Source organism: Zoogloea sp. GW822-FHT05C07, from assembly GCF_058800215.1.
In genome coordinates this window covers 3,904,027-3,961,697 of record NZ_CM179510.1, presented here as the reverse complement: position 1 = coordinate 3,961,697, position 57,671 = coordinate 3,904,027, and the positions used below count along the sequence as shown (strand labels likewise).

The 57,671-nt window shown below is 64.2% G+C and carries 46 protein-coding genes (2 of these 46 only partly in view); 20 read left to right on the top strand and 26 right to left on the bottom strand.

The features are described from left to right. From AC3QL2_RS18320 to AC3QL2_RS18285, 8 genes are all read right to left on the bottom strand, one after another. On the bottom strand, positions 1 to 1,885 hold the 5' portion of the coding sequence (locus AC3QL2_RS18320; protein WP_493235259.1) for a site-2 protease family protein. 224 nt of this gene lie to the left of the window's left edge; only the first 1,885 of its 2,109 coding nucleotides appear in the window; its start codon is at positions 1,883 to 1,885; its stop codon lies off the left edge, out of view. A 3-nt stretch (positions 1,886 to 1,888) separates the two neighbouring features. Continuing rightward, the gene (locus tag AC3QL2_RS18315; RefSeq protein WP_493235260.1) at positions 1,889 to 3,277 is read right to left on the bottom strand and encodes an efflux RND transporter periplasmic adaptor subunit; all 1,389 of its coding nucleotides are present in this window, start codon (positions 3,275 to 3,277) and stop codon (positions 1,889 to 1,891) included. Then, positions 3,274 to 7,959 (bottom strand): beta strand repeat-containing protein, encoded by a 4,686-nt coding sequence (locus AC3QL2_RS18310; protein ID WP_493240279.1) that lies wholly within the window; start codon positions 7,957 to 7,959, stop codon positions 3,274 to 3,276. The genes AC3QL2_RS18315 and AC3QL2_RS18310 overlap by 4 nt, the downstream gene beginning before the upstream one ends. Next, entirely contained in the window at positions 7,946 to 10,057 is a 2,112-nt protein-coding gene (locus AC3QL2_RS18305) for a hypothetical protein (RefSeq protein WP_493240278.1), read from the bottom strand. The genes AC3QL2_RS18310 and AC3QL2_RS18305 overlap by 14 nt, the downstream gene beginning before the upstream one ends. Continuing rightward, positions 10,044 to 15,551, bottom strand: coding sequence for a beta strand repeat-containing protein (locus AC3QL2_RS18300; protein WP_493240277.1), 5,508 nt, complete (start codon positions 15,549 to 15,551; stop codon positions 10,044 to 10,046). The genes AC3QL2_RS18305 and AC3QL2_RS18300 overlap by 14 nt, the downstream gene beginning before the upstream one ends. A gap of 87 nt (positions 15,552 to 15,638) precedes the next feature. Then, positions 15,639 to 16,433 carry an efflux RND transporter periplasmic adaptor subunit gene (locus AC3QL2_RS18295; protein WP_493236326.1) on the bottom strand — a complete coding sequence of 265 codons (795 nt, stop codon included), beginning with the start codon at positions 16,431 to 16,433 and terminating at the stop codon, positions 15,639 to 15,641. Positions 16,434 to 16,449: 16 nt separating this feature from the next. Continuing rightward, entirely contained in the window at positions 16,450 to 17,982 is a 1,533-nt protein-coding gene (locus AC3QL2_RS18290) for a TolC family protein (protein WP_493236328.1), read from the bottom strand. A 411-nt stretch (positions 17,983 to 18,393) separates the two neighbouring features. After that, positions 18,394 to 19,770 (bottom strand): bacteriohemerythrin, encoded by a 1,377-nt coding sequence (locus AC3QL2_RS18285; RefSeq protein WP_493236329.1) that lies wholly within the window; start codon positions 19,768 to 19,770, stop codon positions 18,394 to 18,396. Between the two features lie 433 nt (positions 19,771 to 20,203). Here AC3QL2_RS18285 and AC3QL2_RS18280 point away from each other — a divergent pair, with 433 nt between their 5' ends. Beyond that, positions 20,204 to 21,898 (top strand): ABC1 kinase family protein, encoded by a 1,695-nt coding sequence (locus AC3QL2_RS18280; RefSeq protein ID WP_493236331.1) that lies wholly within the window; start codon positions 20,204 to 20,206, stop codon positions 21,896 to 21,898. A gap of 13 nt (positions 21,899 to 21,911) precedes the next feature. Next, the gene (locus tag AC3QL2_RS18275; RefSeq protein ID WP_493236332.1) at positions 21,912 to 23,120 is read left to right on the top strand and encodes an MFS transporter; all 1,209 of its coding nucleotides are present in this window, start codon (positions 21,912 to 21,914) and stop codon (positions 23,118 to 23,120) included. A 4-nt stretch (positions 23,121 to 23,124) separates the two neighbouring features. On the opposite strand, the gene AC3QL2_RS18270 is transcribed toward AC3QL2_RS18275, so the two are convergent. Beyond that, complete coding sequence (locus AC3QL2_RS18270; protein ID WP_493236333.1) at positions 23,125 to 24,282, bottom strand: HD domain-containing phosphohydrolase; 1,158 nt, start codon at positions 24,280 to 24,282, stop codon at positions 23,125 to 23,127. 104 nt (positions 24,283 to 24,386) lie between these two features. Here AC3QL2_RS18270 and AC3QL2_RS18265 point away from each other — a divergent pair, with 104 nt between their 5' ends. Then, complete coding sequence (locus AC3QL2_RS18265) at positions 24,387 to 24,911, top strand: DNA-deoxyinosine glycosylase (protein WP_493236335.1); 525 nt, start codon at positions 24,387 to 24,389, stop codon at positions 24,909 to 24,911. Here the strand turns inward: AC3QL2_RS18265 and AC3QL2_RS18260 are convergent. Further along, complete coding sequence (locus tag AC3QL2_RS18260) at positions 24,893 to 26,626, bottom strand: PHA/PHB synthase family protein (protein ID WP_493236336.1); 1,734 nt, start codon at positions 26,624 to 26,626, stop codon at positions 24,893 to 24,895. The genes AC3QL2_RS18265 and AC3QL2_RS18260 overlap by 19 nt on opposite strands. Positions 26,627 to 26,808: 182 nt before the next feature. Here AC3QL2_RS18260 and AC3QL2_RS18255 point away from each other — a divergent pair, with 182 nt between their 5' ends. Beyond that, positions 26,809 to 27,252: a universal stress protein gene (locus AC3QL2_RS18255; RefSeq protein WP_493236338.1), complete on the top strand. Its 444-nt coding sequence runs from the start codon at positions 26,809 to 26,811 to the stop codon at positions 27,250 to 27,252. Between the two features lie 112 nt (positions 27,253 to 27,364). Here the strand turns inward: AC3QL2_RS18255 and AC3QL2_RS18250 are convergent, their stop codons facing one another. From AC3QL2_RS18250 to ccoN, 8 genes are all read right to left on the bottom strand, one after another. Beyond that, positions 27,365 to 27,607: a hypothetical protein gene (locus tag AC3QL2_RS18250; protein ID WP_493236339.1), complete on the bottom strand. Its 243-nt coding sequence runs from the start codon at positions 27,605 to 27,607 to the stop codon at positions 27,365 to 27,367. 50 nt (positions 27,608 to 27,657) lie between these two features. Beyond that, entirely contained in the window at positions 27,658 to 27,798 is a 141-nt protein-coding gene (locus AC3QL2_RS18245; protein ID WP_493236340.1) for a DUF3149 domain-containing protein, read from the bottom strand. A 13-nt stretch (positions 27,799 to 27,811) separates the two neighbouring features. After that, positions 27,812 to 28,333 carry a FixH family protein gene (locus AC3QL2_RS18240; RefSeq protein WP_493236342.1) on the bottom strand — a complete coding sequence of 174 codons (522 nt, stop codon included), beginning with the start codon at positions 28,331 to 28,333 and terminating at the stop codon, positions 27,812 to 27,814. A gap of 27 nt (positions 28,334 to 28,360) precedes the next feature. After that, positions 28,361 to 29,800: a cytochrome c oxidase accessory protein CcoG gene (ccoG, locus tag AC3QL2_RS18235; RefSeq protein ID WP_493237102.1), complete on the bottom strand. Its 1,440-nt coding sequence runs from the start codon at positions 29,798 to 29,800 to the stop codon at positions 28,361 to 28,363. Positions 29,801 to 29,900: 100 nt separating this feature from the next. Further along, complete coding sequence (ccoP, locus tag AC3QL2_RS18230) at positions 29,901 to 30,824, bottom strand: cytochrome-c oxidase, cbb3-type subunit III (RefSeq protein WP_493235572.1); 924 nt, start codon at positions 30,822 to 30,824, stop codon at positions 29,901 to 29,903. Then, on the bottom strand, positions 30,817 to 31,008 hold the full coding sequence (locus tag AC3QL2_RS18225) for a cbb3-type cytochrome oxidase subunit 3 (RefSeq protein WP_481115137.1): 192 nt from the start codon (positions 31,006 to 31,008) through the stop codon (positions 30,817 to 30,819). The genes ccoP and AC3QL2_RS18225 overlap by 8 nt, the downstream gene beginning before the upstream one ends. Before the next feature lie 30 nt (positions 31,009 to 31,038). Then, entirely contained in the window at positions 31,039 to 31,737 is a 699-nt protein-coding gene (gene ccoO, locus AC3QL2_RS18220) for a cytochrome-c oxidase, cbb3-type subunit II (RefSeq protein ID WP_493235571.1), read from the bottom strand. A 19-nt stretch (positions 31,738 to 31,756) separates the two neighbouring features. Beyond that, on the bottom strand, positions 31,757 to 33,178 hold the full coding sequence (gene ccoN, locus AC3QL2_RS18215) for a cytochrome-c oxidase, cbb3-type subunit I (protein ID WP_493235570.1): 1,422 nt from the start codon (positions 33,176 to 33,178) through the stop codon (positions 31,757 to 31,759). 554 nt (positions 33,179 to 33,732) lie between these two features. Between ccoN and AC3QL2_RS18210 the strand changes: the two genes are divergently transcribed. The 4 genes from AC3QL2_RS18210 (at position 33,733) to nifA (ending at position 38,784) form a co-directional block, all read left to right on the top strand. Beyond that, positions 33,733 to 34,011: an RnfH family protein gene (locus AC3QL2_RS18210; protein ID WP_493235569.1), complete on the top strand. Its 279-nt coding sequence runs from the start codon at positions 33,733 to 33,735 to the stop codon at positions 34,009 to 34,011. A gap of 241 nt (positions 34,012 to 34,252) precedes the next feature. Next, complete coding sequence (locus AC3QL2_RS18205) at positions 34,253 to 35,227, top strand: hypothetical protein (RefSeq protein WP_493235568.1); 975 nt, start codon at positions 34,253 to 34,255, stop codon at positions 35,225 to 35,227. A 296-nt stretch (positions 35,228 to 35,523) separates the two neighbouring features. Then, positions 35,524 to 37,185, top strand: a complete 1,662-nt coding sequence (gene nifL, locus AC3QL2_RS18200) for a nitrogen fixation negative regulator NifL (RefSeq protein ID WP_493235567.1) — start codon at positions 35,524 to 35,526, stop codon at positions 37,183 to 37,185. Positions 37,186 to 37,218: 33 nt separating this feature from the next. Then, positions 37,219 to 38,784, top strand: a complete 1,566-nt coding sequence (nifA, locus tag AC3QL2_RS18195) for a nif-specific transcriptional activator NifA (RefSeq protein ID WP_493235565.1) — start codon at positions 37,219 to 37,221, stop codon at positions 38,782 to 38,784. A 14-nt stretch (positions 38,785 to 38,798) separates the two neighbouring features. Here nifA and AC3QL2_RS18190 read toward each other — a convergent pair whose 3' ends face one another. Continuing rightward, entirely contained in the window at positions 38,799 to 39,098 is a 300-nt protein-coding gene (locus AC3QL2_RS18190; RefSeq protein ID WP_493235564.1) for a hypothetical protein, read from the bottom strand. Next, positions 39,095 to 39,706 carry a 30S ribosomal protein S4 gene (rpsD, locus tag AC3QL2_RS18185; RefSeq protein ID WP_493235563.1) on the bottom strand — a complete coding sequence of 204 codons (612 nt, stop codon included), beginning with the start codon at positions 39,704 to 39,706 and terminating at the stop codon, positions 39,095 to 39,097. Before rpsD ends, AC3QL2_RS18190 begins: the two co-directional genes overlap by 4 nt. Positions 39,707 to 40,032: 326 nt before the next feature. Between rpsD and AC3QL2_RS18180 the strand changes: the two genes are divergently transcribed. Continuing rightward, on the top strand, positions 40,033 to 40,965 hold the full coding sequence (locus tag AC3QL2_RS18180; RefSeq protein WP_493235562.1) for a Tim44 domain-containing protein: 933 nt from the start codon (positions 40,033 to 40,035) through the stop codon (positions 40,963 to 40,965). Positions 40,966 to 41,046: 81 nt separating this feature from the next. On the opposite strand, the gene nhaR is transcribed toward AC3QL2_RS18180, so the two are convergent. Beyond that, complete coding sequence (gene nhaR / locus AC3QL2_RS18175) at positions 41,047 to 41,979, bottom strand: transcriptional activator NhaR (protein ID WP_493235560.1); 933 nt, start codon at positions 41,977 to 41,979, stop codon at positions 41,047 to 41,049. 119 nt (positions 41,980 to 42,098) lie between these two features. Here nhaR and AC3QL2_RS18170 point away from each other — a divergent pair, with 119 nt between their 5' ends. From AC3QL2_RS18170 to AC3QL2_RS18130, 9 genes are all read left to right on the top strand, one after another. After that, positions 42,099 to 42,452, top strand: coding sequence for an HPF/RaiA family ribosome-associated protein (locus AC3QL2_RS18170; protein WP_493235559.1), 354 nt, complete (start codon positions 42,099 to 42,101; stop codon positions 42,450 to 42,452). 224 nt (positions 42,453 to 42,676) lie between these two features. Beyond that, complete coding sequence (gene nifB / locus AC3QL2_RS18165) at positions 42,677 to 44,194, top strand: nitrogenase cofactor biosynthesis protein NifB (RefSeq protein ID WP_493235557.1); 1,518 nt, start codon at positions 42,677 to 42,679, stop codon at positions 44,192 to 44,194. A 101-nt stretch (positions 44,195 to 44,295) separates the two neighbouring features. Further along, complete coding sequence (locus AC3QL2_RS18160; RefSeq protein WP_374484057.1) at positions 44,296 to 44,595, top strand: 4Fe-4S binding protein; 300 nt, start codon at positions 44,296 to 44,298, stop codon at positions 44,593 to 44,595. A gap of 12 nt (positions 44,596 to 44,607) precedes the next feature. After that, the gene (locus tag AC3QL2_RS18155; RefSeq protein ID WP_493235555.1) at positions 44,608 to 45,045 is read left to right on the top strand and encodes an ArsC/Spx/MgsR family protein; all 438 of its coding nucleotides are present in this window, start codon (positions 44,608 to 44,610) and stop codon (positions 45,043 to 45,045) included. After that, positions 45,042 to 46,334: an FprA family A-type flavoprotein gene (locus AC3QL2_RS18150; RefSeq protein ID WP_493235553.1), complete on the top strand. Its 1,293-nt coding sequence runs from the start codon at positions 45,042 to 45,044 to the stop codon at positions 46,332 to 46,334. The genes AC3QL2_RS18155 and AC3QL2_RS18150 overlap by 4 nt, the downstream gene beginning before the upstream one ends. Before the next feature lie 44 nt (positions 46,335 to 46,378). Next, complete coding sequence (locus AC3QL2_RS18145) at positions 46,379 to 46,666, top strand: 2Fe-2S iron-sulfur cluster-binding protein (RefSeq protein WP_481115157.1); 288 nt, start codon at positions 46,379 to 46,381, stop codon at positions 46,664 to 46,666. A gap of 103 nt (positions 46,667 to 46,769) precedes the next feature. Further along, a complete protein-coding gene (locus AC3QL2_RS18140; RefSeq protein WP_493235552.1) occupies positions 46,770 to 47,129 on the top strand; it encodes a 2Fe-2S iron-sulfur cluster-binding protein in 360 nt (119 codons plus the stop codon). Between the two features lie 16 nt (positions 47,130 to 47,145). Next, positions 47,146 to 48,093 (top strand): ADP-ribosyl-[dinitrogen reductase] hydrolase, encoded by a 948-nt coding sequence (draG, locus tag AC3QL2_RS18135; protein ID WP_493235551.1) that lies wholly within the window; start codon positions 47,146 to 47,148, stop codon positions 48,091 to 48,093. A 51-nt stretch (positions 48,094 to 48,144) separates the two neighbouring features. Then, complete coding sequence (locus tag AC3QL2_RS18130) at positions 48,145 to 49,749, top strand: NAD(P)/FAD-dependent oxidoreductase (protein WP_493235576.1); 1,605 nt, start codon at positions 48,145 to 48,147, stop codon at positions 49,747 to 49,749. 44 nt (positions 49,750 to 49,793) lie between these two features. Here the strand turns inward: AC3QL2_RS18130 and AC3QL2_RS18125 are convergent, their stop codons facing one another. The 5 genes from AC3QL2_RS18125 to AC3QL2_RS18105 all read right to left on the bottom strand — a co-directional run bounded on the left by AC3QL2_RS18125 (position 49,794) and on the right by AC3QL2_RS18105 (position 56,411). Next, positions 49,794 to 51,149, bottom strand: coding sequence for a porin (locus AC3QL2_RS18125; RefSeq protein WP_493235550.1), 1,356 nt, complete (start codon positions 51,147 to 51,149; stop codon positions 49,794 to 49,796). A gap of 115 nt (positions 51,150 to 51,264) precedes the next feature. Then, complete coding sequence (locus tag AC3QL2_RS18120; RefSeq protein ID WP_493235549.1) at positions 51,265 to 52,326, bottom strand: AbrB family transcriptional regulator; 1,062 nt, start codon at positions 52,324 to 52,326, stop codon at positions 51,265 to 51,267. Between the two features lie 166 nt (positions 52,327 to 52,492). Continuing rightward, positions 52,493 to 53,560: an ABC transporter ATP-binding protein gene (locus AC3QL2_RS18115; RefSeq protein WP_493235548.1), complete on the bottom strand. Its 1,068-nt coding sequence runs from the start codon at positions 53,558 to 53,560 to the stop codon at positions 52,493 to 52,495. Next, entirely contained in the window at positions 53,553 to 55,223 is a 1,671-nt protein-coding gene (locus AC3QL2_RS18110) for an ABC transporter permease (protein WP_493235546.1), read from the bottom strand. The genes AC3QL2_RS18115 and AC3QL2_RS18110 overlap by 8 nt, the downstream gene beginning before the upstream one ends. Before the next feature lie 81 nt (positions 55,224 to 55,304). Then, positions 55,305 to 56,411 carry an ABC transporter substrate-binding protein gene (locus AC3QL2_RS18105; RefSeq protein WP_493235545.1) on the bottom strand — a complete coding sequence of 369 codons (1,107 nt, stop codon included), beginning with the start codon at positions 56,409 to 56,411 and terminating at the stop codon, positions 55,305 to 55,307. 169 nt (positions 56,412 to 56,580) lie between these two features. On the opposite strand from AC3QL2_RS18105, the gene AC3QL2_RS18100 reads away from it, so the two are divergent. Beyond that, entirely contained in the window at positions 56,581 to 57,258 is a 678-nt protein-coding gene (locus AC3QL2_RS18100; RefSeq protein WP_493235544.1) for a response regulator, read from the top strand. Next, a protein-coding gene (locus AC3QL2_RS18095) for a sensor histidine kinase (protein WP_493235542.1) crosses the window boundary here: on the top strand, positions 57,255 to 57,671 show its start. 1,023 nt of this gene lie beyond the right edge of the window; the window shows 417 of its 1,440 coding nt (coding positions 1-417); the start codon lies at positions 57,255 to 57,257; its stop codon lies off the right edge, out of view. The genes AC3QL2_RS18100 and AC3QL2_RS18095 overlap by 4 nt, the downstream gene beginning before the upstream one ends.

The following is a 57,671-nucleotide window of genomic DNA, read 5'->3' as shown; positions in this document are numbered from 1 at the left end:
CGAGCTCCGGGCGCGGGAGGGTGCGCGAAGCATCTTTGTCCACGGCCGTTACGGTCAGGCGCAGGCTGTGGTGCTCTGGGCCATCGGCCACGAACAGGGCCGTATCGCCCGGGGAAACCCCTTGCACCACATCTTCCTCGAGCCAGGTTTCGACCTCCCAGCGGGTGTCATCCCGCACCAGCAAAGCAATTTTTTCCTTGCGTGCCAGCCATTGGCCGATTTGCAGATCAGGGTCGATATCGCGCAGGCGCCCTGCGAAGGGAGCTTGCGGGTTGTAGTGCAGCAATTCTGTCTGCAAGCTGACCAGTTCCACCTGCGCAGTGGTCAGGGCTTTTTCGTTCACCAGCAAACGGCTGCGCGCTTCGGCATCGAAGCTGGATGAGGCTGCTTGCCAACGCATCTGCTCCACACGGGCTTGCAGGGCCTGGCGACGCATGTGCAAGTCTGGTACGTAGAGTTGCAGCAATGTCTGGCCTTTGTTCACGTGGTCCCCTTCTTTGAAGGGAAGCCCATTCACCCGCGCCCCTGATGGCGCAAACACAGGCCACACATCGGTGGGGTGCAGCATGGCACTGGCGGTGACGCGCCCCGGCCAGGGCACGGCCACCAGCAACAACACCGCCAACACCGCTGCGGCGCTGATGCGGCTACGCCGGCTGGCGCGGATTTCGGCCCAACGTTGGCCCCATGCCTGCCATTCGCGCCAGATGGGCCACAGCACGAACCAAACGATTTCCACCCCGAACAGCACGACACCCAGGACTTTGAAGAAGTAGTGGTACACCAGTACCGCAATCCCCAGGAACAGTACCAACCGGTAAGCCCACACGGCCCAGGCGAATGCCACCAAGGCACCCTGGCGGTTGGGCGACAGGTGTTCGGGCGGTTCGTCCCCCAAGGCAAACAGGATTTCGCGCATTTTCCAGCGCGCCTGGGCGAAGCTGCGTTCGTGCAGATTGGGCCAATCGAACAGGTCTGACAGGATGAAGTAGCCATCGAAGCGCATGAACGGGCTGGCGTTGATCGTCAGCGTTGCCACCCAACTGGTGGTGGCCAGCACAAAAACCGCTGATTTCAATGCGCCATCGGGCAGCAAGCCCCAACCCAGCGTGGCCCACGCGGCGATGGCCAATTCGGTCAAGATGCCGGCGGAGGCCACTTGCAAACGCTGGTAGCGGCTGGCCAGCCGCCAGGTTTCGTTGGTGTCGGTGTAGGCCACGGGCCACATCACCAGAAAGGCCACCCCCATGGTAGGCACGCGGCAGCCCAGCCGCTTGGCGGTGAAGGCATGACCCAATTCGTGCAGAAACTTCACGCAAAACAGGGCCGCGCCGTAGGATGCCAGGCCTTCCCAGTTGAAGGTGTCCACCAGCGAGGAGGTGAACACGTCCCAGCGTCGCACCACCTGCGTCAGACCCAGCAACAAGGCACCCAGCGTGAGCCACAGGAAGGTGCGCGTGTAAAAGCAAGCCGCCACGCCTTGCCAGCGGCCCAGCCAGGCATCTGGCCGCCAAAGCGGTATGCGAAAGAACAAGTAATGGTGCAGCAACCATTTCAGCGGACTGCCTTGCATTGTCTGCAGGCGCTCCGCCAGTTGCCGTGCGCTTCGCGGGCCAGCGGGCTGGATCAACTGGTTCTGCACCAGAAATTGCGCCACGGCCACCACATCCTCCGGCCCCATGTGCAGGGTCGTGTGGGCGCAAACGTCGTCAGCCATGGCTTGCGGGTCGTCCATACCCCAGCGCTGCAATACCTCAAAAGTCGGCCAATCAATACGGAAAAACTGATTGCGCGCCGGGTCGTGCAGCGTCCAGCTGGGTTGGCCATCGGCCAGCACGGGGCCGGGCAGCAGTGCGAGTTCTTCTCGCAGAACGGGCAGCACCATGGCTCAGACGCCCAAGGTGGTGCGTACCCAGGCCAACGGCCGACGCATCGCCCAGTAGGCCAGTGGCACCCAGCCGCTTTGCAGCTTGGCGGTGCCTTTGAGGCCAACACGGTGTTGGGTGGCCTCCTTCAATGTGGCTCGCACACGGTAGGCATAGCCTCCATCAGGCCGTTGCACGGCATCGTGCGCCATGTAACGCACTTGGGCCGCCACGGGAGACAAGGGGCTGGCGTTCAAGTACAGCTTCACGTCGGCACCGGGCTCCAACGCAATGGCGTCGGCCAGCGGCAACCAGGCTTCCACCTCACTGTCGGCTGGGGCGGCGATCCGCATGATGCGTTCCCCCACATTGACCGGCTTGCCTATCCATTCGGAAGGATCGTCGAACAAGGCTACGCCATCGCTGGGGGCCAGCACCCGGGCCCGCTGGAGTTGCTCACGAAGGTACTCGGCTTCGGCACGTTTTTCTTCAATCTTGCCGGTCAGCAGCGCCAGTTGAGTGCGGTACTTGGCGTCCTGCAAAGCTTGCTGGCTGGTCTGACGGTATTCGGTTTCTGCTGTGGCCAGGGTTTGTTCTGCCACCTCCAGCTTGCTTTGAAGCAATGCCTCATCAAAGCCGAACAGAGGCTGGTCTTTCTTGACCAACTGATTGGGTTGGACGTGGAAGACGTCGACGACTCCATCCAACGGCGCACGAATAACAACCGGGTGTGCGGGCACCAGTTCTCCGGGGGCCAATACGGTCAGACGCACGGGCAAGGCGAGCACGGCCAGCACACCGACAGTCCAGCGCGCCCAGTTCTGTTTCCACCAGGGGCGCTCGGCCTGCGGCCTGAAATGAGTGTTGAGCCTTGCCACCAACGCACGCCAACTACTGACTCTTGGACGGTGCAAGGCGCTGAATGCATGCCACCATGCTTGCATCCATTCACCCAGCCAGGCCTGGGTTTCATCGCTCCAGACGTCGTCACGCACCAGCAACAGAGCGCCCACCGGAGCAGCATCGGCCTGCGTGGGCTGGGCGGCCGTGGCCAGCCACAGGGCATGCGCAGGCCACCATTCGGCCCATTCTGCTGCCAGTGGCTCCGGCAGATCTTGTGCGGTAACGGTCCGGGTCTGCGTGCCTGCATGGGTGGCGAGATACTGGCAAACAGCCTGAAGCCACAGCACGTAAGGGGCATTGGCCTCGGGCTGCAAGACGCCCGACAACGTACTCACCCCTTGGTCCGCCATCCACAGCACAGACTGACGGTAAGGCGCCAGAGCATGCGTGTCGTTCACCAGCAGGAAGCCCAGTTCCTGGGTGCTGCTGGCCAGGCGCGCACGGCGCTCCAAGTCCAGCAAGCTCACCAATGTCTGGGCCTGGAGGCCGGTAAGTGTGGTGGCCGTCATCCCGTGTGAGCCGTGGCACGTCCTGTCACAGGCACACGCACCCCGGCTTTAGCCTCCGCCGGCTGGCGGCTCAATTCACCCCAAGGCATGGCCGGGCGCTGACCAGCCAGCTTGAGCTGTTCGGTCAGGCTCGCGCGGCCTGGGACCTTGCCCTTGACCTTGCCCTTTTCTCCCCCGACGAAGAAGCGGAACGGTGCTACCGCTTCATGGCCTTCCTGATCACGGGCAATCACCTGCAGCCTCAGCTCGCGCTGATCTTCCGGCAAATCGGCCGGTGGGGTCACCGTGAACGTGCCCGACTGCGGGTTGAACTGTACCCAGTTGGGCAAGTCGGTTCCATCTTGCTGTTTGGCCGTGAGGGTAATCTGCGCATCCGCTTTGGTATGAGCGAAAGTGTCATAAGGCAAAGCAAATGATGTCGCCTTGGCAGGTTCCGCAAACTGATCCGTAACCGCATTGGCCAAGGTCAAATTCGGCGGCAACGCTGTATTCCCAGGCTCTGCCACAACCACCGGGAAGCCGGAGTCACTGGTCAGACTAGGCACCGCCGGGATCGTTGTGACCGTCAGCAGCGGCGTGGGTGATGCGACTTGCACAACCGTGGCCGAGTTGAACTGCGGCAGCGGCAGCGGAGGCACCTCTGCGGTGGGAACCACTGGCGGAGGCACAAGCGCAGGAGCCGTTACAGGTACAGGTATGACCAGAGGTGCGGGAGGGGCATCGGCCAGGTCGAGGAAGGTGGCGCTCACCGCGCCACCGGCGCCGAGGGTCACCGCCACGCTGGCGTCAGTGCCGCCATCGCTGTCGGTCACCGCGCTGTGGTTGGCCGGTACGCTCTGCACCACGGTGTAGCTGCCCGGTGCGACACCGCTGAAGCTGTAGTTGCCGTTGGCGTCGCTGGTGGTCGTCGCCACGGTATTGCCGAGGCTGTCCTTCAAGGTCAGCGTGACGCCGGCCAGGCCGCTGTCACCGCTGTCGCCCAGGCCACCGCCCATCCCATTGCGGTTCACGTCCAGGCGCACCTGGCCGCTCACCGTGCCGGCATCGGCCAGGTCGAGGAAGGTGGCGCTCACCGCGCCACCGGCGCCGAGGGTCACCGCCACGCTGGCGTCAGTGCCGCCATCGCTGTCGGTCACCGCGCTGTGGTTGGCCGGTACGCTCTGCACCACGGTGTAGCTGCCCGGTGCGACACCGCTGAAGCTGTAGTTGCCGTTGGCGTCGCTGGTGGTCGTCGCCACGGTATTGCCGAGGCTGTCCTTCAAGGTCAGCGTGACGCCGGCCAGGCCGCTGTCACCGCTGTCGCCCAGGCCACCGCCCATCCCATTGCGGTTCACGTCCAGGCGCACCTGGCCGCTCACCGTGCCGGCATCGGCCAGGTCGAGGAAGGTGGCGCTCACCGCGCCACCGGCGCCGAGGGTCACCGCCACGCTGGCGTCAGTGCCGCCATCGCTGTCGGTCACCGCGCTGTGGTTGGCCGGTACGCTCTGCACCACGGTGTAGCTGCCCGGTGCGACGCCGCTGAAGCTGTAGTTGCCGTTGGCGTCGCTGGTGGTCGTCGCCACGGTATTGCCGAGGCTGTCCTTCAAGGTCAGCGTGACGCCGGCCAGGCCGCTGTCACCGCTGTCGCCCAGGCCACCGCCCATCCCATTGCGGTTCACGTCCAGGCGCACCTGGCCGCTCACCGTGCCGGCATCGGCCAGGTCGAGGAAGGTGGCGCTCACCGCGCCACCGGCGCCGAGGGTCACCGCCACGCTGGCGTCAGTGCCGCCATCGCTGTCGGTCACCGCGCTGTGGTTGGCCGGTACGCTCTGCACCACGGTGTAGCTGCCCGGCGCGACACCGCTGAAGCTGTAGTTGCCGTTGGCGTCGCTGGTGGTCGTCGCCACGGTATTGCCGAGGCTGTCCTTCAAGGTCAGCGTGACGCCGGCGAGGCCGCTGTCACCGCTGTCGCCCAGGCCACCGCCCGTCCCATTGCGGTTCACGTCCAGGCGCACCTGGCCGCTCACCGTGCCGGCATCGGCCAGGTCGAGGAAGGTGGCGCTCACCGCGCCACCGGCGCCGAGGGTCACCGCCACGCTGGCGTCAGTGCCGCCATCGCTGTCGGTCACCGCGCTGTGGTTGGCCGGTACGCTCTGCACCACGGTGTAGCTGCCCGGCGCGACACCGCTGAAGCTGTAGTTGCCGTTGGCGTCGCTGGTGGTCGTCGCCACGGTATTGCCGAGGCTGTCCTTCAAGGTCAGCGTGACGCCGGCGAGGCCGCTGTCACCGCTGTCGCCCAGGCCACCGCCCGTCCCATTGCGGTTCACGTCCAGGCGCACCTGGCCGCTCACCGTGCCGGCATCGGCCAGGTCGAGGAAGGTGGCGCTCACCGCGCCACCGGCGCCGAGGGTCACCGCCACGCTGGCGTCAGTGCCGCCATCGCTGTCGGTCACCGCGCTGTGGTTGGCCGGTACGCTCTGCACCACGGTGTAGCTGCCCGGCGCGACACCGCTGAAGCTGTAGTTGCCGTTGGCGTCGCTGGTGGTCGTCGCCACGGTATTGCCGAGGCTGTCCTTCAAGGTCAGCGTGACGCCGGCCAGGCCGCTGTCACCGCTGTCGCCCAGGCCACCGCCCGTCCCATTGCGGTTCACGTCCAGGCGCACCTGGCCGCTCACCGTGCCCGCATCGGCCAGGTCGAGGAAGGTGGCGCTCACCGCGCCACCGGCGCCGAGGGTCACCGCCACGCTGGCGTCAGTGCCGCCATCGCTGTCGGTCACCGCGCTGTGGTTGGCCGGTACGCTCTGCACCACGGTGTAGCTGCCCGGTGCGACGCCGCTGAAGCTGTAGTTGCCGCTCGCGTCGCTGGTGGTCGTCGCCACGGTATTGCCGAGGCTGTCCTTCAAGGTCAGCGTGACGCCGGCCAGGCCGCTGTCACCGCTGTCGCCCAGGCCACCGCCCGTCCCATTGCGGTTCACGTCCAGGCGCACCTGGCCGCTCACCGTGCCGGCATCGGCCAGGTCGAGGAAGGTGGCGCTCACCGCGCCACCGGCGCCGAGGGTCACCGCCACGCTGGCGTCAGTGCCGCCATCGCTGTCGGTCACCGCGCTGTGGTTGGCCGGTACGCTCTGCACCACGGTGTAGCTGCCCGGTGCGACGCCGCTGAAGCTGTAGTTGCCGCTCGCGTCGCTGGTGGTCGTCGCCACGGTATTGCCGAGGCTGTCCTTCAAGGTCAGCGTGACGCCGGCCAGGCCGCTGTCACCGCTGTCGCCCAGGCCACCGCCCGTCCCATTGCGGTTCACGTCCAGGCGCACCTGGCCGCTCACCGTGCCCGCATCGGCCAGGTCGAGGAAGGTGGCGCTCACCGCGCCACCGGCGCCGAGGGTCACCGCCACGCTGGCGTCAGTGCCGCCATCGCTGTCGGTCACCGCGCTGTGGTTGGCCGGTACGCTCTGCACCACGGTGTAGCTGCCCGGTGCGACACCGCTGAAGCTGTAGTTGCCGTTGGCGTCGCTGGTGGTCGTCGCCACGGTATTGCCGAGGCTGTCCTTCAAGGTCAGCGTGACGCCGGCGAGGCCGCTGTCACCGCTGTCGCCCAGGCCACCGCCCGTCCCATTGCGGTTCACGTCCAGGCGCACCTGGCCGCTCACCGTGCCCGCATCGGCCAGGTCGAGGAAGGTGGCGCTCACCGCGCCACCGGCGCCGAGGGTCACCGCCACGCTGGCGTCAGTGCCGCCATCGCTGTCGGTCACCGCGCTGTGGTTGGCCGGTACGCTCTGCACCACGGTGTAGCTGCCCGGTGCGACGCCGCTGAAGCTGTAGTTGCCGTTGGCGTCGCTGGTGGTCGTCGCCACGGTATTGCCGAGGCTGTCCTTCAAGGTCAGCGTGACGCCGGCGAGGCCGCTGTCACCGCTGTCGCCCAGGCCACCGCCCGTCCCATTGCGGTTCACGTCCAGGCGCACCTGGCCGCTCACCGTGCCGGGAGCAGGGACATTAACCGTCTGGTTGCCGTCGCTGCCATCGTCGGTGTTGTTGCCGAGGTCCGGGTCGTAGGTCGTCGCGCTGACGCTGGCCTGGTTGGTGATGCTGCCCGCCTGCGTGACCTGGGCCTTGATGTACACCGTGGTGTGCCCGCCGGAGCCGATGTCGCTGAGCGACCAGTTCCCGCTCGACAACACGTAGCCGCCCGCATACACGCCACCGCTGCCCGTGCTGTCCCACGTGCTGCCATCGGTGCTGGCCGCCAGGAAGCTCAGACCCGTGGGCAGCACGTCATGAATGCTCACCCCCGTCGCCGTTGCGCCGCCCGCGTTGCTCACCGTCAGCGTGTACACCACGTAACCGCTCAGGTCCGTCGTGTTCAGATTGCCCGTGTCCACCGACTTGGCCATCGACAGATCGGCGCTCGGCACCGTGACCGTCTGGTTGCCGTCGCTGCCATCGTCGGTGTTGTTGCCAAGGTCCGGGTCGTAGGTCGTCGCGCTGACGCTGGCCTGGTTGGTGATGCTGCCCGCCTGCGTGACCTGGGCCTTGATGTACACCGTGGTGTGCCCGCCGGAGCCGATGTCGCTGAGCGACCAGTTCCCGCTCGACAACACGTAGCCGCCCGCATACACGCCGCTGCTGCCCGTGCTGTCCCACGTGCTGCCATCGGTGCTGGCCGCCAGGAAGCTCAGACCCGTGGGCAGCACGTCATGAATGCTCACCCCCGTCGCCGTTGCGCCGCCCGCGTTGCTCACCGTCAGCGTGCACCACGTAACCGCTCAGGTCCGTCGTGTTCAGATTGCCCGTGTCCACCGACTTGGCCATCGACAGATCGGCGCTCGGCACCGTGACCGTCTGGTTGCCGTCGCTGCCATCGTCGGTGTTGTTGCCAAGGTCCGGGTCGTAGGTCGTCGCGCTGACGCTGGCCTGGTTGGTGATGCTGCCCGCCTGCGTGACCTGGGCCTTGATGTACACCGTGGTGTGCCCGCCGGAGCCGATGTCGCTGAGCGACCAGTTCCCGCTCGACAGCACGTAGCCGCCCGCATACACGCCACCACTGCCCGTGCTGTCCCACGTGCTGCCATCGGTGCTGGCCGCCAGGAAGCTCAGCCCCGTGGGCAGCACGTCATGAATGCTCACCCCCGTCGCCGTCGCGCCGCCCGCGTTGCTCACCGTCAGCGTGTACACCACGTAACCGCTCAGGTCCGTCGTGTTCAGATTGCCCGTGTCCACCGACTTGGCCATCGACAGATCGGCGCTCGGCACCGTGACCGTCTGGTTGCCGTCGCTGCCATCGTCGGTGTTGTTGCCAAGGTCCGGGTCGTAGGTCGTCGCGCTGACGCTGGCCTGGTTGGTGATGCTGCCCGCCTGCGTGACCTGGGCCTTGATGTACACCGTGGTGTGCCCGCCGGAGCCGATGTCGCTGAGCGACCAGTTCCCGCTCGACAACACGTAGCCGCCCGCATACACGCCACCGCTGCCCGTGCTGTCCCACGTGCTGCCATCGGTGCTGGCCGCCAGGAAGCTCAGACCCGTGGGCAGCGCGTCATGAATGCTCACCCCCGTCGCCGTCGCGCCACCCGCGTTGCTCACCGTCAGCGTGTACACCACGTAACCGCTCAGGTCCGTCGTGTTCAGATTGCCCGTGTCCACCGACTTGGCCATCGACAGATCGGCGCTCGGCACCGTGACCGTCTGGTTGCCGTCGCTGCCATCGTCGGTGTTGTTGCCAAGGTCCGGGTCGTAGGTCGTCGCGCTGACGCTGGCCTGGTTGGTGATGCTGCCCGCCTGCGTGACCTGGGCCTTGATGTACACCGTGGTGTGCCCGCCGGAGCCGATGTCGCTGAGCGACCAGTTCCCACTCGACAACACGTAGCCGCCCGCATACACGCCACCGCTGCCCGTGCTGTCCCACGTGCTGCCATCGGTGCTGGCCGCCAGGAAGCTCAGACCCGTGGGCAGCACGTCATGAATGCTCACCCCCGTCGCCGTTGCGCCGCCCGCGTTGCTCACCGTCAGCGTGTACACCACGTAACCGCTCAGGTCCGTCGTGTTCAGATTGCCCGTGTCCACCGACTTGGCCATCGACAGATCGGCGCTCGGCACCGTGACCGTCTGGTTGCCGTCGCTGCCATCGTCGGTGTTGTTGCCAAGGTCCGGGTCGTAGGTCGTCGCGCTGACGCCGGCCTGGTTGGTGATGCTGCCCGCCTGCGTGACCTGGGCCTTGATGTACACCGTGGTGTGCCCGCCGGAGCCGATGTCGCTGAGCGACCAGTTCCCACTCGACAACACGTAGCCGCCCGCATACACGCCACCGCTGCCCGTGCTGTCCCACGTGCTGCCATCGGTGCTGGCCGCCAGGAAGCTCAGACCCGTGGGCAGCACGTCATGAATGCTCACCCCCGTCGCCGTTGCGCCGCCCGCGTTGCTCACCGTCAGCGTGTACACCACGTAACCGCTCAGGTCCGTCGTGTTCAGATTGCCCGTGTCCACCGACTTGGCCATCGACAGATCGGCGCTCGGCACCGTGACCGTCTGGTTGCCGTCGCTGCCATCGTCGGTGTTGTTGCCAAGGTCCGGGTCGTAGGTCGTCGCGCTGACGCTGGCCTGGTTGGTGATGCTGCCCGCCTGCGTGACCTGGGCCTTGATGTACACCGTGGTGTGCCCGCCGGAGCCGATGTCGCTGAGCGACCAGTTCCCGCTCGACAACACGTAGCCGCCCGCATACACGCCACCGCTGCCCGTGCTGTCCCACGTGCTGCCATCGGTGCTGGCCGCCAGGAAGCTCAGACCCGTGGGCAGCACGTCATGAATGCTCACCCCCGTCGCCGTTGCGCCGCCCGCGTTGCTCACCGTCAGCGTGCACCACGTAACCGCTCAGGTCCGTCGTGTTCAGATTGCCCGTGTCCACCGACTTGGCCATCGACAGATCGGCGCTCGGCACCGTGACCGTCTGGTTGCCGTCGCTGCCATCGTCGGTGTTGTTGCCAAGGTCCGGGTCGTAGGTCGTCGCGCTGACGCTGGCCTGGTTGGTGATGCTGCCCGCCTGCGTGACCTGGGCCTTGATGTACACCGTGGTGTGCCCGCCGGAGCCGATGTCGCTGAGCGACCAGTTCCCGCTCGACAACACGTAGCCGCCCGCATACACGCCGCTGCTGCCCGTGCTGTCCCACGTGCTGCCATCGGTGCTGGCCGCCAGGAAGCTCAGACCCGTGGGCAGCACGTCATGAATGCTCACCCCCGTCGCCGTTGCGCCGCCCGCGTTGCTCACCGTCAGCGTGTACACCACGTAACCGCTCAGGTCCGTCGTGTTCAGATTGCCCGTGTCCACCGACTTGGCCATCGACAGATCGGCGCTCGGCACCGTGACCGTCTGGTTGCCGTCGCTGCCATCGTCGGTGTTGTTGCCAAGGTCCGGGTCGTAGGTCGTCGCGCTGACGCTGGCCTGGTTGGTGATGCTGCCCGCCTGCGTGACCTGGGCCTTGATGTACACCGTGGTGTGCCCGCCGGAGCCGATGTCGCTGAGCGACCAGTTCCCGCTCGACAACACGTAGCCGCCCGCATACACGCCACCGCTGCCCGTGCTGTCCCACGTGCTGCCATCGGTGCTGGCCGCCAGGAAGCTCAGACCCGTGGGCAGCACGTCATGAATGCTCACCCCCGTCGCCGTCGCGCCACCCGCGTTGCTCACCGTCAGCGTGTACACCACGTAACCGCTCAGGTCCGTCGTGTTCAGATTGCCCGTGTCCACCGACTTGGCCATCGACAGATCGGCGCTCGGCGCATCAGCCGCTTGCACCGTAACCGTCAGAGTCGTTGTGGCATGCGTCCCATCGGAGTCCGAGATGGTGTAAACGAATACGTCACTCTGGGACGAAGACAGAGCATTATTTCCCGGTGTATACGTGTAACTGCCGTCCGATTTGAGAACCAAGGTGCCGTACGTCCCGGCTATGCTTGTACCGGTGCCAGTAGTCACTTCTGTTGTCGTATCACTCCCCGCCGCTCGAACGCCGATAACACCACCTGCAGGAGAGGTCGTAACCGGACCGTCAGCACCAAAAGTATCACCGGCGGTACCGATAAGGACATTGCCAGTCACGGCGGATCCATTGTCGATAGCAGTCACGGTGTCTGCATTTGCGATGGGATGATCGTCAATGATCGACACCGTCACCTTGTTGGTGATTGCATTGCCATACTGATCGTAACTGGTAATGTTAATTGTGCGGAGAAGATCAGCGCCTGAACTATTTTGCACTGCGCTGGTAAGCTTATAGCTAAACACGCCTGCACTCGTAAGCGTCCAAGTGCCGTAAGTATCACTGCCACTTTGGCTAGATGTGCCAAATGTTTGCCCGGTAGGCGCGGTCAGTGTAGTGCTCCCGGTGACAGCGCTTCCGCTAGGCGAGCTACCAGAAGGAAGATATTTTTCGTTGACCGAAGGGCCTGTATAAGCGGCGGGAATATTGATGGCAATCCCGTCGCTATCGTTGGCGTTAAGGCTGTCCTTGCTGTAAATAGTCAGAAAATCAGCGCCAGTAAAGCCACCGTTCGGCGTGTAGACAAGCGTTGCCAAAATGGCATTGATTTGCACCTGGGTACCAGTAATGGTGAGGTCAGTGGTACCTGCCCCACCAATAGTGCCACCTGAACCCGAAGCACTCAGGGTGCCGTTGTCGACATGAAGAATAACTTCGCTCAAGTTGCCATCGACATCACCGACCGAAATTAAGTTACCGCTAGTGAAATTGAACGCAGTGTCTTTGGCGCCAGTAACAACCGACGGGTAACTATTCACTGGCGCATCGTTTTGCCCCGTTACAGTGACAGTCAAGGTGGCTACCGCAGTCGCACCGTTGGCATCCTGCATTTGGTAGCTGAAGGTCTCGGTAGTGGTCGCTCCTGCGGCAAGGGCCTTTACTGCAACGTTGTTTCCATCAATGGCGTAGGAGTAGGTCCCATTCGGGTTGATGGTGAGCGTGCCGTAAGTTCCCGTTATTGCCGTGGCACCAGATACGGACGTGCTTGGAGTGGCGGTTGTACCTGCTTGAGCTTTGATAACGGTTTTGGTATCCCCCGCATCAACGTCGGTATCGTTTGCCAGCACATCGCCGGTCGCGGCGGCCTGCCCGGCATAGGCGGTGACGGTGTCGTTATTCCCGGTGGGCGCATCGTTGGAGCCGTTGATGGTAATGGTCAGTGTGGACCAGTTGACTCCCAACGCTGTGTTAGTGACCTTGTAGCGGAAGGTCTCTGTCAATGTTGCCCCGGGTAGCAAAGCCTGTACGGCCGAGTTCGCATTGTTGACGGTGTAGGTCACCGCACCGTTGGATGCAATACTCAAGGTGCCATATGCACCATTCAGATTAGTGCCCACGCCAGTACTACCGGTCCCGTCGGCAAGGGTATAACTGCTGACAGCCCCACCTGCGCCCGGCGTGTCATTCGTCAGGACGTTATAGGTAATGGTCTTGGCTACGCTGGTTGTCCCTGTCGTGACCGTCGCTGCAACGTTTTCACCTTGAAAAACAGCATTGGGATCTGCCGTCGCAGTAGAGGGCGAGTCAGGCGTTCGCCCCACCCCGGATTCGTAAACACTGACCGAGTCAGCGGCAACGACCGGATCATTCGAGCCGCTGCCGTACACCGTGATGTACAACTTGGCCGCACTAGTAGCGCCAGCCGTGTCATGCATCGTGTAGTCGAAGACTTCCGTCGCGACGTCCCCTGAACTTATTTTGGCGTTGTCCGTAAAAGGTGTGTAGACGTAGCTGCCGTTAGCTTGCAGAACCAAAGTACCGTGTTGGCCGGTCAAAGTGGTTGCTACGCCGGAAGCGCCTGTGAATGTGAAAGCCGTACCATTGGTACTGGTTATCTGATCACTGCTGAGCTTGATACTGGTAAGCACACCGGAGGTGAGGGTGACATCAGTAACCGTGGTGCCAGTAGGCACACCTGTGCCAGTAACAGTCATGCCAACCGCAATGGTTCCTGACTCTAATGAAAGACCCGAAAGGGTGGTGTAACCTGATCCGGATGTACTGCTAACTGTTTGAGTTTTCGTGCTGCTGGCTTCGGTAAGCGTATCGCCGGTAGTCAGGTTTGAGTCGGTGTAGTTTGCAAATGCGAGATATTTGTATGTTGTGAAGAAGGCTGGAAGGTTGGTAATTGCAACAAAAGTGCTGCTAGTAGGATCGTAGTAATACGTTGGCGTTGCATTTAACGTGGCATTACTAGAGTTTTTTGTGACGGTAACAAGCGTGTAGTTTGATCCGCTACGTGTATACAAACCGGTGTAAACCGTTCCGTTCGTACCAGGCGCAACTTGGCCTAACTCCACGAATACGGAATTACCCGTACTGAAACCCATGGCGCCAGTGAAGGTCAGCGAATACGTACCGGCTGTTACAGCTACGTTGGCGGTGGCTGATCCAGAAACCGAACTTCCAACCACAGTTTTCGTATCGCCCGTATCCACGTCAGTGTCATTGGGCAATACGTTCCCGGTCGCCGTGTAGCCGGTGTTGCTTGTGCTGGTGATTTCCTTTGCGGTGTTGTAGTCAGCGTTCGCAACCGGAGCGTCGTTGCTGCCGTTGATTTGAATCGTCAACGTCGCAGTCGCTGCGCCGCCATGATGATCCGCAGCGATGTAGGTGAATTGCTCTTGAAGCGTGCCACCTGATTGCAGGGCATCCACCGTAGCATTTGAATTGTCCGGGGCATAAATCCAATGACCATCAGAATAAATAGTCAGTGTTCCGTACGCACCAGCCACGGCAGTACCTGATGTTGAAGCGGTAGACGAATTACCGGACAGTTTGCTGGTTACAGTGGTGACTGTCAGCGTGTCTCCGGTAGCAACCGTGTCATTGGTCAGCACGTTCCCCGTGCCATTGATGCCCGCGGTGATTACGGTTGAAGTGTTGGCGTTGTAACCTTGTTCAAGCGCTGCATTGCCAGCACCGGTAGATGCTGTCGCGCTTGGTGCTCCAGTAGCCGAATCAGAGTTTGCAGCAGGAGCGGCATACGTTGGCAACAGCGAATTCAACGCCGTATCCACACGATCGGACGATGAACCTACCATGGCATAGCTGGCAGGCAAGACGCTGCCATCAATATCACCCCCTGCAGATAGCCCGGAGGTGGATCGGGTACTGGTGATCTGTGCGTTGAACCAGGCTTGGTCGACAACCAAGACAAAACCTCTGTTGTCCGTGGTGGTGCCATCCCCATCCTGGTTGCCATCAACCTGAGCGGCGGCCAAAGTGGCGAAATCGGTATCCGTCCAGAAATAGAAACCGCGAACAATACCGCCAGATTTAATCGGACGGCTTATCCATCCATAATACGTTTTTCCAGCAACGTTAATTGCGGTAGCTGAAACGTCGTTTCCGCTAAACTGCTGACTTCCCGTACCGTCATCTACGGTAACTTGTCCCAGACTGACGTTCGGGTCAAAGTTGATGACACTTTGTTCTTTGGCAGCTGGCGTTTCACCTATATTGCTTTGCACCGTTCCATTCGCATTAAGGTCATACACCATCTTGTATGCATTGACGAACGCGTAATTGGCAAATTCCACACCTACAGCCTGGCCGTCGATCTGCAGCACGCCATGGTCATCATCCATCGCAGAAGGGTCCGCGGCATAAGGATCGGTGCCGTTCAACAGCACGTCGGAAAAGTGCTGGCCTTCATCCCCCGGGGTGTCTGCGCTGCCATTCAGGCGCGCGTCCAGGCTGTGACCGAACTCCTCCACCAGCACGGAGGTCACGGAGGCGCTGTCGGCTGCGCCTATGCCTGCATTGAGGTTGCCCGCCAGCCAGTCTGCATTGAGGTAAATGGTAAATTGACCAGTCGTGCCCGTTGTTGAAAATGCCCCTTTGGCTCCTTGCAGTTCAGTTCCGCTCCGCAATTCAACCTGAACTGCATCGCCCCCGTTTTGCAGATTGGCCATCAACTGATCAAACGCAGCATTCCATTGGCTCGAAGCCGCATTTTGTCCGCCGTTGAACAGCGCAAACAATTTTGCGCGGGCATCAGGCTGCGAGAGGAAATTGCTGACCAGTCTTTCAGCTTCGGCACGTGCAGTGACAACCGCTGCGGGAAGCGCGTTATCAGCAGCCGCAAAATGCAGTAATGGATCGGCTACTGGCTTGGTTACCGCCGCGGCAGCGTCAACGGCCGCGCCATCGAACATGAAACGCTGCTCCAGTGCCAACGGGCGGGGGCCACGGCGTACCAAGCGACGCCCGGAAGGCGCGGCAGCATCAGGAGTGGAAATATTCAGGGAAGCGTTGGACTTGCTCATGAAGAGACTCCTGCAGTCTGCGAGGCGTAACCGATTAACGACCCACCGGGGGTCGAATAAAGGATGGAGCTTTGGAAAACGTCGGCCTTAACGGGCCTGGAGGTCTGGCGACGTCACCAGGACCCGACCGCTCATGCCCGCAATCAACTCGGGAAAGCGGCCATCGATCGCAGCAGCAACCTTGATGGACTGGCTGACGGGGTCAATGCGGGCACCGATGCGCGTAAACTTGGCGGGATAGCTTTTGCGCGTCTCGTCGATCTGCACCTGGAAGGCGCTACCCACATGCAGCCAGCTGAGCCAACGGGACGGCACCAGGAATTCGAGTTCGAGCACGCTGTCGTCGATGATGTCGAGCAGCGCCTGGCCCGGTTGCACGAATTGCTGCTCGCGCACCTTTTGTTCCGCGATACGCCCGGCAAAGGGCGCGGAAATGACGCATTTGCCAAGCACAGCCTGGTTGGCGCCCACTTCGGCGCGGGCCTTGGCGGTGGCGGAACGGGAAAGGTCCAGATCGAGCTTGCCGATGGAGTTGAGCTCGGCGAGCCGCTGGTTGGTCTGCAGGGTCTGCTCCGCCCCTTGCAGTTCAGCCTGTGCCTTCTGCAACTGGGCCTTCTGCAGGGAGCAGTCGAAGGAGATCAGCAGCTGCCCTGCCTTGAAGGCACCGCCTTCGGCAACCGGCAGGCGGCTGATCTTGGCGCCGATTTCGGCGGCAATCGTCGTGTAGCGCCGGGGCATCAGCTGGGCACGGATCTCCTGGCGCTCGATGGCCGGGCGGGCAGCCTCGGCTGGCGCCCGTGGGGGCGATTGCCCCCAGGCCGTACTACAGGGGATGGCCGCGGCCAAGGCAAGAAGCACAACCGACTTACACGTCGACTTCATCGCAATCAGCCTTTCTTTACTGGCCGACCGGCTCGGCAGCAGCCGGCTGGCGCATCAGGCCCCTCCAGGGATCACCGCTCTTCTTGAGCTGTTCCGTGATCTGCGCCAGTGTGAGCTCATGCGTACTACCGATTTCAGGCTCCAGCCCCAGATTGGCAAGCAGGCGGTTCTCGGCCAACTGAAGCTGTGCCAGCGCCTGATAGCGGCGCAGCAGGCTGAGAATGGCCGCCGTGTCATTGCTGACCCGATCGAGCTTACTCTGAGCTGCGGCGACTTCCCTATTACGCACGTGCTCGGCAATCTTGCGGTCCGTCGCGTAGATCGCCTCTGCGCGCTCGAACTGCTTGTTCGCGTTCAGTAGTTGCAGCCGCGCCAGGTTAACCTGGGTCAGAACGGTGAGCTGGGTGGTCATGCGCCGCTGATCAGCCAATGCGACCCCTGCTTCGGCCAGCTTGAGTTGAGTCGGACCAGTGAGCAGGTTGAACAGATTGAAGGAGAGTTGAAGTCCCGCCTCGTTCCAGTTCCGGTTAACCAGATAGCTATCCGAGTCGTACTTCAGTCCATAGCTGAAACTGATATTCGGGAACAGCCGCACCAGCGTGCGATGGGTTTCTTCGCGGGCGATACGGGCGTTGTAATGCTGCTCGCGCAATTCTGCATTCTGCTCAAGCGCAACCTCTTCCAGACGTGCCCGCGGCACCTCCAGCACACCGGCGCTCAATTGCCCGGCTTCACTTTCGTCGATCGGGATAGGCTGACCGAGAGGCGCGTTGATCAGGGAGGCCAGTTCCACCTGGGCCGACGACAGCTCCTGATCGATGGCCTCCAGCAGACGCAGATTCTCCAGCACCTGACGCTGATAGCGCAGCGTGTCCAGAGGATTCCGCAACCGCTCCACCTCGGCTTTGCGGGCATCCTCCAGCGCATCCTCCGCCATCGCGATGGTGCGCGTGACGTCCTCACGCAGCTTCTGGGCGCTGGTCGCGCGCCAGTAGGCAGTGCGCACATCCTGCATCAGAACGTGCATGGCCTTGCGACGCTTTTCCGCGGCGATCAGCACCCGGTCGGCCTGCTGGCGGGAACCGTAATAACCCAAGCCAAGATCAAGCAGGCTCCAGGTGAAACCGAGCTCGAAGGTATTGTGCGTCTTGTCCTGGGAGACGAAGTGCGAAGGCGACAGCTGACCGTTATCGGCATTCCGGCTTTCGCTGATACGGTCGTTGTTGCGCGTCGAATAGCCTGCCTGGGCCAGCAGCTTGGGCAGCATGTCATAGCGAGAGACATCCAGCTGGTTGAGCGCCAGCGTCTCCTCCATCATCTTCGCACGGCGCTCGAGGTTGTACTTCAGCGCCCGCGCCAAGGCTTCCTCAAGGGTGAGCGGTGCAGTGATCGGCTCAACCTGGGCACGTATCGCAGCCTTATCGGACAGATTGGTTTCCGCCAGACTTTGTGCGGTAAGCGGATGCGGCTGCGGAGCAAGACCGGCACACCCGCCCAGGATCAAGGCCCCAAGAACTACGAAAGCGGATTTGCGAAGAAGAAAATTCATGCGGGAATCCATTTGCGACCTGCGTCGCGCCTAAAGTTTGCAGCCGGCTACGCGGAACATGACAACGATGACACGAAGTCAGCCCAAGCTCGACCAAAGCACTCGACACAAAACAATAAAATCTACAAATTTGCAGAAATATAATATTAATGAAGTTTCCCATCCAGCGTTGGCAACAACGTCGTGTGACATTCTTGGCCTGCCAACAGGAAAGGATGGAGAAGAACTTGGCGCAAGCCGGGCGCCAGACCCTCCAAACAAAAACGCCGGGGCGCTGCATGCTACGCCGCAGCCCCCCGGCGCACTGTTAAGTTCTGTGACATCAGCATCAAATCAGAACCCGGCTACCACTATCGCGTCAATCCACTACGGAACAGGCCGTATGGCAGTGAAGACGCAAGGTACTGAGCCTCAGCCCTGCAGATACTGCGCGAACTTTTTGTCTTCGATCAGGATGTGGTCAGTCAGCCAGCTGCGCAGATAGTGGGAGATCTCTTCGCCGAGGTTCGGCGTGAAGTTGTTGCGCAGCTTGTCGCGCAGCATGATGACCTCCTCCGCCATGCGCCGGTGGACCTCCTTGTGCGCCGCCAGGTGAGGGTAGCCGTTGCGTTCGAGCAGGCGCTCCTCGCGGCCGAAGTGGGACAGCGTGTAGCCAACCAGTTCGTCCACGACGAATTCCACGGCGCTCTGGTCGTGGCAGTTGGCATCGAGGGAGATCTGGTTGATGAGGGTCAGCAGCACGCTGTGATCATGGTCGACCACGTGGTCGTTGAGGCTCATCACCGACGACCACTGGATGTCGCTGGCCCGCTCGCGGATCTCCAGCACTTTATCCAGGGCCGCCACGACACGCGGGTCGAACTGGCTGCCGGCCGATTCGCGCATGTAGGTCTTGACCTTGTCGAGGGGCCAGGCCGGCTTGTACGGACGCTCGGACGACAGGGCGTCGAAGACGTCGGCCACCGAAGTGATGCGCGCCGACAGCGGGATCTGCTCGCCGGCGAGCTTGTAGGGATAGCCCCTGCCATCCCAGCGCTCGTGGTGGGAATAGGCGATTTCCGAAGCCAGCCGGAAGTGCAGGCTCTCGGGCAGCAGGCGGCTGGCCTTCTTCAGGATGCTGCCGCCGTCTTCGGCATGGCGCTCGATGAGAACGCGCTCCTCGGGATCGAGTTTGCCCTTCTTGAGCAGTATGCTGTCCGGCACGCCGACCTTGCCGATGTCGTGCAGGATACTGGCGGTGCCGAGATGGGAGAGGAAATCGGCCCCCAGTTCGTCGGCCGGATAGCCCACGCCGGCCAGTTCGCGGGCAATCTCGTGGGCCAGGCGGGCCACCCGCAGCACGTGCTCGCTGGTGTCGGTATCGCGGTATTCGGCGAGATCGGCCAGCGTGGACACGGCCACCTTCATGACGCTTTCCAGCTTGACCGTCGAACGCCGCTCCAGCGTGATGTCGCGCACCTGCAGGAGCAGGGTTCCGGAATCGGTGGAGCGTGCGACGACGAACAGATGGCGCCCGCGTTCCCCGACGATTTCGACCTGCAGTTCACGACCGTCGGATGTGGCCTCATGCAGTGCCACGAGTTGCCGGCGCAATTCTCCGCCCTGCCCTGCCCCCTGGGCAGCGATGCAGTCGAGGATCAGCGTCAACGCGGAGCCGCCTTTGAATGGATGGCCTCCGGGGGCCACGAGGGCAGCAAAGGGGGCATTCTGGTAGGTCAGCCGGCATTCGGCATCGAAGACGGCCACCCCCTGATCGAGTAAGTCGAGGGCTTCAAGCGGAAAATTCATTCGGGACTCTGTCGAAAGTCGCAAGGACGGAGGATGTGCATGCCATGACTGCACACGGGACGACACGCGGAGCAGGTGATGAGCGGCAAGGCAGTTTCCCCTCGGGATATATCCGGCAATGCAGAAACAGGCCGGCATCTCGGCGTGATGACGCCTGGAAGATGACAGCGACGAATCATCCGGCATCCGACACGGGAAGTCAGTGAAGAATGCCCCCAAAAAAACCATTATACGAGTAGTGCTATTAACGTTTCACGTTGCGGCACGGCAGACGCGTCCCGACTCACATGACCCTTGCGGACGATTTTGCGCGTTGCGGCTTGCCTCTTGCCGCCCGTCGAGGCAGCCTTGCTGCACCGACAATTTCCTGCGTTCCCATGAACACCCGCCGCCGCCCCGCACTCTCCCCCGCCCGTCGCACCCGGGGCCACTGATGCTGTGGCAAGCCATTGCTGCGGTACGCGATCTGAAACGCATGCACGACATCGCCAGTGTGCTGATCCGCTATGGTTTCGGCGACGTGGTTCGGCGCATCGGCATGGCGAACGCACTGGAGCGCACCGGCAGGACCTTGCGCTGGCGCGAGCCGACAGAACTCGCCCACCTGGAACCCGCCGCGCGGGTCCGACGGGCGCTAGAGGAGCTGGGACCGACCTTCATCAAGCTTGGGCAGATCCTGGCAACGCGGGTGGATCTGTTCCCCCCCGACTGGATCACCGAATTCAGCAAACTGCAGGATGCCGCGCCAGCGGTGCCGTTTGCCGATCTGCGCGCACAACTCACTGAAGACCTGGGCGAGGCGCCCGAAGCAATCTTCACCGAGATCGACACCGAACCGCTGGCTGCCGCCTCCCTGGCCCAGGTGCATCGCGCACGTCTGGGCGACGGCACCGAGGTAATCCTCAAGCTGCGGCGCCCGGGCATCCGCCCGATTATCGAAGCCGACCTGCGTTTGATGGAACGCCTGGCCGAAATCATCGAGGGCGAGGCTGCCGACCTGCGCCGTTACCAGCCCCGCAACGTCGTCCGCCAGTTCACGGCATCCTTGCGCCGCGAGCTGGATTTTGCAGCCGAATGCCGCAACGCCGAACGCATCGCCGAACAGTTTGCCGGGCATCCGGAAATCTACATTCCCCGCGTGCACTGGCAATGGTGCGGGGAGCGGCTGAACGTGCAGGATTACGTGGACGGCATTCCCGGGCGGGATCTGGCCGCCGCCGACGCCGCCGGGCTGGACCGCAGGCTGCTAGCCCGCCGCGGCGCCGAAGCCGTGCTGAAGATGCTGCTCGAAGACGGCTTCTTCCATGCCGACCCGCATCCCGGCAACGTGTTCTACCTGGCCGGCAACCGCATCGCCTTCATCGACTTCGGCATGGTCGGACGCCTGACCGAGGACCGCCGCAGCCAGGTGGCACGCCTGCTGCACGGCCTGGTCAGCCGTGACAGCGCCCTGGTTGCCGACGTGCTGCTCGACTGGAGCGACGATGAGCAGCGCGACCCGGATTCCGATCTCGGCAACCTGCGCACCGAGATCGACAGCTTTGTCGACCTTTACCATGGCGTTCCGCTGCAGCGTCTCGACATCGGCGCGATGCTGTCGGATCTGCTCACCATCCTGCGCGAACACGGTCTGTCCCTGCCTGCCGACCTGGCGCTGATGATCAAGGCCTTCATCACCCTCGAAGGCATGGGCCGCCAGCTCGATCCAGAGTTCGACATCGCCGCCGAGGCCAGCCCCTTCCTGCGCCAGGTACTGCTGGCCCACGCCGCTCCGGCAGCCTTCGCCCGGCGCGGCTGGCGTGCCTTCGCGGACGCAGTGGACCTGCTCGCCGGCTTGCCGCGGGACCTGCGCCAGTTCCTGCGCGCCGCCCGCCGGGGCAAACTGCAGGTCCAGGTCGAGGTCTTGCCACTGCAACGCTTCGGTGGCCAGATCGATCGGGCCGCCAGCCGGCTGGCGCTGGCCATCGTGATCGCCGCCCTGATCGTCGGCTCGGCCATCGTGATGACCATCGACAAGCCCCCCGCCCTGCCGGGCCTGCCGTCCTTCGGCCTGCTCGGTTTCATCGCCGCCCTGATCGGCGGACTCTGGCTGCTGATTTCGATCTGGCGCAGCGGCAGCCCCGACTGACACCGCCAACCCCATGACGACAACAACAATAACCTCCCCCCAACTCTCTCCGGGCCAGGATGCCCAGATCATCGCACTGGTCGGGTTCGCCCATGGCGTCTCCCATTTCTTTCACCTGCTGCTGCCACCGCTGTTCCCGTGGCTGATGCCCGAGTTCGGGCTGGACTTCGTGGCTATCGGTAGCACGATGACGGTCTTTTTCGTCGTGTCCGGTGTCGGCCAGGCCCTGGCCGGCCTCGCGGTGGACCGTTTCGGCCCATTGCGGGTACTGTCGGCCGGCATCACCTGCTTCGTCCTCGCCGGCATCGGGCTGTCCCAGGCCCGCGGCCTCGGTGATCTGATCGCCGTGGCCGCGCTGGCCGGCCTCGGCAACAGCGTCTTCCATCCCTGCGATTTCACGATCCTCAACCGCAACGTGTCCCCGCCGCGCCTCGGGCACGCGTTCTCGATGCATGGCTTGTCCGGCAATCTGGGCTGGGCCCTGGCGCCGGTCTTCCTGACCAGCATCGCGTCAGCGGCCGGTTGGCGCACCGCCGGGCTGTGCGCCGGACTGCTCGCCATCCCGGCCCTCGCCCTGCTGTTCCTCGGGCGGCACCACTTTGTGGAGCGCACACCTGCGGCCGCCTCGGCGGTGCGCAAGGTGACGACGCTGGAAATCCTGAAAGTCGGCCCGGTGTGGCTGTGCTTCACCTTCTTCCTGCTGCTCACCACAGCCTTCGGCGCGATCCAGAATTTCGGCACGCCGCTGATGCAGGGCATGTACGGGATGCCGGTCAACCAGGCTGCCGGCACCCTGTCGGCCTATCTGCTGGCCGGCGCGGCTGGGGTACTGGTGGGCGGGTTTCTGACCCGCCATGCGCGGCAGGGGCCGATCATTACCGGCGCCCTGTGCGCGGCCGCGCTGGCCGCCTTGCTGCTCGCCAGCGGCTGGCCGGGTGCCCGCGTGGTGCTGCCCCTGATGGCGGCGATAGGCTTCCTGACCGGCCTGGCCGGGCCGTCGCGGGATCTGCTGGTGCGCAGCGCGGCCACCGCCCGCTTCGGCCAGGCGGCCTTCGGTCGCGTCTATGGCTTCGTGTATTCGGGCCTGGACACCGGTCTGGCGCTGGCACCGCTGGTGTTCGGCGGTTTCATGAACAAGGGCCAGTTTGCGACGGTTCTGTTTGGCGTAGCCATCCTGCAGGCCCTGGCCGTGTTCACCGCGCTGAGCGTGGAACGGCGCTAGCGACTCAGATCGCCGCCACGTCCTCCTCCGGTTCATCGCTGAAGTTCCGGGCGATGGCGGCGAAATCCCCGGACACATTCATCAGCGCATCGACAATGTCGGGGTCGAAGTGCTTACCGCGCTCCACCGCCATCATCTCGATCGCCTTCTCGTGGGGGAACGGCGGCTTGTAGACCCGCCGGGAAATCAGCGCGTCGTACACGTCGGCAACAGCCATCAGGCGCGCCGACACCGGAATTTCGTCGCCCGCCAGCCCTTCCGGATAGCCGCTGCCATCCCAGCGTTCGTGGTGTCCGTAGGCGATCTCGGCCGCATAGCGCAGGAAGGATGCGTCCGCCGCCCCACCCAGTGCCCGCTCGGCCTGCAGGATCGCGTTGCGCCCGTATTCGCAGTGCTGTTTCATGATCACCCATTCCTCGGGTGTCAGCTTGCCGGGCTTCAGCAGGATGGCGTCCGGTGTTGCCACCTTGCCCACATCGTGCAGCGGCGCCGACTTGAACAGCAACTGGATCACCTCCTCGTCCAGCTGGGTGCAGAAACGGGGATGGTCCTGCAACTGCTCGGCAAGGATGCGGACGTAGTGCTGGGTACGGCGGATGTGATTGCCGGTCTCGTTGTCGCGGGCTTCGGCGAGGGCACAGAAGGCGGTGATGGTAGCCGCCTGGGCGGCGATCACTTCCTGCTTGCTGGAGACGAGGCGACGGCTTTGCTCACTGATCTCAGCGGTACGTTCGGCAACCAGCAGTTCAAGATCCGCGTTGCGGCGCTGCAAGGCTTTGGTAGCCCGCGACAGGGCCAGGTGGGTGCGCACCCGGGCCAGCACAACCGGCGGGGAAATCGGCTTGTGGATGAAGTCTTCCGCACCGAGGGAGAAGCCTTGCTCCTCATCTTCCGGGCGGTCCAGGCCGGTCAGGAACATGACCGGGATGCCGCGCGTCGACTCGGACGACTTGAGACGGCGGCAGACCTCGAAGCCATCCAGCCCGGGCATCATCACATCGAGCAGGATCAGGTCGGCTCGCCCCCCACCCTCCAGATAGCCGAGCGCCTCGCCACCACTCATGGCGGGATGGACGTCATAATGCTCCGACAGCACGTCCTCGAGGATCAGCAGATTGTCGGCCTGATCATCCACCACCAGCACGTGGGCACGCTGTTTCATCGCAAACTCCGGAACCATTTCGGACAACTTGTCTTCTTTCCCACGGATACAGGGGAATATTCCAGCATCTGTCGCTCACCGCTGCAAGCGCCGCCTGAACCATCATGGCCCTGATTTACAGTTTTCCACCTGTTGCCACGCCTTTGGCCCACACACTGATCCTCGGCAGCATGCCCGGCGAAGCCTCGCTGCGGGCGGCACAATACTATGCTCACCCCCGCAACCTGTTCTGGCCCATTCTGGGCAAACTGATCGGCGCCAACTCCACCCTGCCCTACGCCGAGCGGCTGCGCTGCCTCGATACGGCGGGCATTGCGCTGTGGGACGTACTGCAGTGCTGTGAGCGGAAAGGCAGCCTCGACACGCGTATCGATGCCAGCACGATCGTACCCAACGACTTCCCGGGCTTCCTGGCCGCCCATCCGCACATCACACGCGTGTTCTTCAACGGTGCAATGGCCGAGACGAGCTTCCGGCGTCATGTGCTCGGCTCACTGGCCTCGCGCCCGCTCACTTATCAGCGTTTGCCTTCCACCAGTCCGGCAAACGCCGCGTTCAGCTTTGCCAAGCGCCTGGAGGCCTGGCAAAGCATACTCGGGGAACCCGCACTTCAACGCTCCAGCACATAAATGCCCGGCGCATCGGCGAGCGCAGGAAAGGCCTCGCTTGCCACTGGCGGCGCGTCGACCAGCTCTCCGCACTGGGGTTTGAGCCAGGCCATCCAGTCTTCCCACCAGCTGCCAGCATGCTCCTCGGCCTGCTCATACCAGCCATCGGCGGTATCGCTGCGCCGTGCCTGCCCAACCCAGAACTTGCGCTTCGGCGGTTTGACGGGCGGATTGACGATGCCGAGGATATGCCCGGAACTGGAAAGCACGAAGCGCTTCACGCCGCCGACGTAGTTCATTGTGCGGAAAGTCTGCCTCCACGGTGCGATGTGATCGTCTTCGGCCGACACGGCATAGACGGGCTGGCTGATAGCGCCCAGATCGATGGGCTCACCCGCCACCGTAAGGTGGTCCTTGTCGATCAGGTGATTGTGCAGGTAGAGCTCACGCAGATACCAGGCATGCATTGTGTACGGCATGCGTGTGGTATCCATGTTCCAGTAGAGCACATCGAAAGGCGGCGGTGTTTCGCCGTACAGCCAGCCATGCACGATGTAGTGCCAGATCAGGCTGTTCGAACGCAACAGGCGGAATGCCGAAGCCATCTCGGCGCCGTCCAGGTAGCCCTTGCGCTCCATGTTCTGGGTGATGAAGCGGATGCTGCCTTCGTCGATGAAGACTTCGATGTCGCCCGGTTTGTGAAAATCGACCAATGTGGTGAGCAGCGTCCAGTGGGACACCGGCACGTCATCCGGCGCGAAATGACGGTTCGCCCAAGCCATGTAAGTACTCAATGCCGTGCCACCGATGCAGTAGCCCACCGCATGTACCTTCGACGCACCAGTCACCCCGCGGGCTGTGTCGACGAGGGCCTGAACGCCCTCGATCAGGTAATCGTCGAAACTGACATCCCGCATCTCTGCCCCGGGGTTCTTCCAGCTGGTGATGAAGACATCGAGGCCCTGGTCCAGCAGATAGCGGATCATGCTCTTCCTGGGATTCAGGTCGAGGATGTAGAACTTATTGATCCACGGAGTGACGATCACGACGGGCGTCCTGTGCACCTGCGCCTTCGTCGGCGTGTAATGCAGGACCTCCAGCAAGCGGTTGCGGAACACCACCTTGCCCGGCGTGGTGGCCAGGTTCTGGCCTACAGTGAAATCACTGGGGTCGGTCATCCTGATATTGCCGGCTTCCATATCGTCGAGAAAATTCCGGAAGCCCCGCGCCAGGCTCTCACCCTTGGTTTCCACGGCCAGCCGCATCGCCACCGGGTTCGTCCAGAAAAAATTCGACGGTGCCACCGCATTGAGCCATTTCCGCCACCAGAATGCCGCCCGGCGCCGCTCCTTCTGGGACAGGCCCGGGGTGTCGTAGAGCATGTCCTGGACATGGTGGGTCATAACCAGGTACCACTCCTTCATCAGATCCCAGGTCGGCGACTCAGCCCAGGCCGGGTCGGCAAAACGGTTGTCGTCTTCATGCGGATGAACCGGATCCTCGCTCGGTAGGCCGAGCAGACTTCGCCAGGTGTGCCATTGCAGCGCCCACAGGCTGCCCGACATGCGCGCCATGGCCTCCGCCAGTTCCTGGGGATGAGCAGACCATGCCAGTTGCGCGTGCACAAGTGGTGCAGCCATGCCGAGCGGATCGATCGACGACTCGACCGAGTCATGCAACTGCCTCAGCGATTTGCGGGCTAGATCAAGTGGTGGCGCGGGGTCACGGCGGGACATGATGCAAAACTCCTTTCATACAGGATGGATTGGCGGCCGGCAGCGTGAGCCGGACCCACGGAATCTTGTGCTTGTCGAAATCGTGATCCTGCCTTGAAGGCCAACCGTTGATATTCGTCAAGCCGTCCCCGAACAGACTGCGCCTTATAATGGGACACCCAGTTCCCGACAGGATCGACATCATGTTCAAGAACATTCTGGTACCAACCGACGGTTCCGAGCTCTCCGAATCCACGGTGACCAGGGCGGTCAGCTTTGCCAAGGAAGCCGGCGCGCGCATCACCTTCTTCTACGCCCAGCCGGATTTCCCGATGCCCATCTACGGCGAAGGCGCCCTGATAGACCCGACCACCCCCGAACAGTTCAGTCGCGCCGCAGCCGCCGAAGCGGAGGCGATCCTGTCCCGCGCACGCGCCAACGCAGAAGCCGCCGGCGTCGAATCGAGCGGCGACACCCTCGTCAGTGAAGTCCCCTATGAAGCGATCATCGAAGCCACCGAGCGCAACGGGTGCGACCTGATCTTCATGGCATCCCACGGCCGGCGCGGCCTGAGCGGCCTGCTGCTGGGCAGTGAAACCCAGAAGGTACTGACCCACAGCAAGGTCCCGGTGCTGGTCTATCGCTGAATCCCGGACCACGGGCATTCGCCCCACGTATCCAAAGGAAGGGCCTCGCAGAAACTGCGAGGCCCTTCTGTCTTGCAAGTACCGAAATTCCGGAACGCGGCAATCCGCCGAATCAGTCGGATTCCGTGTTGTTGATTTCCGCCGCTGTCTGCTGGAAAAACAGCGTGGTAAGGCTGGACGCGGCGCAAACAAGCCAGAAGCCGAAGAAACCGATCGAATACGTTGCAGTCGGGGAAAAATGCACCGGCTCACCCAGCAAGTACAGTTCCTGTGGATTGACCACAGTGAAGAAGACGATCTCGGCCACGCCTGCAACCAAGAACGAGGGCCATAGAACCTGGATCAGTTTCAGCATGCTCAAGCTCCCTAAATAAATGCGGGCCCCAAGGGGCCCGCGTCAGTCAGCTAGGAATGAGAATGTCGTTCGTCTTCTGCAATGTGCTTCTGGGCAAAACGGTACAGATACCCAGCCATCACAATGACGAACCCAATCGTGAACAAGCTCAGCAGTCCAATGTCGCTACCGAACAATTCCTTCCAGGCCATGACTTCCTCCATGTCAATCAACAGGCTTCAGATCCGATGAATCGATCCGGATCTCCGTCTCTGTGGGGAGGAATGCGGCCCCTGACAGCCTCCAGCTGCGGGACTCATCTTCTATCAACACCTTCCAGTGGGCGCTCACCAGTTCATTCTGGAGACGTCCGCGATACATACCTTCACTGCGTTCCATGACGAGTTGCTGGTCCAGTCCGCCACGGGTCGGGTGGGCCAACGTCACCATCAACTTGGCCGGCAGCTCAACCCCCGGCTTGGCCTGGAGTGCCACAGACAGCCCGTCCGCGCTAAATCGGACCTCGGCCTTCAAGCCCAGGTTGGCCGCTACGCCAGCCCTTGCCAACGTCTGATTGATCGCCAGCCCCTGCTTGTAGTAGTCATCAGCCACCATGCCGTCGAAGGACGTCACGGCCAGCCACATGGTGATGCTGCCACCGATGATCGCCGTCACCGGCATCAGCATCAGCAACCAGGTCCAGTGCTCCTTGTACCAAGGGGTGGAAGAAACCTGATTCGGGGCCATTGCTCTTTGATTCATATATAAATTTCTCTACTGCGGTATCAGGAACACCGACTTCTCCCGTACCGCCACGGTTTCGTCGTCCAGCGCCTTCACTTCGATATACACGGTGTTGGAGCCGGGCTTGCCCGACTCGGGCGGCGCCGCCACTTCGATGGTGACCGACTTCAGTTCCGCCGCATCGAGCTCGATCGGCCCGGCCGGGCTCAGCTTCACCCCATCCAGCCCGCTCGCCGACAGGGCGTAACGCCGCGGCTTCTCGGTCATGTTCATCACCTGCAGATTGTACACGTTGGCGATCAGCCCCCCTTCGATCTCCCGGCTCAGCGTCGAGCGGTCCTTGATCACATCGACCCGCAGCGTCGAGCGCGTCGCCAGGCCCCACACGAAGGCCGTGCACAACGCCATCAGCACGCCGGCGTAGATCAGTATCCGCGGGCGCATCACGTGGCCGAGGATTTCCTTCCTGCCCCAGTGCCGCTTCATCGCGTTTTCGGTGGTATAGCGGATCAGGCCCTGCGGGTAGTTCATCTTGTCCATCACCTGATCGCAGGCGTCGATGCAGGCCGCGCAGCCGATGCATTCGTACTGCATGCCGTTGCGGATGTCGATGCCGGTCGGGCAGACCTGCACGCAGATGCCGCAATCGACGCAGTCGCCCTTGCCGACCGTCTGCGGGTCGACGCCCTTGCGCCGCGGGCCACGCGGCTCGCCCCGCTCGGGGTCGTAGGTGATCACCAGCGTGTCCGGGTCGAACATCACGCCCTGGAAGCGGGCATACGGGCACATGTATTTGCAGACCTGCTCGCGCATCACGCCGGCAAACAGGTAGGTGAAGCCGCCGTAGAAGCAGATCCAGAACAGCTCCCACGGGCCGAAGCTGAAGCTCGCCGCTTCGCTCAGCAACTCGTGGATCGGCGTGAAGTAGCCGACCAGTGTGAAACCCGTCCACAGGGACAGCAGGCCCCAGGTGCCGAACTTGGCGCCCTTGATCGCCAGCTTGCGAACGCTCAGCGGGGCCTGGTCCAGCTTCATGCGCTGCGCGCGGTTGCCTTCGATCTTCTCCTCGATCCACATGAAGATCTCGGTATAGACGGTCTGCGGGCACGAATAGCCGCACCACAGCCGCCCGGCCACCGCGGTGAAGAAGAACAGGGAATACGCACTGATGATCAGCAGCACCGCCAGGAAGAACACGTCCTGCGGCCAGAAGATCCAGCCAAAGATGTAGAACTTGCGCTGCACCAGGTCCAGCAGCACGGCCTGCCGGCCGTTCCACGGCAGCCAGCACAGGCCGTAAAACAGGATCTGCGTCGCCCACACCAGGATCCACCGCCAGGTGGCAAAGCGCCCCGTCACCGCGCGCGGGTAAACCTTCTGGCGGACGGCGTAGAGGGTGTCCTCCGCTTCAGCCGCCTGCACGGTCGAAGGACTGATCTTCTTGGCAGCTTGGGTGTCTGGCTGACTCATGATCGCAATATCAAAATATTCTTATATTCAAACTCAAAAACACCCCGGGACCAGCCCGGGGAGTTCTTGATAGCGAGCATTGCTGCGTCTCGCCGAAAGCTTACTTCTTCTCTTCAGCCGGAGCCGCGGCGTTCTTGGAAAGGCTCAGCACATAGCCGGCAAGCAGATGCACCTTGTCCTCACCGAGGAAGTCCTTCCAGGCCGGCATGCGGTTGGTACGGCCATGGGTCACGGTCTCGATGATCGTGGCTTCGGACGAACCATACAACCAGGTCTTGTCGGTCAGGTTCGGCGCGCCGACTGCCGGCGTACCCTTGGCTTCCGGACCATGACATGCGACGCAGTTCTGGGTGAAGATCTCCTTGCCGCGCTGGGCACGCAGGGAGTCATTGGCCAGACCGGACAGGGAACGCACGTAGTTGGCCACGTCCTTGACACCGTCTGCACCAAGCGCCGGGCCGAACGGGGGCATCATGCCCTGACGACCTTCCAGAATGGTGGTCTTGATGGTTTCGGGCTCGCCGCCGTACAGCCAGTCATTGTCGGTCAGGTTCGGGAAGCCCTTGGCACCCTTGGCATCAGCACCGTGACACTGAGCGCAGTAGGTCAGGAACATGCGATGGCCCATGGCGTTGGCTTCCTTGTCGGCAGCCACGGCATTGAGGTCCATGCCACGATACTTGGCGAAGATCGGGCCATACTTCTCGGCCGCAGCCTTCTGTTCCGCTTCCCACTGACCAACTGCCGACCAGCCCAGCTTGCCCTGGTTGTTGCCGAAGCCGGGGTACAGGGTCAGATAGGTGATCGCGAAGATGATCGTGATCCAGAACATGTACATCCACCAGCGCGGCAGCGGATTGTTGTATTCCTGCAGAGTTTCGTCCCACACGTGATCGTGCAGGCCGACCGGGCCCGGGGTCCGCTTGGTCGTGTTGGAAACCAGCACGAACACGCAGAACCCGATGCTCAGGAACACCAGGACCATCACCCAGGCGTTCCAGAAACCGCTAACGAAGTCAGCCATTTTTATTTCCTTCCTTGGTTTGCCGCCCCGAATCGGAGGGCGGCAAGTCGTCCTCGCCGAACGGCAGGAGCGCAGCCTCGTCGAATCCCTTTCGTGCACGCCCGCTGTACGCCCACAGGCTGATACAGATGAAACATACAAAGCCCAGGACGGTTACGACCGTACGTGCGTCATTGATATCCACGATGTGCTCTCCTGCGTTCTCCGAATTGGATTACTGTTTTTCCGGAGCCGCGGGGGCCGGAGCGGCAGCAGCCTCAGCCGGTGCAGGCGCAGCGGCCGCGACGACCGGAGCAGCCGGCTTGCCGGCATTCAGCGCGGTGCCGAGACCTTGCAGGTAGGCAATCACGGCCTCCAGCTCGGTCTTGCCTTCCAGCGCCTTGCGGGCACCTTGGATTTCCTCATCGGAGTAAGGAACGCCAACCTTGCGCAGCGCGTTCATCTTGGCCTCGATGTCGTCGATCTTCGCCGGGCGGTCGAGCCACGGGAAAGCCGGCATGTTGGACTCAGGAACGACGTCACGCGGGTTCAGCAGGTGGATGCGATGCCATTGGTCGGAATAACGGCCGCCAACGCGGTGCAGGTCGGGACCGGTACGCTTGGAGCCCCACTGGAAGGGGTGGTCATACACGTACTCGCCGGCGACGGAGTAATGGCCATAACGCTCGGTTTCGGCACGGAACGGACGGATCATCTGCGAGTGGCAGTTGTAGCAGCCTTCGCGGATGTAGATGTCGCGGCCGACGAGGCGAACGGGGTCGTAGGGCTTGAGGCCCTCCACCGGCGTGGTGGTGGACTTCATGTGGAACAGCGGCACGATTTCCACCAGACCGCCGATACTGACGGTCATCAGCGTGAAGACGATCAGCCAGCCAACCTTGCGTTCGATAAAGTCGTGATTCGATTGAGCCATGATTATTCTTTCCTCCCGATCAGGCGTGAGCGCCGGCAGGTGCCAGCACCGGAGCTTCATAGGCCTTCTGACCGGCGATGGTCTTCACCATGTTGTAGAACATGATCAGCATGCCGGTCAGGAACAAGACACCGCCGAGAACGCGGATCGCCCAAAACGGGTAGCTAGCCTTCACAGCTTCAACGAAGGAATAAGTCAGGGTGCCGTCCGGGTTGGTGGCACGCCACATCAGGCCCTGCATGACGCCGGAAATCCACATGGAGGCGATGTAAAGCACAATGCCGATGGTCGCGATCCAGAAGTGGGCGGTGATCAGCTTGGTGGAGTACATCTCGGTCTTGCCGTACATGCGCGGGATCAGGTAGTACATGGCCCCGATGGACACCATCGCAACCCAGCCCAGTGCGCCGGAGTGCACGTGACCGACGGTCCAGTCGGTGTAGTGGGACAGCGCATTGACCGTCTTGATCGACATCATCGGACCTTCAAAGGTGGACATGCCGTAGAAGGACAGCGAGGTGATCAGGAACTTCAGGATCGGGTCGGTGCGCAGCTTATGCCAGGCGCCGGAGAGGGTCATGATGCCGTTGATCATGCCACCCCAGGACGGAGCCAGCAGAATCAGGGAGAAGACCATGCCGACGGACTGGGTCCAGTCGGGCAGCGCGGTGAAATGCAGGTGGTGCGGGCCTGCCCACATGTAGGTGAAGATCAGCGCCCAGAAGTGCACCACCGACAGACGGTAGGAGTACACCGGACGACCAGCCTGCTTCGGCACGAAGTAGTACATCATGCCCAGGAAGCCGGCGGTGAGGAAGAAGCCCACCGCGTTGTGGCCGTACCACCACTGAATCATGGCGTCCTGAACGCCTGCGTAGGCGGAGTAGGACTTGGTCAGGGTGACCGGGACTTCAGCGCTATTGACCAGGTGCAGCAAGGCAACGGTCAGGATGAAGGCGCCATAGAACCAGTTCGCCACATAGATATGTGTGGTCTTTCGGGTTGCAATGGTGCCGAAGAAGACGACAGCGTAGGAAACCCACACGATCGTGATCAGGATGTCGATCGGCCACTCCAGTTCGGCGTATTCCTTGCCGGAGGTGAAACCCAGCGGCAGCGAGATCGCAGCCAGCAGGATGACCAATTGCCAGCCCCAGAACGTGAAGGCTGCAAGGCCCGGGGCAAACAAGCGGGTGTGGCAAGTACGCTGCACACAGTAGTACGACGTTGCAAAGAGAGCACAGCCACCAAACGCAAAAATCACCGCGTTGGTGTGGAGCGGGCGGAGCCGTCCAAAGTGCAGCCATTCGGCAACGTTCAATTCGGGCCACACGAGCTGTGCTGCGACGATAACGCCGACCAGCATGCCCACGATACCCCATACCACCGTCATGATGGCGAACTGCCGCACGACTTTATAGTTGTAAGTCTGCGATTGCATGTGAGTCACCTCATCAAAAGAAAACAAAACCCCCCTGACTGCTCGACGGACGGACCGGCGGCAGGCTTCGCGGAAGGATACGCCGCGATAAGGGCGGCATTTTGACACAGATCAACTTTATTGCGCCGCAAGAAGACCTGGGCGACGTGGCGGATCAGGGATTTCAGGAATAAGGCCCCGCTCGCGAATCAGCTTTATGAAGAGATAAGCAAAGTCTTCAAAATCCACTCGGAAATAGTGGTCTTTTTCGCAAATATTCCTGTCGGACTTACGACAATTGTAGGGTTTCGCAGCACGCTCCCTTACAACTGCAACAAGAAAACCATTGATCCATATGGGAAAAGATCGCAATCCTGGGTGGCACAGGATGTGCGGTTGCGTTCGCTGAACGGTCAAGCGACGTTGTGGCAGTCCTTCCAAACCTCAGTGGAATCCGATTGACACGGCGCGCTTCAAGTAAATAGCCGAGCCCTGGACAGCTCTGCCGGCGGGGAATCCAAATCCCGCAGATACCCCGCCCAGCCAGGGCCCGAGCACATCAGGAGTTCCGAACCATGCAAGTCGGCGTTGCTTATTCCGAACCGTCCCAGCAGGTCTGGCTGACCATAGAAGTACCGGACGGCACATCCGCCCGCGAAGCCATCGAAGCCTCTGGGATACTCAAGCAGTTCCCCCATATCGACCTCTCCAGCCAGAAAGTCGGAGTATTCGGGAAGCTGGTCAAACTGGAAGCCCCCCTGAAAGCGGGCGACCGCGTGGAGATCTACCGCGGGATCATCTGCGATCCCCAGACCGTGCCACGTCGCCAGCTGGACGATGACGACGACGATTGAAGACGTTCGCCGCCGCATGCCATGACAGGGCGCCGGGGCCATCGCTCCAGCTTCTGTTGTCGGCATCGCCGGCCACAGGGCAATCAAGTGCCTCGGCACGCCCCTGCCCTAAAGGATTTGTCACCTCGCGCGCGCTCCTTCCACGCGCCCACCCCGGTTTGCGGCCTGCAGACCGGGGTTTCGAATGCGAGCCTTGTTCAGATTCCCTCAAGCCACAGCCAGAAATAGAAGGAGCACGCCCATGAACGCGAACCCGAGTTGGACCGAGCGCACCAAGGCACTCGAAGCGTCCGTCGTCGAAGTCTGCACCCTTGTCCCGGTCTCAGCCGGCCCCGGAATCCTGGCCAAGGAGCTGGCCCGTCATATTCCGGAACTCCATTTCCGTCGAACCCTCTGCCGCGGCGGCTGGTATCGCCTCGGCGGCGTCCTTGCCGCAAACGGGTCGCGCATCTCCGACGACCTGGAAAGCTGGGCGGAGATGACGCTCGCGGCCTGCGACGGGGATTTCGAGGCCCTCCGCGACGAGTACGCAGGGAAGGAGCTTATCGCGACGCGCCGCGTGGGCCGCACCCATTACTTCGTCGCGCCCACCGGCGACAAATCCACCGATTTCCTGCAGCTGGAGATCGAAGACCTGCAAGAGACTCAGGCCCATACGCTGTTTGCGCAGAGGCCTGCGCCGAGCGCAATCGACGAACTCATCGACCCGGATCTCGGCCACCACAACGGACAGCCGGTCGGGCTTCCTTATTACACCTTCCGGCGCCTCACCCACATCGGCGACCTGCTGGCCCGCCTTCGGCAGCAAACCCCCGACGCCCAGCCCATCCACCGCTTCAGCGACGACTGGAGCGAATCCAGCGCCGGGCATGCCACCGCCTTCAGCAACCAATGGGTCATTGCGGTGCGCGAACATCTCGACCGCTTCCAGCAGAACGTCATCCGCGCCCAACCGGTGCCGGCCATCGACGGCGAACCGCCGGTTTTCAGTGCTCGGGAGGGCACCCGGGAACTGGCGCTCCACGACGCGCTGGTGTCCTTCGACCGGGCAGCCGGCTATCCCTTTGCCTGGTACTTCCACATGCTGACAACCAAGGCCGTGCCCCATTGGGTGGCACGCGTGGTGATGGAAGACGCCAATGCGGGCTTCGCCTACCTGCCCCGCCGCGACGAAGACGTCGTCCGCCGCTGGCTGCACGCCCCCTACGCACTCTAATAGGGCAAGGGGCTGGATACGGAATGACATCGGCGGGAAACGCACCAGCATGGGGCAACAGCCCTGCGCGAGATCAGGCGACACACCGGACAACGCACCGCACCAGCCCTTCACGGCGCCCCCAGACCCTTGAATCACAAAAAGAAACAAAACCTGCACGAGATCGGACAGGGTGAGCACGGCAAACAAGGCCCGCTCCTTGCTTAACAGGCTCATCACCCACCATTGGTCCCAGCGCTAGGGGCTACAGTCAAATCCGCCCCTCATCGGGCGCTGTTCAGAGTCGAGGTTTCGCGATGTCAGAGGTCACCAACGGCCGCCCCCGTTCGGATGGGGATGCAAGCGGCCAGCCGCCGACAGCCGTGCGTGTAGAAGCACTCAGGGCGGCCCTCGCCAAGGCCCTCGAGAATGCGTCGAGCAATGACGACTTGGTCGGCGAAATCGCTGCAGCCCAAGCGTTCCCGAGCCGCATCTGGCTGTTCCTGGAGGCGGTCGAACAAGCCCCGATCGCCATCTCGATCACCGATCCCCAAGCGCGCATCCTGTATGCCAATCCGGCCTTCGAGGGCGTCACCGGCTACGCGCCCAGCGAGGTGCTGGGCCTCAACGAATCGATCCTGTCCTACAAGACCACTCCACGCTCCGTTTACGAAACGCTGTGGAAGTCACTGCACGAGAAGAAGACCTGGAACGGAACCCTCGTCAATCGGCGCAAGGATGGCTCCCGTTACATCGCGGAACTGACCATCACCCCGATCCTGGACTCCAAGGGGGAAACCGCCTACTGCCTCGGCATGCACCGGGACGTCACCGCACTGCACGCCCTCAAGCAGAAGGTCCAGAATCAGAAGGCGCTGATCGAGTCCGTCATCGACGTGGCACCGATCGCCATCGCGCTGCTCGACGACCAGCAGCGGGTCGTGCTGGACAACCACGAATACAAGCAGCTGACCGACGACCTCGGCGTGACCGACCCGGCGAAGCAAGTCCTCGCGGAGCTGCGCAATACGATCGGCCTGGCCTTCGAACCACCCAAGCTCGGCGGCCGCAACTTCGTCGACGAGGAAATCTGCGTGCACCCGACCTCGGGCAAGGCCGCGCGCTGGTTCTCCTGCTCCGGCTCCTGGTTCGAGCAACAGGATGCCAAGGCCGACTCCTTCTTCGATCCCCAGGCTCGCGCCTACCTGATGCTCCTCATCAAGGACATCACCGCAGCCAAGCGCCAGCGCGAGATGGAACGCATCGGGGCGATCCGCGCCACGATGGCCGAGGCCGAACTGGTGCAGAGCCTGCGCGAGACCCTGTCCGGCGCCGTCTACCAATTGCGCGGCCCGCTGAACATGATCCGCGCCGCCGCCAACATGCTCGACCGCCGCGGCACCCAGATCGACACGGCGATGCTGAAGAACGCCCTCAAGGAAGCGCTCACCGCCGGAGAAGCCGCGCTGGGCACCTTTGAGGCATCGATGCCGGAAGCCCCGCAGGAAGCCACCGCACCGGTCAATCTCAACGACATCCTGCGCGACGTGCTAATGCTGCTGACCGAGCGACTGCTCGCCGCCGGCATCACCGTCGCGTGGCAGCCCACCTCGCGGCTCAGCCACTTCCACGGCCGCGCCAACATGCTGCGCAGCATGTTCAAGGAGATAGTCGAGAACGCCATCGAGGCGATGAACGAGCGTGGCCGCAATGTCCGCGAACTCAAGGTCCGCACCGAAGAAAAGGACGGACGGGTCGTCGTCATCATCGAAGACACCGGCCCCGGCATCTCCCAGGAACTGCGCCACAAGGTCTACGAGCCCTTCTTCACCACCAAACGCCCGCTTTCCCATTCCGTCGGAATGGGCCTGGCCATCGCCCAGGACGTGGTCACACGTCACGAAGGCACCATTGACATCGACCCGGACTACACCGGCGGATGCCGTTTCATCGTCGGTTTCCCCCCATCGGGAAGCTGAGCCAACGCACGCCATTGAATGGACCCGACGCCCGTGAGCGAAAATCTGATCCAGGCCCCCGGCGCCCTCCTTGAAGCGGAGCTGGATACGCTGTTCAGCGTCAGCCAGATCCTGTCCCGCTCCCTCGACTTGCAGGACACCCTCAAGGAAGTGCTCCAGGTCATCGGCGAAGGCTGCGGCCTGCGCCTGGGCCTCGTCGCCCTCCTCAGCGACGAAACCGGTAACGAACTCTTCATCAGCGCAGCCCACGGCCTCGACGTGGAGGCCGCCGGCCACATCCGCTATTCCCGCGGCGAAGGCATCCTCGGCCTGGTGCTGGAACGCGGCCGCAGCGTGATCCTCGACGAAGTCGCCCGCGAACGGCGCTTCCTCGACCGCCTCGGCGCCTACGCGCCGGACAAACCCTTCATCGCCGTACCGATCCGCATCGGCTCCGAACTGGTCGGCGTCCTGGCCAGCCAGCCCGAAACCTCCGACGACGGACTGCTCGACGAACGCGCCCACTTCCAGGAAATGGTCGCCAATCTGATAGGCCAGAGCGTGCGCCTGGCCCGCCAGGTCGCCAAGGAAAAGCGCGACCTGGTGGACGAGCGCGACGACCTGCGCCGGGCAGTACGCGGCCAATACGGCTTCTCGTCTATCGTCGGGCGCTCCGAGCCGATGAAGCGGGTCTTCGACCAGCTCCGGCAGGTTGCCAAGTGGAACACCACGGTGCTGATCCGCGGCGAGACCGGCACCGGCAAGGAACTCATCGCCAGCGCCATCCACTACAACTCGCCACGCTCGGCCAGCCCCTTCGTCAAGCTCAACTGCGCGGCGCTGCCGGAAAACCTGCTCGAATCCGAACTCTTCGGCCACGAGAAAGGCGCCTTCACCGGCGCGGTGTCCCAACGCAAGGGACGCTTCGAGCAAGCCGACGGCGGCACCCTCTTCCTCGACGAAATCGGCGAAGTCTCCGCCGCCTTCCAGGCCAAGCTGCTGCGCATCCTGCAGGAAGGCGAACTCGAGCGCGTCGGCGGCAGCCGCACGCTGAAGGTGGACGTCCGCGTCATCGCTGCCACCCACCGCGACCTGGAAATGGCTGTCGAGGAAGGCAAGTTCCGCGAAGACTTGTACTACCGCCTCAACGTCATGCCGATCTACGTGCCGCCACTGCGCGACCGCATCGAGGACATTCCGGAGATCGCCAATTTCCTGGTTACCAAGATCGCCAAGCTGCAAGGCCGCGAGCTGGGCATCACCGACAGCGCGCTACGTCTGCTGACCCAGCACATGTGGCCGGGCAACGTACGCGAACTGGAAAATTGTCTGGAGCGGGCCGCAGTCATGTGCGAAGGCTCGCACATCGACCGCGACCTCGTCCTGCTGTCCGGTATCGAGGAACGCCTGCAGCCGCCCCGTCCGCGCATAGCCAGCGCCGCCGCCCCCATCAGCAATGTGGATCTGGGCGACGAGAACATGGACGAGCGGGAGCGTGTCATCGCCGCACTGGAGCAGGCCGGCTGGGTCCAGGCCAAAGCCGCGCGCCTGCTCGGCATGACCCCGCGGCAGATCGCCTACCGCATCCAGACCCTCAACATCACGGTCAGGCAGATCTGACCACCAACGCAAGCTCAGTTGATGACCCGGGCCGACGGCACCAGCGGCTCGGGTCCGGGCTGGCTGAGCACCGTCAGCGCCTCCCAGTTCCCCACCAGTTGCGCGGCGCATCCCCTGAGGATGCCATCCAGGCGTTCGTCCGCACTGACCACCCGCAGGTGCGTGACGATCGACTGGGCCACCGCCGCGCTGCGACGGGCTGGGAAACTGCTCATCAAGGTGAGCAAGGCCACCAGCGCCAGGTCGGGGGACGTCTCGTAACCGGGCAGGCCGTCCTCCTCCTCGCCGCCCCGGCAGTAGCAAGGGATACTCATATCCGCACCGCGTAGTATTCGACCACGTGCTGGACCGCCACCGGGAAAGGCACCTCGCTGGCCTCCGGCAGACGGGTCGCGATGGCCTGAAAAGCCTTGCCGTCGCTGCTCAGCCACTCCGGGTGGGTCAGGGCCGGCTGCTCGACGCACTCCAGCACCATCGGCATGCGCCGCGCCTTGTCGGTGAGAACGATGGCGTCACCCGGCTTGATCCGGATCGATGGGATATTCACCGGCTGGCCGTTGAGCAGCACATGCTTGTGGCGCACCAGCTGGCGGGCCGCAACCAGCGTCGGCGCAAAGCCAGCGCGGAACACGAAGTTGTCCAGACGGCGCTCCAGCAGTTCGAGCAGCTTGTTGCCGGTAGGCGCCTTGGCGCGCTTGGCCTCCCGGAAGAGCCGCTGCAGCTGGGCTTCGGTCAGCCCGTAGTTCATGCGCAGCTTCTGCTTCTCGATCAGTTTGAGACCGTAATCCGACTTGCGCCGCGGACGCGCACCGTGCTGCCCGGGCGGATAGTCCCGCTCGCCGACGGACTTTCTGGACAGGCCGGGCAACTCGCACCCGAGGGCGCGCATGACCTTCAAACGGGGACCGGTATAACGAGACATCGACAGAGATTCCTTGGAAGAAAACGAGGGCGGCACAGCGCCGAAGATCACACCGGCCCTGCCGCCAAGACCCCCGACAACAGCAGCGCCAGCAAGCAGACGTTGAACAACATCGATCGCATTTCCTGACTCCTGCAACGGGGAACCAGAATCCATCTTAGATGGGGCGAGAATAAATGTAAACGATAACCATTTTCATTTAAGCCCACATCAAACCATGCTTCATTCAATTTTTTCCGAATAATAACTACAGGCAATTCTGATTTTATTTAACACCGACAGCCGCTATCCTTGATTGGTCGCTACCCCAATCACAGGAGACACGCATGAAATCCTTTGCCCTGATGGGCGCCGCCCTGGCGCTGGGCCTGACCCTCGTAACCGGTGATGCAGACGCCGCCAAGCGCTTTGGTGGCGGCAAGTCCTCGGGCATGCAGCGTCAGGAACTCAGCCAGCCCAAGTCCCCCAACGCCACGCCGGCAACCCCGGCCCAGGCGCTGGGTGCAGCCGCTGCTCCCCACACCCAGCCGGCCGCCGGCGCTGCGGCAGCCGCCGCCACGCCCAAGCGTTCGTGGATGGGCCCGCTGGCCGGTCTGGCCGCAGGTATCGGCCTGGCCGCCCTGGCCTCCCACTTCGGCTTCGGTGAAGAGCTTGCCTCGATGATGACGATGGCTCTGGTCGCCATTGCCGCCATCGCGCTGATCGGCTTCTTCATGCGCCGCCGCGCGGCCTCCCAGCAGCCCGCGCTGGCCGGCGCGGGTGCCAGCCCGATGCAGTATTCCGGCGCGCCGCAGTCCTACGGCAACAGCAGCAGCGCGACGCCCGCTTTCGGTGGCGGCAGCACGGCAGCCGCTGCGCCTGTCGCCGCAACGCCGGCCCGTAACATCCCGGCCGATTTCGACGCAGAAGGCTTTGTGCGCCACGCCAAGGTGAACTTCATCCGCCTGCAGGCCGCCAACGATGCGCGCAACCTGGACGACGTGCGGGAATACACCACGCCGGAAATGTTCGCCGAGATCAAGATGGACTGGATGTCCGAGCCGACCACGGCGCAGAAGACCGATGTGGTCTCCCTCAACGCCGAAGTCATCGACGTCGCCGAGGAAGGCGAGCGCTACATCGTCACGGTGCGCTTCACCGGCCTGCTGCGCGAGGATCCGAACGCCGCGCCGGAAGGCATCGACGAACTGTGGCACCTCACCAAGCCGCGCAGCGGCAACGGCGGCTGGCTGCTTGCCGGCATCCAGCAGAACGGCTGATTCGTCTTTCAGTACCAGTAGTACCAACCGGCCACTACCCTCGCCCTGCCTGCGGCCTTCCGGCCCGAGCAGGGTTTTTTTTCAGCCCGGCTCGGCCTGGGTCACGACACCGCCGCTGCCCATCGCCTCCAGCCCGGCCTTGGCCGCATCCGAGATGGCCAGCACGCAAGGATGGGTCAGGCGCCGCTCGACCGAGATCGCGTAGTACTCGATCCGCACCTCCTCCGCCCGCCCCAGCACCAGCAGATCGCCGCCGGTACCGAGGATCTCCTGTTCGATCGCCGTCGGCACCACGAAGGCCCCAACGCCGGCGCGGCCGAAAGCCGTCATCAGCGCCGTATCGTCGAACTCGCCGACGATGCGCGGCCTGAGCCGCTTGCGATCCAGCCAGTCCTCGAACTTGCGGCGGATCGCCGAATCCTCGCCGGGCAGCAGCGTCGGCAAACTCCCCATGCAGGCCGGAAACGCGGGAAGCTGCTCGCCGAGCAGCGAACGGGCGGCGATGAAGCTCAGGCCCGACTCACCCAGGCGATGGTTATAGGCCCGCACATCGACGCTGGGCGGAATCGGCGAATCGGAAATCACCAGATCGAGCCTGTGCACCGCCAGCTCCGTCAGCAGGCGATCCAGCCGCCATTCCCGGCAGATGATGCGCACCGGATCGCCCGGATCCACCGCCGGCCGCAGCAGGCGATAGGCGATCGATTTCGGCACCGCGTCCGACACGCCGACCCGGAACTCCACCGGGCGCCCCTTCGGATAGTGGCGCAAGGCCTGCTCCAGTTCGGCGCTCAGCGAGAACATCTCGTCGGCGTACTCCATCGCCATCCGCCCGGCCGGCGTCAGCTCGAGGCTCCGCCCGTCGCGGGTGAACAATTGGGTGTCCAGGCTGTCTTCCAGCAGGCGGATCTGACCGCTGATGGTCTGCGGCGTGACGTGCAGCGCCTCGCCGGCCTTGACCACGCCACCACTGCGCGCGGTCTTCCAGAAATAGAACAAATGCTTGAGATTCACGGCCCGCCACAGCTTTTGTAAAGATTCGAATATATCGAAACAAAGCTTCGATTAATACGCCTTTACCTGATTCATTGATACCCATACAGTGGACCTTCCAAAACGCAAAGGAGATACGAATGGAAGTCCAGATCAAGGCCAAGGGCCTGCCTGCTGCCAAGACCCTGCGTACCCATGCCGCACGGCGCATCCAGGGCGCCCTTGGCCGCTTCGGCCACGTTGTCCAGTCCGTCAGCGTGCGCCTGTCGGACATCAACAGGCCCCGTAGCGGTGGCGCCGACAAGCTGTGCCGCATCGTCATCCAGATGAAGAACCGCTCCCTCGTGATCGAAGAGCTCGGCGACGACATGCGCCGCGTCATCGACCGCATCACCGAGCGCGTGCAGTACAACGTCGGCCGCCAGATCGAGAAGCTCGCCGCCATCAACCGCAAACTGATGCCGGAACCCGCGCTGGTGCCGATCCGCGCGTGATGCCGGATCGTCCCCGATCGCGAAAATCCGCGGCCTCCCGGCCGCGGTTTCGTACGTAGCTGTCGCATTCCTCACGCTGCGGGCAGCCCGCCCTGTGACATTCACTACAGGCAGGCCCCTCAAGAACACAACATCCATTAAATTTCAAAGACTTAAGCAGACACCCCGAACTGGTACGCGGCTTGCAATTCCACACCCACAAACGAACCGAGTGGGGACCAACCATGGAACTGCCAGTGATCAGCAATACCGCCGAATCCGGCGGCGGCGGGTGTAGTTCGCATTCCTGCGGCTCGACCGCGGACCAGCTCAATCAGATCCCGGACGAAATCCTGCAGAAGGTGTTCAACCACCCCTGTTATTCGGAAGACGCCCACCACCACTTCGCGCGGATGCATGTGGCCGTCGCCCCGGCCTGCAACATCCAGTGCCACTACTGCAACCGCAAGTACGACTGCGCCAACGAGTCCCGTCCCGGCGTGGTGTCGGAACTCCTCACGCCCGACCAGGCCGCCAAGAAGACCCTGGTCGTTGCCTCGGAGATCCCGCAGATGAGCGTTCTGGGCATCGCGGGGCCGGGAGACCCCTTGGCCAACCCCGAGCGTACCTTCGCGACCTTCCAGATGCTCAGCGAACACGCTCCGGACATCAAGCTGTGCGTATCGACCAATGGTCTGATGCTGCCGCAGTCGGTGGACGAGATCGCCAAACACAACATCGACCACGTGACGATCACCATCAACTGCGTCGATCCCGACGTGGGCGCAAAGATCTACCCGTGGATTTTCTGGAACAACAAGCGCATCAAGGGCCGCGAAGGCGCCGCGATCCTCATCGAGCAGCAGCAGAAGGGCCTCGAGGCGTGCATCGCCAAGGGCATTCTGGTCAAGGTGAACTCGGTGATGATCCCCGGCGTCAATGACGAGCACCTGAAGGAAGTCAGCCGCGTCGTGAAGTCCAAAGGCGCCTTCCTGCACAACGTCATGCCGCTGATCGCCGAGGCCGAGCACGGCACCTTCTACGGCCTGACCGGCCAGCGCGGCCCCACCCAGGACGAACTGCAGGCCCTGCAGGACGCCTGTGCCGGCGACATGAACATGATGCGCCACTGCCGCCAGTGCCGTGCCGACGCCGTCGGCCTGCTCGGCGAGGACCGGGGTGCGGAGTTCACGCTCGACAAGATCGCCGAGTACGAGCTCGACCTGGAAGGTGCTGCGGCCCGTCGTGCCGAGGTCCGCGACCGCATCGCCGCCGAACTGGAAGAGAAGCGCAACACCAAGGCTGCCGCACCGGCACCGAAGCTGGTCGCCCTCGACATGAGCGGCCTCGCCACCAAGGAAGCACTGCGGCCGGTCAAGATGGCCGTGGCCACCAGCGGCGGCGGGCTGATCAACCAGCACTTCGGGCATGCCAAGGAGTTCCTGGTCTACGAGGCCTCCGAGAAGGGCGTGCGCTTCCTCGGCCACCGCAAGACCGACCTCTACTGCAGCGGCGGCGACACCTGCGGCGACGCGGACACCACGCTGCAGCAGACCGTCAAGACGCTGGAAGGCTGCGAAGTGGTGCTGTGCTCGAAGATCGGCTACGAGCCCTGGGGCCTGCTGGAAGAAGCCGGCATCGCGCCGAACGGCGAGCACGCCATGGAAGGCATCGAGGACGCGGTGATGGCCGTGTATGCCGAGATGGCCGCCGCCGGCAAGCTGGTCGCCCCCGTCGAAGCCCCTGCCCAGTCTGCCGCCTGAGTCTCCAGCCCTGACCCAGGCATGCAGACCGCTCCCGGAGCGCCGTCCGCCATAGCGGCGCCCTGGGAGCCCCACCCAAGCCCATAACAAGGAGCGCTGCGATGGCACTCGAAATCAACGACCTGTGCGTGAACTGCTGGGCCTGTGAGCCCCTTTGCCCCAACAAGGCGATCTACTCCGCTTCCCCGCACTTCGAGATCGATCCCGACAAGTGCACCGAATGCGCCGGCGACTTCGCGGACGCCCAATGCGCGGCGATCTGCCCCATCGAAGGCGCCATCGTCGATGAGCTGGGTGATGCCCTCAACCCGCCGGGATCCCTGACCGGCATCCCGCTGCAACTGTTGATGGAAGCCGCCGGTGCGCTGGAAGGCACTGCCGCCAAGGTAAGCAGCAGCTGACGGGAGCCCGCCATGACGACCATCGAGTTCTTCGAAAAGCCCGGCTGTTCGACGAACACGAAGCAGGTGGCCAGTCTGCGGGCTGCGGGGTGCGAGGTCGCCCCCCGCAGCCTGCTCACTCACCCGTGGACCGCCGACAGCCTGCTCGCCTTTCTCGCTCCGCACCCGTCGCCGGCCTGGTTCAACCGGGCCGCCCCCAGGGTCAAGTCGGGCGAGATCGACCCCGAGGCCTTGTCCCGTGACGAAGCCCTCGCCGCGCTGCTGGCCGAGCCGCTGCTGATCCGCCGCCCGCTGATCCGCATCGGCGACACCCACCTGCTCGGCTTCGACCCGGCCGCCATCGCCGCCGGCCTGGGCCGCTCGCCCGACGGCCTCCTCGGCACGCCGCCCGGCGAAGGCTGCAGCCACAAGCCCGACACGCCGCCCTGCGGCAGCGGAGGCCCCGGATGATCTCGGCCCCGGTTCGCCTGCGCCGGCCCGGCGGCGATTTCGATGCCGTCCCGGTGGCGCGGGACGTGCACTGGATCGGCGCCCTCGACCCGACCCTGCGCAGCTTCGACATCATCCTAAAGACCGCCAACGGCACCACCTACAACAGCTACTGCGTGCGCGGCAGCGAGGGCGTGGCGGTCATCGACACGGTGAAGGCCGAATTCGCCGACGAGTTCTTCTCCCGGCTCGAACAGGTAGCCCGTTACGACGAGATCACCACCATCGTCCTCAACCACCTGGAGCCCGACCACACCGGCGCACTGCCCGAACTGCTGCGGCGGGCCCCCCAGGCGCGGCTGCACATCTCACACCGAGCGCCGCTGATGCTGAAGGGGCTGCTCAAGTACGACGGCGAATCGCTGGACTTCACCACCGTCACCCAGGGCGACACGGTATCCCTCGGCGACCGCAGCCTGCGCTTCCTGCACACGCCCTTCCTGCACTGGCCCGACACCCAGTGCACTTACCTGGTCGAAGACGGCATCCTGTTCTCCGGCGACATCTTCGGCTGCCACTTCTGCGACCCTCGCCTGTTCAACGACCACGTCGGCGACTTCCGCTTCTCCTTCGAGTACTACTACCAGCACATCATGCGGCCCTTCCGCGAGCACGTGCTGGCTGCGCTGCCCCTCGTCGAAGACCTGGAGCTGAACCTCATCTGCCCGGCCCACGGCCCGATCCACCGGGACGCCCCGCGCGGCTACGTGAAGCGCTACCGCCAGCTCGCCGAAAGCCAGCTCGCCAACGAGGCCAGCCAGCACGACAAGACGCTGGTGATCTTCTACATCTCTGCCTACGGCAACACCGCGGTGATGGCCCAGGCCATCAAGGACGGAGCCGAAACCGTGGACGGCGTGCGGGTGTCCGTCTACGACCTGCAGGGCGGGGAAGTCACGCCTTTCGTGGACCTCATCGAGGAAGCCGACGGCCTCGCCATCGGCTCGCCGACGATCAACGGCGACGCCGTCAAGCCGGTCTGGGACCTGCTGTCCTGCCTCACCCAGGTGCCCCTCAAGGGCAAGCTCGGCGCCGCCTTCGGCTCCTACGGCTGGAGCGGCGAGGCCGTCGGCATGCTCGAAGACCGACTGCGCGGGCTCAAGCTGCGGGTGCCCTGCCCGGGCATCAAGCTCAAGCTCATCCCCACCGGCGAGGAACTCGCCGACTGCCACGCCTTCGGCCGCAACCTGGCCCTCCAGCTCACCGGCCAGGCCGGCTTCCGCGTCGTGGACATCGCCGAACTCGCCTGACCCCCATCGATTCCGAAACCGCCTATTTCCCGGAGGACATTCCCATGCCCAAGGCACAAGTACTGTTTGAAGACATCGGCGTCGCCGTCACCGTGCCCGCCGGCACCCGCCTCATCGAGGTTTCCGAAAAGGTCGGCGCCGGCATTACCTATGGCTGCCGCGAAGGCGAATGCGGCACCTGCATGATGAAGATCGTCAAGGGCATGGAGAACCTGGCCAATCCCTCCTTGCTCGAGACCAAGGTGCTACAGGAACAGATGGCCGGCCGCCAGAACCGCCTGGCCTGCCAGGCCCAGGTGCTGCAGGGCGAGGTCGTCGTCCGCCCGGGCTGAGGCACCCAAGGAGCATCCCCACCAGCGACAGAGAGAATCGTTGTGGAACCCGCGGCCTCCGCCATACCGGCTCCGGCCGCATCACTCAAGTAGGAGGAAAACCATGGCACTCATCACTTTCACCAGCCCGATGCACAAGGACAAGACCGTCTACGCAGTGGCTGGCAGCCACAAGAAGACCGTCCTCGAACTGGCCAAGGAAAACCACGTTCCGATCGACTTCGGCTGCCAGAACGGCGAATGCGGCACCTGCCTGTGCAAGGTCACCAACATCACCAAGGGCGGTGCCGAGCATGCCGGCCCGCTGACCAACAGCGAGCGCAAGACCCTCAAGGAACTCGGCAAGCTGTCCGCCGAGGAAGAAGCCAAGATGGACGTGGACGACTTCCCGACCCCGTGGCGCCTGGCCTGCCAGATGATCGTCCGCGACGAGGACGTCACCATCGAATATCCCAGCGCCTGACCGCCAGCGGCCGGTGATGCAGCACTCCACGCCCGACCTGCACGCCGTGCTGGAGCCACCGGCCACTGACTTTGCCGCCCGGGCCGAGGCTGCTTACCTGGGCCTCGCCCTGGGCGACGCGCTGGGCGCCACCGTAGAGTTCATGACGCCGCGGGAGATCCAGGCCCAGCACGGCTGCCACCGCACGATCCGCGGCGGCGGCTGGCTCAAGCTCAAATCCGGCGCGGTCACCGACGACACCACGATGGCGCTGGCCCTCGGTGACGCGATCCTGGCTGCCGGCGGCATCGACGCCCGAACAATCGGCGAGGCCTTCGACGCATGGATGCGCGCCAAGCCGGTCGACATCGGCAACACCGTACGGCGCGGCATCATCGAATTCCGCCGTACCGGCCGCCTGGCCGCTCCGCCCAGCGAGCATGACGCCGGCAACGGCGCCTGCATGCGCGTGCTTCCGATCGCCCTCGCCACCCTCGGCCAGCCCGAGGAGGCGGTGCGCTCCGCCTGCCGCATGCAGGCCCACCTGACCCACAACAATTCCCTCTCCGACGCCGGCACCGAAGCCATCGTGCTGATGGTCCAGGACGCGCTGCGAGGTGCCAGCCGGGACGAACTGATCCGCCAGCGCCTGGCCCCGCTGCTCACCGCCTTTCCGCTCTTCAACCCGGCCGGCAAGCGCGAGGAGAACCCGTCCGGCTTCATCAAGGACACCCTGCGCGCGGTCTTCCAGGCACTGCTCGATACCGACAGCTTCGAGACCTGCCTGATCGACGTGGTCAACCGCGGCGGCGACGCCGACACCACTGGCGCCATCGCCGGCATGCTGGCCGGCGCGTTGTACGGCCCCGGCAGCCTGCCCGAGCCCTGGCTGGCCGCCCTCGACCACGACGCCCGCCACGCCTGCATGGTCCAGTCCCGGGCGCTGCTCGCACAGGCTTGCAGCAACACCACCGCCAAGCGGTAAAATCGCGGCCCGAAAGCCATCTGCGGGACCAACTACCCCGCCATGACCGCCATGCTGCGACTCTCCGAACTCCGCCTGCCCCTCGACCATCCGGAAGAGGCCCTGCCCGCCGCCATCATCCAGCGCCTGGGCATTTCCGCCGACCAACTCGTCAGCTTCAAGGTCTTCAAGCGCAGCTACGACGCGCGCAAGAACGTGCGCCTGTGCTTCATCTACATCATCGACCTTGAGGTAAAGAACGAGGCCGCGCTGCTCAAGAAGTTCGCCGACGACCTCCACGTCAAGCCGGCGCCGGACACCGAATACCACTTCATCGGCAAGGCCCCGCCCGATTTCCCGCACCGCCCGATCGTCATCGGCTTCGGCCCCTGCGGCATCTTCGCGGCGCTGCTGCTGGCCCAGATGGGCTTCAAGCCGATCGTGCTGGAACGCGGTAAGGCGGTGCGCGAGCGCACCCAGGACACCTGGGGCCTGTGGCGCAAGAACACCCTCAACCCCGAGTCGAACGTGCAGTTCGGCGAAGGCGGCGCCGGCACCTTCTCGGACGGCAAGCTGTACAGCCAGATCAAGGACCCGAAGCACTACGGCCGCAAGGTGCTCACCGAGTTCGTCAAGGCCGGCGCGCCGGAGGAAATCCTCTACGTCTCCAAGCCCCACATCGGCACCTTCCGGCTGGTCGGCATGGTCGAGACCATGCGCGCCGAGATCTGCGAACTGGGCGGCGAGATCCGCTTCCAGCAGCGCGTCACCGACCTGATCGTCGAGGACGGCCAGGTGCGCGGCGTGCGCACCTCCACCGGCGACGAACTGCGCAGCGACCACGTAGTGCTGGCCCTCGGCCACAGCGCCCGCGACACCTTCGAGATGCTCCACGAGCGGGGCGTTTTCATGGAGGCCAAGTCCTTCTCGGTAGGCTTCCGCATCGAGCACCCCCAGTCGCTGATCGACAAGGCCCGCCTCGGCCCCCACGCCGGCCACCCGCTGCTCGGCGCCGCCGACTACAAGCTGGTGCACCACGCCTCCAACGGCCGCGCGGTGTACAGCTTCTGCATGTGCCCGGGCGGCACCGTGGTGGCCGCCACGTCGGAGCCGAACCGCGTCGTCACCAACGGCATGAGCCAGTATTCGCGCAACGAGCGCAATGCCAACGCCGGCATCGTGGTGAGCATCGACCCGAAGGACTACCCCGGCGGCCCGCTGGCCGGCATCGAGTTCCAGCGCAAGCTGGAGAGCCACGCCTTCGTGCTCGGCGGCGGCACCTACGAAGCCCCGGCCCAGTTGGTCGGCGACTTCCTGCGCGGCAAGGCATCCACCGCGCTGGGCGGCGTGGAGCCGTCCTACAAGCCCGGCGTGCTGCTCGGCGACCTGGCCAGCGCGCTGCCCGGCTACGCAATCACTGCGATGCGCGAGGCGATCCCGGCCTTCGACCGGCAGATCCGCGGCTTCAACATGTACGACGCGGTGCTCACCGGCGTCGAGACGCGCACCTCGTCGCCGCTGCGCATCACCCGCGACGAGAGCTACCAGAGCCTCAACACCAAAGGCCTCTATCCGGCCGGCGAAGGCGCCGGCTACGCGGGCGGCATCCTGTCGGCCGGCGTGGACGGCATCCGGGTTGCCGAAGCCGTCGCCGCCAGCCTGCTCCAGCAGGGCTGAGCCCAAACGTGGCGGCGGCCCGCGCCGTCGCCACGCAACAGCGCTCAGAAGCGGTAGCGACCGCCCAGCATCAACGACTTCGGCGTGAAGTTGGCCGGCAGGTTGGTATCCCCGTCGAAGCCCTGACAGGTGCCACCTGCGCACAGGGAGTTCTTGCCGCCGTTCTTGTTGCTGACCTGGGCGTAATACACGTACAGGTCGGTCTGCTTGTCGAGGGCGTACTCGTAGCCCAGGCCGTAGTGGTCCGAATCCCGGTCGGTGCTCATGCGGTCGTCCAGGTGGCTATACACCGCGCGGAAGGTATGCACGTCGCGGAAAGGCACCGAGGCCCCCAGCCACCACACGCGGCGGTCGAGCTTCTTGCCGACGCCGTCCTGCTTGTCCTCGCCGATCAGGTACTGGGCATAGACCTTGGCCACCTTGAAATCGTAGGTGGCGGCCAGGTTGCGCGTGGTGCGGCGCACATCCTCCGTGGCCGGCGCGGTCACCGTGCCCTGGCGCAGGAAGTTCAGGTAGCCGGCGCCGACGAACAGGTCGCCGTTCTTGTAGGTGAGCGTCGCGCTGCCACCCTTGCCCTCGTCCTTCGGGCCGGTGCTGGTGGCGGAGCCGGTCACGCCGACATTGCTGCGGCTGTTGTTCTCCATCCCTGCCGAATAGGCCACATTGGCCTGGAAGCCGCCGAACACCGGCGACGCGTAGAACACGCCGTTGTCGAAGCGGCTCGCCGCCGCGCTGGACCACAGGCGGAACGCCGTCGCCCCGCCGATGGTGAACGGATCGGAGGTGCTGGTGATCGAGTAGATCGGCGCGTAGTCGCGGCCGAAGCGGATGTCGCCGTAGCGCCCGCGCAGGCCGACGAAGGTGTTGCGCGAGAAGATCGCCACGCCGGTGGTGTTGGGCGCAGACGAGGACGCCGCGCCCTGGCCCGGGTTGCTGATGTTGCTGGAGTGGCCGGTGTTCTGCCCGTTGTCGAAGGAAATGCCCGCTTCGAGCTGGAAATAGGCCTGCAGATCCTCACCGAAGTTGCGCTCGCCCTTGAAGCCCAGCCGGCTGGCCGAGCCCAGGCCGCTCTGCACGCGAACCTTGTGCCCCTGGCCGTAATCCCCGTATTCCACGCCGGCATCGGCGATGCCGTAGATCGTCAGCCCGGACGGCATCGACAACCCCTTCGAGGCCGGCGCCTGCGCGGCGCTCTGCTCGACCTTGGCCACCGCCTTGGCGGTCTCGACCTGGGCCGCACTGGCTGCGGCCAGCTTCTTTTCCAGCTCCTCCAGGCGGCTGCGCTGGGCGGCCAGCTCGGCACGCAGCTCGTCGGTGACATCGGCCATCGCGGGGGTGGCGGCAGCGGCAAGCGCCATCAGGCTGGCCGTCACGGCCAGGGACGCGGGAGTGTGTCTCATCTCTACCTTCCTTGTTTTATGTGTGGGTCGCCCGTCCCGGCCAGGGGCCGCTACGGACAGAGCGGATTTCATCGAAATCAGCTTTCGATCCGCTTTCGATGAATGTCCCGCGGGCCTACCTTGGAAGCGAGGCGAAGCGCAGGAAGAATCCGCACACCTTCGGCGCGCAGACGGTGATCAGCACCACGCGCAGCACGTGGGTGGCGGTGATCAGCGGCACGCCCAGGTGCAGCACCTTCGCGGTGACGCACATCTCGGCCATGCCGCCGGGCGAAGCGGCGAGCAGCAGCGACGACAGGGACACTGCACCGCAGGCGGCCAGGAGCAGCACAAAAAGGCCCGACAGCAGCAATGCCAGCAACGTGCTCGCGGCCGACACCGCCAGGAAACGCGGCGCGGCACGGAAAAACTCCGGGGAGAAGCGCCCGCCCAGGGCCACGCCGAGCAGCAGCTGGCCGCAGCCCACCAGCCAACCCGGCAACGCCGACAGCGGCACCTGCGCGGCGGTCAGCGCCGCGATGCAGGCCAGCGGCCCGAGCACCCAGGCATTGGCGATACGCAGGCCGCGGAAGACTCCGACGCCCAGCAGCGAGACCGCCACCAGCAGGGGGAAGCGCCCCCAGTCCACCGTCAGCAGGGCCGGCACGTAGCTGTCGTGCCCCTGCCCGCCCCAGTGGTAAAGGATGAAGGGCACCACCGACACCACAATCATCACGCGCAGGGCGTGGGCGGCGGCTACCCTGTCGGGCGCGCCGCCCTGGCGCTCGGCCAGCACCACCATCTCGGACGCACCGCCCGGCAGCCCGGCGAAGAAGGCAGTGGCTGGGCTGACGCCGGCCCAGCGGTGGATCAACCACGCGCTGACCATCCCGATCCCCACCGCGCTGCCGGCCATCAGGCCGATCAGCAACAGGTTCTCGGCGAGATGGGCGAGGACCAGCGGCGTGAAGTACAGCCCAAGCGCCGTGCCGATGGCCCACTGACCGGCCTGACGGCCGCCGGGCGGCCCCTCGATCATCCAGCCGGCGATGCGCGCCAGCGCCACGCTGAACAGCGGGCCGATCATCCACGGCAACGGCACATGCAGCGCCTGTGCCAGCGCACCGGCGCAGGCGGCCAACCCGAGGGCCGGCAGGATCCGGCCCCACAGCCGGGTAAAACGGAAGTCGGAAGACATGCTGGGCAATCCGCGCAAGGGAGCGGGCGGTAGCGACGCTGCCCTGCCCACTCCACGAAAAAAGAAACCCCGCCACCTCCCGCGGGGGAAGCATGACGGGGTGGAAAGCCCGGTGCCACGGGACCACTGGCACCGGAAACAGGGACGATTCAGCGTATTGGCGGCGTCAGAAGACCCACACGGCGTCCGGCGGAAACTCCAGCCAGCGGCGCCCGCTGGCTTCCTGCCGGCTGCCCCAGGCGCGCAGCAGCGCGCTGCCGGCGTGGAAGACGTACTCGAAGCGGTCGCCGAGGAACATGGACGTCGCCAGGTCGATACCGACCCGGTGCTCGGCCGGCCCTTCGGCCAGGCGCACCTGCTCGACGCGCACCACCACCGACACCTCCTGGCCGACCGCCGCATCGTTGCGGCGCTGGCCCCACAGGCGCAATCCTTCGCCGAGCTCGACGCAGGCCTCGCCGCCGCGGATCTCGGCGACGCGCCCCTTGAGGATGTTGTTGCTGCCCATGAAGTCGGCCACGAACAGGGTCTTCGGCTGGCTGTACATCTCCTGCGGCGTGCCCTGCTGTTCGATGACCCCGCCGTTGAGGAGCAGGATGCGGTCGGACATGGCCATCGCCTCGGACTGGTCGTGGGTCACCACCAGCGCCGACAGCTGCATTTCGACAATCAGGTTGCGCAGCCAGGCGCGGGCCTCCTCGCGCATCTTGGCGTCCAGGTTGGACAAGGGCTCGTCGAGCAGGATGACCGGCGGGTTGTAGACCAGCGCCCGGGCGATCGACACGCGCTGCTGCTGGCCGCCCGACAGCTGGTGCGGATAGCGCTCGGCCAGGTGCGCGAGGCCCAGGTTCTTCAGCGCCGCCTGCACCCGCTCGGCGATCTCCGCCGCGCCGACCTTGCGCAGCTTGAGCGGGTAGGCCACGTTGTCGAAGACCGTCTTGTGCGGCCACAGGGCATAGGACTGGAAAACCAGCCCGAGGTCGCGCTTCTCGGCCGGCACGTCGATGCCCGCCGCGCCGTCGTAGATGGTCCGCCCGGCGATCTTGACGCGCCCTTCATGCGGCTGTTCGAGGCCGGCGACGGCCCGCAGCAGGGTCGTCTTGCCGCTGCCCGAGGGCCCCAGCAGGGACACCACTTCGCCGCGCCGCAGCTGCATCGAGACGCCCTTCAGGATCGGGTTGCTGCCGTAGGACAGGGCGAGGTCGTCGACGGTCAGGATGGTCTTGTCAGTCATGAAGTTTCACTCCGAAACGCAGCGCCAGCGCCAGGCCGCAGCCCACCAGCAGCATGTTGATCAGGGACAGGGCGGCGACCACGTCGACCGCGCCGGAGGCCCACAGGGACACGATTTGCGCACCGATCACCTCGGTGCCGGGCGACAGCAGATAGACGCCGGTCGAATACTCCCGCTCGAAGATCATGAAGATCAGCAGCCAGGAGCCGAGCAGGCCGTTGCGGATCAACGGCACCGTGATGTCGCGGGATACCCGCGCCCGGGACGCGCCGACCAGCCGGCCGGCCTCTTCCAGTTCGGGGGCGACCTGCATCAGCGCGCTCTGGATCAGGCGCATGCCGTAGGCCAGCCAGACCACTGCGTAGGCGAACCACACGCTGAACAGCGTCGAGCGCAGCGGCGCCAGGAAGGGCACGAAGAGGAACACCCAGAACACCGCCAGGCCGGCCATCAGGCCCGGAATGGCCCGCGGCGTGAGCACCACGTAATCGACGAAGCGCGACAGGCCGTCCGGCTTGCGGTGCGTGGCCAGGCCGATCAGCAGGTAGCCGACCACCGCCACCGCGCCGCCGAGGGTGCCGATGAGCACTGAGTTGAGGATGGAGCGGATCATCGTGTCCTCCTCGAACACCGCCCGGAAGTGGTCCAGGGTCAGCACTTCGAGCAGGTTGATGCCGGCGCCCCAGCTGCTCACCACCGAGCGCAGCGCCACGCCGGCCACCGGCACGACGATGGTCAGCACCAGCCAGGCGCTGATCAACGCCAGCGCCACCCACTTCCAGCCGCCCAGGGCCAGGCGCCGCTGGCGTGCCGACTTGCCCTTCACGGCGACGAAGCGCTGGGCCGACTTGAGCAGCACCCGCTGCAGCAGCACCAGCGGGAAGGTCACCGCGATGATGCAGGTCGCCACCGCCGCCATCAGGTGATAGGACGGCGTGCCGAGCTTGTTGGTGAGCTTGTAGAGGTAGGTGGTCAGCACCAGGTGGCCTTCCGGATCGCCGAGGATCAGCGGCAGGCCGAAGATCTCGAAGCCCAGGAAGAAGACCAGCACGCCCACGTAGAGCAGCGCCGGCGAGACCATCGGGATGGACACGTCGCGGGCCACCCGGAACGGGCTGGCGCCGCTCAGGCGCGCCGCCTCCTCCACGTCCGAGCCGAGATTGCGCAGCGCCGACGAGGAATACAGGTACACATGGGGCACGTGGGTCAGGCCGGCGATCAGCACGATGGAGGTCATCGAGTAGATGTTCCACGGCACGCTGCCGAAAATCTGCTCGAACCACACCGAGAAGAAGCCCACCGGGCCCAGCGACACCACGTAGCCGAAGCCGAGCACCACCGGCGATACGAAGATCGGGATGAGGATCGGCGTCTCCAGCCAACGCCGGCCCGGCAGGTCGGTGCGCACCATGATGAAGGCCAGGATGGCCCCCAGCGGGATGGCGATGACGCTCATGCCGACTGCGATGATCAGGGTGTTCTTGGTCGCCGACCAGAAGTCCGGATCGTCGAAGATGAAGGCGAAGGCCTCCAGGCTGAGGCGGGCCGCCGGCATGAAGAACGGCCCCGACAGCACGCTCTGGTAGAACACCAGGCCGAGGGGAAAGAAGACGGACAGGGCGAGCGCAGCCACCACTGCCCGCCTGGGCAATGTCTGAAACATGGGAGTCACCGATGGGTTGGCGTGGATCGGGACGCCGGCCCCGGTACTAGGCCGGGCCGGCGGCGGAACCGGGAGGCCCGCTTACTTCGCCTTGACGGCGCCGTTCCACTGCTTGATGAAGTCGAGGCGCTTGGCCTGATCGAGGTAGGTCAGGAGGCCGGTACCGATGGGCACCGGGCGCAGCGCGTCGCCGAGCTGCTTCTTGAGGCCGCTGGCGGTGGTCTCGCCTTCCACGTCGCCGCGGATCGCGTAGAGATCGGCCTTGTTGGCGATGATCTCCTGGCCCTTCTTCGACAGCACGAAGTCCACCCACAGCTTGGCCGCGTTGGGATGGCGCGCGCCCTTGGCGATGAACATCACCCGCGACAGCACCAGCGTGTAATCCTTGGGCAGCACGATGCCCAGCGACGGGTCCTTGCGGGCGCGGGTCAGCGCGTAGGCCGCGTTGAGGTTGTAGCCGATCAGGTTCTCGCCGGAGGCGATGCGCTCCATCATCGTGCCGGTGGCGCCCTGCACGCGCACCGCGACGCCGCCGAAGGCCTTCAGCAGGTCGTTGAAGCCGGCGCCGTTCACCTGCTTGTCCTGGGTCACCAGCATGAAACCGACACCGGACTTCTCCGGGTCATAGGTGGTGACCTTGCCCTTGTACTTGTCGGCCTGGGCGCTCAGCAGGCGCACGAAGTCGGCGTGGCTCTGGGGCACATCGGCCGCCGGCACCAGGCGCTTGTTGTAGACGAAGCCGACCGGCTCGTAGGTGGTGCCGAAGGCCTCGTTCTTCCAGTTGGCCCAGTCGGGCAGCTTGGCCGTCTCGGCGGACTTGTGGGGCTGGGCGTAGCCATCATTGACCAGCTTGACCTGCAGGTCCATCGCCGACGACCAGGTCACGTCAGCCGAGGCGCCGGCGGCGCTCTCCGAGATGAAGCGGTTGTACAGCTCGGTGGTGCTCATGTTGCTGTACTCCACCTGGACGGCGGGGTACTGGGCGCGGAACTCGCGGATCAGGTGGTTGGCCTGCTCGTTGTCGGTCACCCCGTAGATCACCAGCTTGCCTTCCTTGGCGGCCGCGGCGGCCAGTTCGGACGGGGTCTGGGCCAGCGCCGGCGCGGCGCCGAAGGCGGCGGCCACACAGGTGGCGACCAGCAGCTTGCCGAAACTGCGGCGGGAAGCGGGCAGGAACGTGTTCATCATTTTGTCTCCTCTATCTTTTCTGTGATCCGTCGGCCGGTTCCGCCGGGGCTTTGCCCCCTCTGGCGGACCGTCTGGGATGGATCATTCGCCGATCGCCTTTCGATTCGCTTTCAGTCTTTTCCGGCGCTAACCTTCGCCCATCTCCCCTTTTTACAAGAAAGTCGCCCCCATGCGCATCCTCCTCGTGGAAGACCACCCGGAACTCGGCGAGTGGCTGGCGAAATCCCTGCGCCAGGCCGGTTACGCGGTCGACGTGGCCGACCGGGGCGACCATGCCGAGCACTTCCTGCTGTCCCAGGAGTACGACGGCGTGATCCTCGACCTGACCCTACCCGGCAAGGACGGACTCGACGTACTGCGCGGGCTGCGCGCCCGCGGCTCGCGCATGCCGGTGCTGATCCTGACCGCCCGCGGCGCGGTGGACGACAAGGTCAAGGGCCTCAACCTTGGCGCCGACGACTACATGGCCAAGCCCTTCGAACTGAACGAACTGGAAGCCCGCCTGAAAGCCTTGCTGCGCCGCTCGGCCGGTTTCAACCCGGTGGTGCGCATCGGCCGGCTCGATTTCGACACGGTCAGCCGCCTGGCCAGCGTCGAGGGCCGCCCTCTGGCCCTGACCCCGCGCGAGCTGGCGGTGCTCGAAGCCCTGCTGCTGCGTGCCGGTCGTCCGCTGGCGCGGGAGGCGCTGTTCGAAAAGGTCTTCAGCCTCGACCAGGAGGCCCGCGCCGAAGCCATCGAGATCTACGTCCACCGCCTGCGCAAGAAGCTCGACGGCTCCGGCGCATGCGTCACCACCGTACGCGGGCTGGGCTACATGCTCGGCCCGGAAAAGACCGACGCACCATGAGGACGCTCAGCCTCAAGCGCCGCCAGACCTTCTGGCTGGTCGGCGTGCTGTCCCTGCTGCTGGTCGTGGACGCCTGGTTCAGCTATGGCGACGCCCAGCAGGCTGCCAACCAGGCCTACGACCGCTCCCTATCGGCCTCCGTGCGCGGCATCGCCGAGCGCGTCTATGCCACCGAGAGCGAGGTGGTGGTGGACGTGCCCTACTCGGCGCTGGAACTCTTCGAGTCGGGCAGCGCCGACCGCATCTACTACAGCGTGCAGATCCTCGGCGGCGACATCATCACCGGCTACGAAGGCCTGCCGCCGCCGCCCACTGGCGACCACAACAAGGCGATCTTCTACGACGGCAGCTACCGGGGCGAATCGGTGCGCATCGGGACTCTCGTCAAGCCCCTGTACCGGCCCGAGTTCCCC

Coding starts and splice junctions, on each gene's coding strand:
- AC3QL2_RS18280 (WP_493236331.1), top strand. CDS start 20,204: ATGCTGTGGCAAGCCATTGCTGCGGTACGCGATCTGAAACGCATGCAC.
- AC3QL2_RS18160 (WP_374484057.1), top strand. CDS start 44,296: ATGGCACTCGAAATCAACGACCTGTGCGTGAACTGCTGGGCCTGTGAG.
- draG (WP_493235551.1), top strand. CDS start 47,146: ATGCAGCACTCCACGCCCGACCTGCACGCCGTGCTGGAGCCACCGGCC.
- AC3QL2_RS18140 (WP_493235552.1), top strand. CDS start 46,770: ATGGCACTCATCACTTTCACCAGCCCGATGCACAAGGACAAGACCGTC.
- AC3QL2_RS18125 (WP_493235550.1), bottom strand. CDS start 51,149: ATGAGACACACTCCCGCGTCCCTGGCCGTGACGGCCAGCCTGATGGCG.
- AC3QL2_RS18300 (WP_493240277.1), bottom strand. CDS start 15,551: ATGAGCAAGTCCAACGCTTCCCTGAATATTTCCACTCCTGATGCTGCC.
- ccoP (WP_493235572.1), bottom strand. CDS start 30,824: ATGGCTGACTTCGTTAGCGGTTTCTGGAACGCCTGGGTGATGGTCCTG.
- AC3QL2_RS18270 (WP_493236333.1), bottom strand. CDS start 24,282: ATGAAACAGCGTGCCCACGTGCTGGTGGTGGATGATCAGGCCGACAAT.
- AC3QL2_RS18255 (WP_493236338.1), top strand. CDS start 26,809: ATGTTCAAGAACATTCTGGTACCAACCGACGGTTCCGAGCTCTCCGAA.
- AC3QL2_RS18210 (WP_493235569.1), top strand. CDS start 33,733: ATGCAAGTCGGCGTTGCTTATTCCGAACCGTCCCAGCAGGTCTGGCTG.
- ccoG (WP_493237102.1), bottom strand. CDS start 29,800: ATGAGTCAGCCAGACACCCAAGCTGCCAAGAAGATCAGTCCTTCGACC.
- AC3QL2_RS18295 (WP_493236326.1), bottom strand. CDS start 16,433: ATGAAGTCGACGTGTAAGTCGGTTGTGCTTCTTGCCTTGGCCGCGGCC.
- AC3QL2_RS18190 (WP_493235564.1), bottom strand. CDS start 39,098: ATGAGTATCCCTTGCTACTGCCGGGGCGGCGAGGAGGAGGACGGCCTG.
- AC3QL2_RS18150 (WP_493235553.1), top strand. CDS start 45,042: ATGATCTCGGCCCCGGTTCGCCTGCGCCGGCCCGGCGGCGATTTCGAT.
- AC3QL2_RS18315 (WP_493235260.1), bottom strand. CDS start 3,277: ATGACGGCCACCACACTTACCGGCCTCCAGGCCCAGACATTGGTGAGC.
- AC3QL2_RS18105 (WP_493235545.1), bottom strand. CDS start 56,411: ATGATGAACACGTTCCTGCCCGCTTCCCGCCGCAGTTTCGGCAAGCTG.
- AC3QL2_RS18100 (WP_493235544.1), top strand. CDS start 56,581: ATGCGCATCCTCCTCGTGGAAGACCACCCGGAACTCGGCGAGTGGCTG.
- AC3QL2_RS18120 (WP_493235549.1), bottom strand. CDS start 52,326: ATGTCTTCCGACTTCCGTTTTACCCGGCTGTGGGGCCGGATCCTGCCG.
- AC3QL2_RS18205 (WP_493235568.1), top strand. CDS start 34,253: ATGAACGCGAACCCGAGTTGGACCGAGCGCACCAAGGCACTCGAAGCG.
- AC3QL2_RS18275 (WP_493236332.1), top strand. CDS start 21,912: ATGACGACAACAACAATAACCTCCCCCCAACTCTCTCCGGGCCAGGAT.
- AC3QL2_RS18170 (WP_493235559.1), top strand. CDS start 42,099: ATGGAAGTCCAGATCAAGGCCAAGGGCCTGCCTGCTGCCAAGACCCTG.
- AC3QL2_RS18145 (WP_481115157.1), top strand. CDS start 46,379: ATGCCCAAGGCACAAGTACTGTTTGAAGACATCGGCGTCGCCGTCACC.
- AC3QL2_RS18110 (WP_493235546.1), bottom strand. CDS start 55,223: ATGTTTCAGACATTGCCCAGGCGGGCAGTGGTGGCTGCGCTCGCCCTG.
- rpsD (WP_493235563.1), bottom strand. CDS start 39,706: ATGTCTCGTTATACCGGTCCCCGTTTGAAGGTCATGCGCGCCCTCGGG.
- AC3QL2_RS18290 (WP_493236328.1), bottom strand. CDS start 17,982: ATGAATTTTCTTCTTCGCAAATCCGCTTTCGTAGTTCTTGGGGCCTTG.
- ccoO (WP_493235571.1), bottom strand. CDS start 31,737: ATGGCTCAATCGAATCACGACTTTATCGAACGCAAGGTTGGCTGGCTG.
- AC3QL2_RS18250 (WP_493236339.1), bottom strand. CDS start 27,607: ATGCTGAAACTGATCCAGGTTCTATGGCCCTCGTTCTTGGTTGCAGGC.
- AC3QL2_RS18245 (WP_493236340.1), bottom strand. CDS start 27,798: ATGGCCTGGAAGGAATTGTTCGGTAGCGACATTGGACTGCTGAGCTTG.
- AC3QL2_RS18260 (WP_493236336.1), bottom strand. CDS start 26,626: ATGTCCCGCCGTGACCCCGCGCCACCACTTGATCTAGCCCGCAAATCG.
- nifB (WP_493235557.1), top strand. CDS start 42,677: ATGGAACTGCCAGTGATCAGCAATACCGCCGAATCCGGCGGCGGCGGG.
- AC3QL2_RS18130 (WP_493235576.1), top strand. CDS start 48,145: ATGCTGCGACTCTCCGAACTCCGCCTGCCCCTCGACCATCCGGAAGAG.
- nifL (WP_493235567.1), top strand. CDS start 35,524: ATGTCAGAGGTCACCAACGGCCGCCCCCGTTCGGATGGGGATGCAAGC.
- AC3QL2_RS18115 (WP_493235548.1), bottom strand. CDS start 53,560: ATGACTGACAAGACCATCCTGACCGTCGACGACCTCGCCCTGTCCTAC.
- AC3QL2_RS18155 (WP_493235555.1), top strand. CDS start 44,608: ATGACGACCATCGAGTTCTTCGAAAAGCCCGGCTGTTCGACGAACACG.
- AC3QL2_RS18285 (WP_493236329.1), bottom strand. CDS start 19,770: ATGAATTTTCCGCTTGAAGCCCTCGACTTACTCGATCAGGGGGTGGCC.
- AC3QL2_RS18240 (WP_493236342.1), bottom strand. CDS start 28,333: ATGGCCCCGAATCAGGTTTCTTCCACCCCTTGGTACAAGGAGCACTGG.
- ccoN (WP_493235570.1), bottom strand. CDS start 33,178: ATGCAATCGCAGACTTACAACTATAAAGTCGTGCGGCAGTTCGCCATC.
- AC3QL2_RS18265 (WP_493236335.1), top strand. CDS start 24,387: ATGGCCCTGATTTACAGTTTTCCACCTGTTGCCACGCCTTTGGCCCAC.
- AC3QL2_RS18180 (WP_493235562.1), top strand. CDS start 40,033: ATGAAATCCTTTGCCCTGATGGGCGCCGCCCTGGCGCTGGGCCTGACC.